General features: G+C 37.7%; 53 protein-coding genes, 2 tRNA genes, 3 rRNA genes and 2 other annotated features (1 of these 60 running past the window's edge). Of the genes, 2 read left to right on the top strand and 56 right to left on the bottom strand.

Annotated elements, in window-relative coordinates:
• Positions 1-483 (bottom strand) — a sequence feature (23S ribosomal RNA rRNA prediction is too short); it reaches 386 nt to the left of the window's first position.
• Between the two features lie 3 nt (positions 484-486).
• Positions 487-2,366 (bottom strand) — a sequence feature (most likely nonfunctional fraction of RNA operon).
• A 314-nt stretch (positions 2,367-2,680) separates the two neighbouring features.
• From lysS to metG, 41 genes are all read right to left on the bottom strand, one after another.
• Positions 2,681-4,180 (bottom strand): lysine--tRNA ligase, encoded by a 1,500-nt coding sequence (gene lysS / locus BQ6100_RS00295; protein ID WP_390622390.1) that lies wholly within the window; start codon positions 4,178-4,180, stop codon positions 2,681-2,683.
• Between the two features lie 186 nt (positions 4,181-4,366).
• Complete coding sequence (gene dusB / locus BQ6100_RS00290) at positions 4,367-5,368, bottom strand: tRNA dihydrouridine synthase DusB (protein WP_075979851.1); 1,002 nt, start codon at positions 5,366-5,368, stop codon at positions 4,367-4,369.
• 29 nt (positions 5,369-5,397) lie between these two features.
• Complete coding sequence (locus BQ6100_RS00285; RefSeq protein ID WP_075979850.1) at positions 5,398-5,613, bottom strand: helix-turn-helix domain-containing protein; 216 nt, start codon at positions 5,611-5,613, stop codon at positions 5,398-5,400.
• Positions 5,565-6,092, bottom strand: coding sequence for a 2-amino-4-hydroxy-6-hydroxymethyldihydropteridine diphosphokinase (gene folK, locus BQ6100_RS00280; protein WP_075979849.1), 528 nt, complete (start codon positions 6,090-6,092; stop codon positions 5,565-5,567). Before folK ends, BQ6100_RS00285 begins: the two co-directional genes overlap by 49 nt.
• A 3-nt stretch (positions 6,093-6,095) precedes the next feature.
• Complete coding sequence (gene folB, locus BQ6100_RS00275) at positions 6,096-6,455, bottom strand: dihydroneopterin aldolase (RefSeq protein ID WP_075979848.1); 360 nt, start codon at positions 6,453-6,455, stop codon at positions 6,096-6,098.
• The gene (folP, locus tag BQ6100_RS00270; protein WP_235816560.1) at positions 6,448-7,221 is read right to left on the bottom strand and encodes a dihydropteroate synthase; all 774 of its coding nucleotides are present in this window, start codon (positions 7,219-7,221) and stop codon (positions 6,448-6,450) included. Before folP ends, folB begins: the two co-directional genes overlap by 8 nt.
• A gap of 295 nt (positions 7,222-7,516) precedes the next feature.
• On the bottom strand, positions 7,517-8,443 hold the full coding sequence (gene cysK / locus BQ6100_RS00265; RefSeq protein WP_075979846.1) for a cysteine synthase A: 927 nt from the start codon (positions 8,441-8,443) through the stop codon (positions 7,517-7,519).
• Positions 8,444-8,674: 231 nt separating this feature from the next.
• Positions 8,675-9,556 (bottom strand): Hsp33 family molecular chaperone HslO, encoded by an 882-nt coding sequence (hslO, locus tag BQ6100_RS00260; RefSeq protein WP_075979845.1) that lies wholly within the window; start codon positions 9,554-9,556, stop codon positions 8,675-8,677.
• A 25-nt stretch (positions 9,557-9,581) separates the two neighbouring features.
• Positions 9,582-10,361, bottom strand: coding sequence for a type III pantothenate kinase (locus BQ6100_RS00255; RefSeq protein WP_075983378.1), 780 nt, complete (start codon positions 10,359-10,361; stop codon positions 9,582-9,584).
• 158 nt (positions 10,362-10,519) lie between these two features.
• Positions 10,520-12,523, bottom strand: a complete 2,004-nt coding sequence (gene ftsH, locus BQ6100_RS00250) for an ATP-dependent zinc metalloprotease FtsH (RefSeq protein ID WP_075979844.1) — start codon at positions 12,521-12,523, stop codon at positions 10,520-10,522.
• Between the two features lie 129 nt (positions 12,524-12,652).
• The gene (gene hpt / locus BQ6100_RS00245; RefSeq protein WP_075979843.1) at positions 12,653-13,198 is read right to left on the bottom strand and encodes a hypoxanthine phosphoribosyltransferase; all 546 of its coding nucleotides are present in this window, start codon (positions 13,196-13,198) and stop codon (positions 12,653-12,655) included.
• Positions 13,199-13,219: 21 nt separating this feature from the next.
• Positions 13,220-14,605 carry a tRNA lysidine(34) synthetase TilS gene (tilS, locus tag BQ6100_RS00240; protein ID WP_075979842.1) on the bottom strand — a complete coding sequence of 462 codons (1,386 nt, stop codon included), beginning with the start codon at positions 14,603-14,605 and terminating at the stop codon, positions 13,220-13,222.
• Between the two features lie 190 nt (positions 14,606-14,795).
• Positions 14,796-15,785, bottom strand: a complete 990-nt coding sequence (locus tag BQ6100_RS00235; RefSeq protein WP_075979841.1) for a serine/threonine protein kinase — start codon at positions 15,783-15,785, stop codon at positions 14,796-14,798.
• Positions 15,754-16,548, bottom strand: coding sequence for a vWA domain-containing protein (locus BQ6100_RS00230; protein ID WP_261798585.1), 795 nt, complete (start codon positions 16,546-16,548; stop codon positions 15,754-15,756). Before BQ6100_RS00230 ends, BQ6100_RS00235 begins: the two co-directional genes overlap by 32 nt.
• Before the next feature lie 35 nt (positions 16,549-16,583).
• Positions 16,584-19,061, bottom strand: a complete 2,478-nt coding sequence (gene spoIIE, locus BQ6100_RS00225) for a stage II sporulation protein E (RefSeq protein ID WP_075979839.1) — start codon at positions 19,059-19,061, stop codon at positions 16,584-16,586.
• A gap of 311 nt (positions 19,062-19,372) precedes the next feature.
• Positions 19,373-19,834 carry a S1 domain-containing RNA-binding protein gene (locus tag BQ6100_RS00215; protein ID WP_075979837.1) on the bottom strand — a complete coding sequence of 154 codons (462 nt, stop codon included), beginning with the start codon at positions 19,832-19,834 and terminating at the stop codon, positions 19,373-19,375.
• A gap of 87 nt (positions 19,835-19,921) precedes the next feature.
• A complete protein-coding gene (locus BQ6100_RS00210; RefSeq protein ID WP_075979836.1) occupies positions 19,922-20,317 on the bottom strand; it encodes an FtsB family cell division protein in 396 nt (131 codons plus the stop codon).
• 34 nt (positions 20,318-20,351) lie between these two features.
• Positions 20,352-20,957 carry a spore cortex biosynthesis protein YabQ gene (gene yabQ / locus BQ6100_RS00205; protein ID WP_075979835.1) on the bottom strand — a complete coding sequence of 202 codons (606 nt, stop codon included), beginning with the start codon at positions 20,955-20,957 and terminating at the stop codon, positions 20,352-20,354.
• On the bottom strand, positions 20,954-21,256 hold the full coding sequence (yabP, locus tag BQ6100_RS00200) for a sporulation protein YabP (protein ID WP_075979834.1): 303 nt from the start codon (positions 21,254-21,256) through the stop codon (positions 20,954-20,956). The genes yabQ and yabP overlap by 4 nt, the downstream gene beginning before the upstream one ends.
• A 117-nt stretch (positions 21,257-21,373) precedes the next feature.
• Entirely contained in the window at positions 21,374-21,643 is a 270-nt protein-coding gene (locus tag BQ6100_RS00195) for an RNA-binding S4 domain-containing protein (RefSeq protein WP_075979833.1), read from the bottom strand.
• A 52-nt stretch (positions 21,644-21,695) separates the two neighbouring features.
• A complete protein-coding gene (yabN, locus tag BQ6100_RS00190; protein WP_075979832.1) occupies positions 21,696-23,156 on the bottom strand; it encodes a bifunctional methyltransferase/pyrophosphohydrolase YabN in 1,461 nt (486 codons plus the stop codon).
• Positions 23,153-24,775 carry a putative polysaccharide biosynthesis protein gene (locus tag BQ6100_RS00185; RefSeq protein WP_097677890.1) on the bottom strand — a complete coding sequence of 541 codons (1,623 nt, stop codon included), beginning with the start codon at positions 24,773-24,775 and terminating at the stop codon, positions 23,153-23,155. Before BQ6100_RS00185 ends, yabN begins: the two co-directional genes overlap by 4 nt.
• 154 nt (positions 24,776-24,929) lie before the next feature.
• Positions 24,930-25,466: a stage V sporulation protein T gene (gene spoVT / locus BQ6100_RS00180; RefSeq protein ID WP_075979831.1), complete on the bottom strand. Its 537-nt coding sequence runs from the start codon at positions 25,464-25,466 to the stop codon at positions 24,930-24,932.
• A 181-nt stretch (positions 25,467-25,647) separates the two neighbouring features.
• Complete coding sequence (gene mfd / locus BQ6100_RS00175; protein WP_075979830.1) at positions 25,648-29,181, bottom strand: transcription-repair coupling factor; 3,534 nt, start codon at positions 29,179-29,181, stop codon at positions 25,648-25,650.
• Positions 29,182-29,302: 121 nt separating this feature from the next.
• A complete protein-coding gene (locus BQ6100_RS00170; protein WP_075979829.1) occupies positions 29,303-29,533 on the bottom strand; it encodes an anti-sigma-F factor Fin family protein in 231 nt (76 codons plus the stop codon).
• A 103-nt stretch (positions 29,534-29,636) separates the two neighbouring features.
• Positions 29,637-30,197, bottom strand: coding sequence for an aminoacyl-tRNA hydrolase (pth, locus tag BQ6100_RS00165; RefSeq protein WP_075979828.1), 561 nt, complete (start codon positions 30,195-30,197; stop codon positions 29,637-29,639).
• A 93-nt stretch (positions 30,198-30,290) separates the two neighbouring features.
• The gene (locus BQ6100_RS00160; protein WP_075979827.1) at positions 30,291-30,929 is read right to left on the bottom strand and encodes a 50S ribosomal protein L25/general stress protein Ctc; all 639 of its coding nucleotides are present in this window, start codon (positions 30,927-30,929) and stop codon (positions 30,291-30,293) included.
• Positions 30,930-31,077: 148 nt separating this feature from the next.
• Positions 31,078-32,034 carry a ribose-phosphate diphosphokinase gene (locus BQ6100_RS00155; RefSeq protein ID WP_075979826.1) on the bottom strand — a complete coding sequence of 319 codons (957 nt, stop codon included), beginning with the start codon at positions 32,032-32,034 and terminating at the stop codon, positions 31,078-31,080.
• An 18-nt stretch (positions 32,035-32,052) separates the two neighbouring features.
• Positions 32,053-33,426, bottom strand: coding sequence for a bifunctional UDP-N-acetylglucosamine diphosphorylase/glucosamine-1-phosphate N-acetyltransferase GlmU (gene glmU / locus BQ6100_RS00150; RefSeq protein ID WP_075979825.1), 1,374 nt, complete (start codon positions 33,424-33,426; stop codon positions 32,053-32,055).
• A 293-nt stretch (positions 33,427-33,719) separates the two neighbouring features.
• A complete protein-coding gene (spoVG, locus tag BQ6100_RS00145) occupies positions 33,720-34,010 on the bottom strand; it encodes a septation regulator SpoVG (RefSeq protein ID WP_003347151.1) in 291 nt (96 codons plus the stop codon).
• Between the two features lie 175 nt (positions 34,011-34,185).
• Positions 34,186-34,560: a RidA family protein gene (locus BQ6100_RS00140; protein ID WP_075979824.1), complete on the bottom strand. Its 375-nt coding sequence runs from the start codon at positions 34,558-34,560 to the stop codon at positions 34,186-34,188.
• Positions 34,557-35,405 (bottom strand): pur operon repressor, encoded by an 849-nt coding sequence (gene purR, locus BQ6100_RS00135; RefSeq protein ID WP_075979823.1) that lies wholly within the window; start codon positions 35,403-35,405, stop codon positions 34,557-34,559. Before purR ends, BQ6100_RS00140 begins: the two co-directional genes overlap by 4 nt.
• 60 nt (positions 35,406-35,465) lie before the next feature.
• A complete protein-coding gene (gene ispE / locus BQ6100_RS00130; RefSeq protein WP_075983376.1) occupies positions 35,466-36,335 on the bottom strand; it encodes a 4-(cytidine 5'-diphospho)-2-C-methyl-D-erythritol kinase in 870 nt (289 codons plus the stop codon).
• Between the two features lie 236 nt (positions 36,336-36,571).
• Positions 36,572-36,751 (bottom strand): small, acid-soluble spore protein, alpha/beta type, encoded by a 180-nt coding sequence (locus tag BQ6100_RS00125; RefSeq protein WP_075979822.1) that lies wholly within the window; start codon positions 36,749-36,751, stop codon positions 36,572-36,574.
• A 131-nt stretch (positions 36,752-36,882) separates the two neighbouring features.
• On the bottom strand, positions 36,883-37,146 hold the full coding sequence (veg, locus tag BQ6100_RS00120) for a biofilm formation stimulator Veg (protein WP_075979821.1): 264 nt from the start codon (positions 37,144-37,146) through the stop codon (positions 36,883-36,885).
• Between the two features lie 213 nt (positions 37,147-37,359).
• Entirely contained in the window at positions 37,360-38,247 is an 888-nt protein-coding gene (gene yabG, locus BQ6100_RS00115) for a sporulation peptidase YabG (RefSeq protein WP_075979820.1), read from the bottom strand.
• 169 nt (positions 38,248-38,416) lie between these two features.
• Positions 38,417-39,295 carry a 16S rRNA (adenine(1518)-N(6)/adenine(1519)-N(6))-dimethyltransferase RsmA gene (rsmA, locus tag BQ6100_RS00110; protein WP_075979819.1) on the bottom strand — a complete coding sequence of 293 codons (879 nt, stop codon included), beginning with the start codon at positions 39,293-39,295 and terminating at the stop codon, positions 38,417-38,419.
• Positions 39,288-39,848 carry a ribonuclease M5 gene (rnmV, locus tag BQ6100_RS00105; RefSeq protein ID WP_075979818.1) on the bottom strand — a complete coding sequence of 187 codons (561 nt, stop codon included), beginning with the start codon at positions 39,846-39,848 and terminating at the stop codon, positions 39,288-39,290. Before rnmV ends, rsmA begins: the two co-directional genes overlap by 8 nt.
• A gap of 220 nt (positions 39,849-40,068) precedes the next feature.
• On the bottom strand, positions 40,069-41,250 hold the full coding sequence (locus BQ6100_RS00100; RefSeq protein WP_075979817.1) for a G5 and 3D domain-containing protein: 1,182 nt from the start codon (positions 41,248-41,250) through the stop codon (positions 40,069-40,071).
• A 240-nt stretch (positions 41,251-41,490) separates the two neighbouring features.
• Positions 41,491-42,258 carry a TatD family hydrolase gene (locus tag BQ6100_RS00095; RefSeq protein WP_075979816.1) on the bottom strand — a complete coding sequence of 256 codons (768 nt, stop codon included), beginning with the start codon at positions 42,256-42,258 and terminating at the stop codon, positions 41,491-41,493.
• Positions 42,259-42,460: 202 nt separating this feature from the next.
• Positions 42,461-44,425, bottom strand: coding sequence for a methionine--tRNA ligase (gene metG / locus BQ6100_RS00090; RefSeq protein ID WP_075979815.1), 1,965 nt, complete (start codon positions 44,423-44,425; stop codon positions 42,461-42,463).
• A gap of 688 nt (positions 44,426-45,113) precedes the next feature.
• On the opposite strand from metG, the gene BQ6100_RS00085 reads away from it, so the two are divergent.
• On the top strand, positions 45,114-45,413 hold the full coding sequence (locus tag BQ6100_RS00085; RefSeq protein ID WP_173719873.1) for an AbrB/MazE/SpoVT family DNA-binding domain-containing protein: 300 nt from the start codon (positions 45,114-45,116) through the stop codon (positions 45,411-45,413).
• Positions 45,414-45,491: 78 nt separating this feature from the next.
• Here the strand turns inward: BQ6100_RS00085 and rsmI are convergent, their stop codons facing one another.
• From rsmI to BQ6100_RS00040, 9 genes are all read right to left on the bottom strand, one after another.
• Positions 45,492-46,376, bottom strand: a complete 885-nt coding sequence (gene rsmI, locus BQ6100_RS00080) for a 16S rRNA (cytidine(1402)-2'-O)-methyltransferase (protein WP_075979813.1) — start codon at positions 46,374-46,376, stop codon at positions 45,492-45,494.
• Positions 46,354-46,641 (bottom strand): GIY-YIG nuclease family protein, encoded by a 288-nt coding sequence (locus tag BQ6100_RS00075; protein WP_075979812.1) that lies wholly within the window; start codon positions 46,639-46,641, stop codon positions 46,354-46,356. The genes rsmI and BQ6100_RS00075 overlap by 23 nt, the downstream gene beginning before the upstream one ends.
• Positions 46,628-47,371, bottom strand: coding sequence for a tRNA1(Val) (adenine(37)-N6)-methyltransferase (locus BQ6100_RS00070; RefSeq protein WP_075979811.1), 744 nt, complete (start codon positions 47,369-47,371; stop codon positions 46,628-46,630). The genes BQ6100_RS00075 and BQ6100_RS00070 overlap by 14 nt, the downstream gene beginning before the upstream one ends.
• A 71-nt stretch (positions 47,372-47,442) precedes the next feature.
• On the bottom strand, positions 47,443-47,820 hold the full coding sequence (gene yabA / locus BQ6100_RS00065) for a DNA replication initiation control protein YabA (protein WP_075979810.1): 378 nt from the start codon (positions 47,818-47,820) through the stop codon (positions 47,443-47,445).
• A gap of 13 nt (positions 47,821-47,833) precedes the next feature.
• Positions 47,834-48,661 (bottom strand): PSP1 domain-containing protein, encoded by an 828-nt coding sequence (locus BQ6100_RS00060; RefSeq protein ID WP_075979809.1) that lies wholly within the window; start codon positions 48,659-48,661, stop codon positions 47,834-47,836.
• Complete coding sequence (holB, locus tag BQ6100_RS00055) at positions 48,654-49,661, bottom strand: DNA polymerase III subunit delta' (RefSeq protein ID WP_075979808.1); 1,008 nt, start codon at positions 49,659-49,661, stop codon at positions 48,654-48,656. Before holB ends, BQ6100_RS00060 begins: the two co-directional genes overlap by 8 nt.
• A 13-nt stretch (positions 49,662-49,674) precedes the next feature.
• Complete coding sequence (locus BQ6100_RS00050; RefSeq protein ID WP_075979807.1) at positions 49,675-50,115, bottom strand: YaaR family protein; 441 nt, start codon at positions 50,113-50,115, stop codon at positions 49,675-49,677.
• Positions 50,116-50,396: 281 nt separating this feature from the next.
• The gene (gene tmk / locus BQ6100_RS00045; RefSeq protein ID WP_075979806.1) at positions 50,397-51,035 is read right to left on the bottom strand and encodes a dTMP kinase; all 639 of its coding nucleotides are present in this window, start codon (positions 51,033-51,035) and stop codon (positions 50,397-50,399) included.
• A gap of 33 nt (positions 51,036-51,068) precedes the next feature.
• Complete coding sequence (locus BQ6100_RS00040) at positions 51,069-52,499, bottom strand: aminotransferase class I/II-fold pyridoxal phosphate-dependent enzyme (protein ID WP_075983375.1); 1,431 nt, start codon at positions 52,497-52,499, stop codon at positions 51,069-51,071.
• A 282-nt stretch (positions 52,500-52,781) separates the two neighbouring features.
• Between BQ6100_RS00040 and BQ6100_RS00035 the strand changes: the two genes are divergently transcribed.
• Entirely contained in the window at positions 52,782-53,000 is a 219-nt protein-coding gene (locus tag BQ6100_RS00035) for a sigma factor G inhibitor Gin (RefSeq protein WP_075979805.1), read from the top strand.
• A 94-nt stretch (positions 53,001-53,094) separates the two neighbouring features.
• On the opposite strand, the gene BQ6100_RS00030 is transcribed toward BQ6100_RS00035, so the two are convergent.
• From BQ6100_RS00030 to BQ6100_RS00005, 6 genes are all read right to left on the bottom strand, one after another.
• The gene (locus BQ6100_RS00030) at positions 53,095-53,457 is read right to left on the bottom strand and encodes a DUF2500 domain-containing protein (RefSeq protein ID WP_315970000.1); all 363 of its coding nucleotides are present in this window, start codon (positions 53,455-53,457) and stop codon (positions 53,095-53,097) included.
• 107 nt (positions 53,458-53,564) lie between these two features.
• A 5S ribosomal RNA gene (gene rrf / locus BQ6100_RS00025) occupies positions 53,565-53,682 on the bottom strand.
• A gap of 220 nt (positions 53,683-53,902) precedes the next feature.
• Positions 53,903-56,945: ribosomal RNA gene (locus BQ6100_RS00020) — 23S ribosomal RNA — on the bottom strand.
• A gap of 212 nt (positions 56,946-57,157) precedes the next feature.
• A tRNA-Ala gene (locus BQ6100_RS00015) sits at positions 57,158-57,233 on the bottom strand.
• A gap of 10 nt (positions 57,234-57,243) precedes the next feature.
• Positions 57,244-57,320: transfer RNA gene (locus tag BQ6100_RS00010), tRNA-Ile, on the bottom strand.
• Positions 57,321-57,543: 223 nt separating this feature from the next.
• A 16S ribosomal RNA gene (locus BQ6100_RS00005) occupies positions 57,544-57,671 on the bottom strand; the annotation flags it as partial.

Here is a 57,671-nt window from a genome sequence, read left to right as displayed (position 1 = left end):
GAGGTGCCAAACCTCCCCGTCGATGTGGACTCTTGGGGGAGATAAGCCTGTTATCCCCGGGGTAGCTTTTATCCGTTGAGCGATGGCCCTTCCATGCGGAACCACCGGATCACTAAGCCCGACTTTCGTCCCTGCTCGACTTGTAGGTCTCGCAGTCAAGCTCCCTTGTGCCTTTACACTCTACGAATGATTTCCAACCATTCTGAGGGAACCTTTGGGCGCCTCCGTTACTCTTTAGGAGGCGACCGCCCCAGTCAAACTGCCCACCTGACACTGTCTCCCACCCCGATAAGGGGTGCGGGTTAGAATTTCAATACAGCCAGGGTAGTATCCCACCGACGCCTCCACCGAAGCTGGCGCTCCGGCTTCTCAGGCTCCTACCTATCCTGTACAAGCTGTACCAAAATTCAATATCAGGCTACAGTAAAGCTCCACGGGGTCTTTCCGTCCTGTCGCGGGTAACCTGCATCTTCACAGGTACTATAATTTCACCGAGTCTCTCGTTGAGACAGTGCCCAGATCGTTACGCCTTTCGTGCGGGTCGGAACTTACCCGACAAGGAATTTCGCTACCTTAGGACCGTTATAGTTACGGCCGCCGTTTACTGGGGCTTCAATTCAGAGCTTCGCTTGCGCTAACCCCTCCTCTTAACCTTCCAGCACCGGGCAGGCGTCAGCCCCTATACTTCGCCTTGCGGCTTCGCAGAGACCTGTGTTTTTGCTAAACAGTCGCCTGGGCCTATTCACTGCGGCTCTTCGAGGCTATTCACCCCAAAGAGCACCCCTTCTCCCGAAGTTACGGGGTCATTTTGCCGAGTTCCTTAACGAGAGTTCTCTCGCTCACCTTAGGATTCTCTCCTCGCCTACCTGTGTCGGTTTGCGGTACGGGCACCNATGCCGGCTCTCCAACGTCTGTCGAAGTTGAACAGTCGCCTCCGCTTTTCGAAAAATATTCCTTAGAAAGGAGGTGATCCAGCCGCACCTTCCGATACGGCTACCTTGTTACGACTTCACCCCAATCATCTGTCCCACCTTAGGCGGCTGGCTCCTTGCGGTTACCCCACCGACTTCGGGTGTTACAAACTCTCGTGGTGTGACGGGCGGTGTGTACAAGGCCCGGGAACGTATTCACCGCGGCATGCTGATCCGCGATTACTAGCGATTCCGGCTTCATGTAGGCGAGTTGCTTTGTCACCGGCAGTCAGATTAGAGTGCCCAACTGAATGCTGGCAACTAATCTCAAGGGTTGCGCTCGTTGCGGGACTTAACCCAACATCTCACGACACGAGCTGACGACAACCATGCACCACCTGTCACTCTGTCCCCCAAAGGGGAAAATCCTATCTCTAGGAGTGTCAGAGGATGTCAAGACCTGGTAAGGTTCTTCGCGTTGCTTCGAATTAAACCACATGCTCCACCGCTTGTGCGGGCCCCCGTCAATTCCTTTGAGTTTCAGCCTTGCGGCCGTACTCCCCAGGCGGAGTGCTTAATGCGTTTGCTGCAGCACTAAAGGGCGGAAACCCTCTAACACTTAGCACTCATCGTTTACGGCGTGGACTACCAGGGTATCTAATCCTGTTTGCTCCCCACGCTTTCGCGCCTCAGCGTCAGTTACAGACCAAAGAGCCGCCTTCGCCACTGGTGTTCCTCCACATCTCTACGCATTTCACCGCTACACGTGGAATTCCGCTCTTCTCTTCTGCACTCAAGTCTCCCAGTTTCCAATGACCCTCCACGGTTGAGCCGTGGGCTTTCACATCAGACTTAAAAGACCGCCTGCGCGCGCTTTACGCCCAATAATTCCGGACAACGCTTGCCACCTACGTATTACCGCGGCTGCTGGCACGTAGTTAGCCGTGGCTTTCTGGTTAGGTACCGTCAAGGTACCGCCCTATTCGAACGGTACTTGTTCTTCCCTAACAACAGAGTTTTACGATCCGAAAACCTTCATCACTCACGCGGCGTTGCTCCGTCAGACTTTCGTCCATTGCGGAAGATTCCCTACTGCTGCCTCCCGTAGGAGTCTGGGCCGTGTCTCAGTCCCAGTGTGGCCGATCACCCTCTCAGGTCGGCTACGCATCGTCGCCTTGGTGAGCCGTTACCTCACCAACTAGCTAATGCGCCGCGGGCCCATCTGTAAGTGATAGCCAAGGCCATCTTTCAGCTTTTCTACATGAGTAGAAAAGAATTATCCGGTATTAGCACCGGTTTCCCGGTGTTATCCCAGTCTTACAGGCAGGTTGCCCACGTGTTACTCACCCGTCCGCCGCTAATCATCGGGAGCAAGCTCCCTCAGATTCGCTCGACTTGCATGTATTAGGCACGCCGCCAGCGTTCGTCCTGAGCCAGGATCAAACTCTCCGAAAAAGAGTAAGATTAGCTCTTATAATTTTAAAAATAGAATTAACGTTGACGTATGGTTTGTTTAGTTTTCAAAGAACAATTTCGATCTCCAATCGCTCAAAGCGACTTTATTATAATATCAGAAACAAATTCTGATGTCAACAACTTTTTTATCTCATTGTTTTCTTGTTGCTTGCTGTTTCGCAGCAACAGATATTAATATACCACCATATCAAAATTGACGCAATAGCTTTTTAATAGTTTTTTAGAAGAAAGATATTTCTAATAATACATATTTTTTTAAAAAGCTGGCTTATCAAAGCCAGCTCTAGTTATCATTATTTATGACGCATTAACGGGAACAATAAAACATCTCTTATTGATGGTGAATTAGTTAATAACATAACCAAGCGGTCAATACCGATGCCTAGACCACCGGTTGGAGGAAGACCATACTCAAGAGCCTCAATATAATCATTATCCATCATATGGGCTTCATCATTTCCTTGTTCTCTTTCCTTCAATTGAGCCTCAAAACGTTCCTTTTGATCAATTGGATCATTAAGCTCAGTGAAAGCATTGGCATGTTCACGAGCGACAATAAATAGCTCAAAACGATCAGTAAATCGTGGGTCTTCGTCATTTTTTTTCGCAAGTGGAGAAACGTCCACTGGATGTCCATAGATAAAGGTTGGTTGAATCAATTTTTCTTCAACCCTTTGCTCGAAGAACTCATTCACGATATGTCCATATTGCATATTATCATTAATTTCAATATTGTGCTCTTTTGCAAGCTGACGAGCTTCTTCTGTAGTCATCTCTTTCCAGAAGTCTACCCCTGTATATTCCTTAATAGCATCTACCATATGAAGTCTTTTCCACTCAGGTTTTAATTCAACTTCATATTCACCATATTGAATCTTCGTTGTACCTAAAACCTCTTGGGCAATATGGGCAATTAAATTTTCAGTTAGACTCATAATATCACGGAAATCAGCATATGCTTCATATAGCTCAATCATCGTAAACTCAGGATTATGTCTTGTAGATACTCCTTCATTTCGGAATACACGACCAATTTCATAGACCTTTTCTAAGCCACCGACAATCAGTCTTTTTAAATGTAATTCAATAGCTATACGCATATATAATTGCATATCCAATGCATTATGATGTGTAATAAAAGGACGAGCAGAAGCTCCACCGGCAATAGAATGCATCATTGGTGTTTCCACTTCTAAATAGCCATGGTTATCAAGATACCGTCTCATTGATTGAATAATTTTACTACGAGTAATAAAGGTTTTTTTACTCTCTTGACTCATAATTAAATCTAAATAACGTTGACGATAACGTTGTTCAACATCCTTCAAACCATGGAATTTGTCAGGTAGTGGTCGAAGTGACTTCGTTAATAATATGAACTCATGAACTTTTATAGATAGCTCTCCAACCTTTGTTCTGAAAACCGTTCCTTTGATTCCAACAATATCCCCAAGGTCCACTTCATTGAATATTTCATATTGGTCGTCACCAACAGCATCTTTACGAACATAGATTTGAATTTGGCCGGATAGGTCTTGAATATGTGCAAAACCAGCTTTACCTTTTCCGCGTTTTGTCATAACTCTACCAGCTATAGCTACAGAAACATTCTTCTCCTCAAGTACTTCATTATCTAGCTCTCCGAATTGATCAAACAGTTCTTGCGCAAGATTAGTACGCTCAAAGCGCTTTCCAAATGGATCTAATCCTTTTTCTCGCAATGTGTTCAATTTTTCCCGTCTGACCATCAATAGGTCATTTAATTCTTCGTGACTCAACACAATCATCTCCATTACATCTTCTTATGTAAGACGCATTAAATGCGAATGAATAATTTAGTGCATACCATAATATTTTACACAATTTATTTATATCAGACATCATAAATGTTTTTAATTGAAAAAAACTGCCAATTTGTCGTTCTGGCAGTTTTTTCACATGAATGAATTATAATGAAAGTTTCTCTATAAGTCAAACCCTCACATGGCTTGAAAACTGCTTTGCTCCATCTCTTCAGCTTCAATAACAAGATGATTTAATAACGCAACTAGCTCTTCTCTTGTATTACATTCATTAATCATGTTTCTAAACTTGGCATTACCTCTTATTCCTTTTAAATACCAAGCGGCATGTTTACGCATCTCTCTAATTGCAATCTTTTCATTTTTTAAAGCAATTAAACGATCAAGGTGTAATATGCATACATCAATTTTTTCTCGAGCAGAAGGCTCACCCATTAATTCGCCAGTTTCTAAATACTTAACTGTTCGATAAATCATCCAAGGGTTGCCCAATGCCGCTCGACCTATCATGACACCATCGCATCCAGTTTCATCCATCATACGTTTTGCATCTTGAGGAGTTTGAACATCGCCGTTTCCGATAATAGGTATATTGACGCTTTGTTTTACTTCACGAATAATGTCCCAGTTGGCTTTCCCCTCATACATTTGAACACGTGTTCTACCATGAAGTGAAGCCGCCTGGCCTCCAGCTCGTTCTACAGCTTTTGCATTTTGTACTGCAAAGATATGATCCTCATCCCAACCCATACGCATCTTTACTGTTACAGGTTTTTCAACCACATCAACTACCGCTGAAACCATTTCATATATTTTCTCTGGATCTAGAAGCCATTTTGCCCCTGCATCACTTTTTATTATTTTAGGAACGGGACAACCCATATTAATATCGATAATATCCGCATTAGAATTTTTATCTACAAACTTAGCAGCTTCAACAAGAGATTCCCTTTCGCCACCAAATATTTGTAGGCTTAGAGGTTTCTCTCTTTCATCAATATATAACATGTCCATCGTCTTTTCATTTTTATAAATAATTCCCTTATCGCTTACCATTTCTGCACAAACAAGTCCTGCACCAAATTCTTTGACTGTTAACCGAAAGGCTGAGTTACAAACGCCGGCCATTGGTGCTAATACGACAGGGTTTTTCAATTGAATGTCTCCAATTTTTAGCATTGGTGATCTCCTTACATTTGTTGTCTATATTAATCGTGATTATTTGGTGGAATTAAATCCTCTTTGCTTATATTAAGCAATTGAGTAATTTGTTCAATTAATTCTTCCGTTGGCATTCTACTGCCTCGCTCTATTTCGCCAAAAATTGATACTGATATCCCTAGCTCTTTAGCAAAACTTTCTTGAGTAAAGCCTTTTAGTTTGCGAAAAGCGCGAATACGTCTTCCCCATTTTTCTGCTTCCATATTCGAACTCCTTCTTTAGCAGGTATAACATTTAAGTAATACTGTAATGATTGGTTCATCTTCGGAACATAGATGTCTGGGTCAATCTCTAAAAGAGGTATTATAACAAAGGCGCGTTCTGTCATCCTAGGATGAGGAATCATTAAATTCTCTGCTTCAATATTTTCTTGATTATATAACAGAATGTCAAGGTCTATTGTTCTTGGACCCCAATGTATTTCCCTTTTCCTCCCAAGTTTTTTTTCAATTTCTTGACAAACCATTAATAATTCCATAGGTTTTAAACTAGTGTTTACTTTAATTACCATATTTAAAAACTGATCCTGATCCTCGTAACCAACAGGATCTGTTTCATAGATTGACGAAGTATTTTCCAAATGTATTTCATTATTGGTTGCTAATTCATTTATTGCCTGGCGTAAATTTTCATAACGATCGCCAATATTTGAGCCTAAAGCAATATATGCTTGATTAATCAATGATTATCTACTCCTTGTAATCTCTATCGCAACAGAATCATAATGCCCGGGTATAGGAGGATCAGGCTTAGTAACCTTAACTGTTACGGATTGAACAGTTGAATAATAGCCTAGTATAGATGATGAGATTTTTTCTGCAACAGATTCTATTAACTTATAGGGCTTTCCTTCTACTATTTCCTTACTTAAATGATATAAGTCCCCGTAGTTAATAGAGTCCTGTAAATGATCACTTATTCCCGCCTTCCTCAAATCCAACTCAATCGTTAAATCAACTATAAACCGCTGGCCTAACCTTGTTTCCTCTGGAAAAACACCATGGTATCCATAAAATTGCATTCGATTCACATGTATCTTATCCACTGTACTCACCCTTACCTATCATAGCATCCATCATTTTAGCCATTCTGCTCATTTCTTTTACATCATGAACTCGAATCATTTGACAACCCTTTTGAATTCCAAAACAAATGGAAGCACCTGTTCCTTCCATTCTTTCATTAACAGGTAAATCCAACACATTTCCAATCATTCTCTTTCTAGATGTTGCTAACAATACAGGATATCCTAATGAGACTAATTTGTCCAAGTTTCTCATCATTTCCAGATTTTCATTTTGGTTTTTGGCAAACCCTATTCCAGGGTCTAAAATAATCTTCTCATCCTTAACTCCAGCCTTTTTCACAAGCTGAATACTTTCATATAGATCATTAAATACATCTCTAATAAAAACATCATAATTGATATCATGACGATTGTGCATTAATATGATTGGCACATCATACTGCGCAGCAAGGGGAGCCATAAGAGGATCAGCCTTAGCTCCCCATATATCATTAATAATATGAGCTCCAGCTTCAAGGGCTTGTTTAGCTACTTCCGCTTTATATGTATCGATTGAGATGGGGACATCGATATTTTTGGAAATGGCTTTAATTATAGGAATGACGCGCTCTATTTCCTCTTCTACAGATATAACCTCGTATCCCGGTCTAGTAGACTCTCCCCCAATATCAATCATATCCGCCCCATGTTCGACCATTTCTACTGCATGCTTGACTGCTATATCTATATGATTATACATTCCACCATCCGAAAATGAATCAGGGGTAACATTTAAAATACCCATGATCAGTGTTTTATTCCCATAGTCCAAGGAATAAGGTCCACACTGAATCGTCTTTATAACATTGTTAATCACGGTTGTTCCTCCTATTTCAACTCTTTCACTTGTGTACATGAGAATAAAATCTCTTTAATCATCATACATGAAATGAGAAATTGTTTCATTTCTATTTTTTCAAAAATAAAGATAATTTTCCACGATTAAAGCTTAGGTTAGGTTCTCCCAATTTTGTTATACAAACAAAGGACAGTAAAAAAGCAACGGCCCATATAGACCGTTGCTCCAATTATTTAATATGTTATTCTGCATCAAATTGATATAACGGTGTACTTAAGTATCTTTCACCATTACTAGGAATAATGGCTAGAACCTTTTTGCCCTTTCCTAGTTCTTTTGCTAATTGAATAGCTGCATAAATTGCTGCACCAGAGGAAATACCTCCAAGAATTCCTTCTTCTCTTGCAGCACGGCGAGCGTATTCAAATGCTTCTTCAGTGCCTACTTGAATAATTCCATCATACACTTCAGTATTTAATACATCTGGTACAAATCCAGCACCAATTCCTTGGATTTTATGTGGGCCCGGCTTTCCACCAGAAAGGACTGGAGAATCTTTAGGTTCTACAGCATAGATTTTAATTCCATCAAAATGTTCCTTCAACACTTGGCCAGCTCCAGTAATCGTACCACCTGTTCCAATCCCTGCAACAAACGCATCTAATTGATCTAGTTGTTCAACAATTTCCTTCCCAGTTGTTCTTCTATGAACTTCAGGGTTGGCAAAGTTTTTAAATTGTTGTGGAACAAAATAGCCATGTTCCTTCGCTAATTCTTCTGCTTTCCGAATTGCTCCTCCCATACCTTCTGGTCCAGGGGTTAATACAAGTTCTGCTCCATAAGCTCGAAGTAAATTACGGCGTTCCAAGCTCATCGTTTCAGGCATGACTAGAATAGCTCTATATCCTTTCGCGGCTGCAACCATCGCTAAACCGATACCAGTATTTCCACTAGTTGGTTCAATAATTGTATCGCCTGCTTTTAAATCTCCGCTTTCTTCTGCAGCCTCAATCATTGCTAGGGCAATACGGTCCTTTACACTGCTTCCTGGATTCATATACTCCAATTTTAAATAAACATCCGCAATATCCTCATCAACAATACGATTTAGTTTGACGATTGGGGTTTGACCGATTAATTCTAATACTGAATTTGCAACTCGTGCCATTTTCATACACTCCTCTTTAATCCGACTATTTTTATTGGTTTAATTAAAATTTATCAATAAATGAAATATAAGTCAATTAATTTATTGAAGTTTATTTCATTTTTCCGAAAATAAAGTATTTTCCCTTAACCCTTACAAGGATATTCCACTTTGTAAAAAAATAGTCTGCTTTTATGATGACCAAACTACTCTCAAGTAATTTGCAACCCCCAAAAAAGCAGACTTTCTATTTTATTCTTTAGCCTCTTCCCTTAATTGTTCTAGTTCCTCTTCGGAGAAATGATAGATTTCGTTACAAAAATGGCATTGTGCTTCGGCCTTGCCATCTTCCTTTATCATATCTTCAATCTCATCTTTTCCTAAGCTTATAATTGCATTGGAAAATCGTTCCTTTGAGCAAGTACATCTAAAAGTTACTGGCATAGTCTCTAATATTTTTACATTTTCTTTTCCTAATATCTCAAATAGCAGTTCCTCAGGAGTTAATCCTTTTTCAATTAGTTTGGATACAGGTGTCATGTTTTTTAAATGGTTTTCAATGGCAGTAATGGTTTCTTCCTCTGTACCAGGCATTAACTGAATAATAAATCCCCCTGCCGCTAAAATGCTATTATCTGGATTTACTAGTACTCCAACCCCAACTGAAGAGGGAATTTGTTCTGATGTTACTAGGTAATAGGTAAAATCTTCACCTAATTCACCTGATACAATCGGAACCTGCCCTGTAAAGAAATCCCTTAATCCGATATCTTTTACTACAGATAACATTCCTGTTGTTCCAACCGCTCTTCTCACATCTAATTTTCCTTGTTCATTTAAATCAAAATGTGTCTGTGGATTCGTCACGTACCCTCTTACTTCGCCTTTAGCATTACTATCGACAAGAATTGCTCCAATCGGGCCCCCACCTTCAATTTTTACGGTTAATTTATCTTCCCCTTGTAACATTGCGCCTAACATAACCGTTGCCGACATCGCTCTTCCAAGAGCTGCAGATGCTGTTGGCCATGTGTAGTGACGACGTTGGGCTTCACCTACCGTCTCTGTACTACGCACGGCATATGCACGGACCTGTCCATTGTATGCTATACCCTTTACTAAATAGTCACTCATTCAAAATCTCCTTTATTTCAAACAATTAATGTTTAGTATTCTCTTTATTACGTTTATAAATTAGCTTTAACCCTTTTAATGTTAATAATGGGTCTACAACATCAATCACATTTGATTCATGGGCGATAAGATTTGCTAATCCACCGGTGGCAATCACCATCGGTCTTTCTTTACTTTGTTCCTTCATTCTTTTGACAATACCTTCAACCTGACCAACATATCCATACAGAATTCCTGACTGCATGGCTGCAACCGTATTTTTCCCAACTATATGATCAGGGCGGGCTATTTCAATTCGAGGTAGTTTTGCCGCTCTTGAATATAATGCTTCAGTTGAAATATTAATTCCAGGAGCAATAGCGCCTCCCAAATATTGTTTCTCTTCATTTATATAACAATAGGTTGTCGCAGTTCCAAAGTCGACAATAATCAACGGGCTACCATACTCATGAATAGCTGCCACAGCATTCACTATCCGGTCTGCACCAACCTCTCTTGGATTTTCATATTTAATATTTAATCCAGTTTTTATTCCTGGTCCAACAACCAATGGCTTTATATGGAAATACTTTTCGCACATTCTCTCAATCGAAAACATAATTGGTGGTACGACGGATGAAATAATGATTCCGTCAATATCTGAAAAGGTTAGGTTTCCATGTTCAAATAATGACTTAATAATCATTCCGTATTCATCTTCTGTTTTATAGCGGTTTGTCTCAATCCTCCAATGGTGGATTAATTCCTCACCTTTATATACACCTAATACAATATTAGTATTCCCTATATCAAATACAAAGATCATCTTTTTCACCACTTTTTTAATTTTAGTATCTCGAATTACACTGCAAACATCATAACATACCCTATAAAAATCATGGAATAAAAATGGCTTATTTTCATCCATTTATTCACCAAAAAAGAGATACTCAGGCATGAGTATCTCCTTTATTTGTGAATATATCAAGCTTTATTGTCATCAGCAGGAGAATCAGATGATTCTTTACTTTCATCATTATTTCCAACAGATGTTTCGTTATTTATATCATTATCCTGAGTTAGCTCTTCTTTTTTGCTATTAATATTAACCTTTACATCATCAGAATCAGATTCTACAGTTAGTTTCTTTCCTTCAGAAGCAGAAGGTGGCATTGTACCATGATCAGCTAAGTGTCTGATTTGTTCTGCATTTAAGGTCTCAACTTCTAACAGTGTTTTAGCAATTAAATCGAGCTTTTCACGATTTTCGGTAAGGATTTTTCTTGCCTTTTCATAACATTCTTTGATAATTCGTTGAATTTCTAAGTCAATTTCGTATGCAATGGCATCAGAGTAGTTTTGCTCATTATTAATATCTCGACCAAGGAAGACTTGACCTTGAGTATGTCCGAACTGCAACGGTCCAAGCTTATCACTCATACCGTACTCAGTAACCATTTTTCGTGCAATTCCAGTTGCTCTTTGGAAATCGTTATGAGCCCCAGTACTTACTTCACCAAAGACGATTTCTTCGGAAACACGACCACCGAGAAGACCAGTAATCTTATCAAGCAATTCTGGTTTTGTCATGAAATAGCGATCTTCTTTTGGAAGCATTACTGCGTATCCACCAGCTTGACCACGAGGAACGATGGTTACCTTATGAACCATGTCTGCCTCGTCAAGAACCAATCCAATGACTGTATGACCAGCTTCGTGGAAAGCAACAATATTTCTTTCCTTTTGAGAAATAACTCTGCTTTTTTTCGCAGGACCTGCAATTACGCGGTCTGTCGCTTCATCGATATCTTCCATTTCAATTTTCTTCTTATTCATTCGGGCTGCCACTAATGCTGCCTCATTTAATAAGTTTTCTAAATCAGCACCTGAGAATCCTGGAGTTCTCATCGCAATATTTTTAAGATTAACCTGTTCATCTAACGGTTTATTTCGTGCATGAACTTTAAGTACTGCTTCACGACCATTAACATCTGGGCGGTCCACAGTAATTTGTCGGTCAAATCGGCCTGGACGTAATAAGGCAGGGTCTAGAATATCTGGGCGGTTTGTAGCTGCGATGATAATGATTCCTTCATTTGCACCGAAACCATCCATTTCTACTAATAACTGGTTAAGAGTTTGTTCACGTTCATCATGTCCTCCTCCTAAACCAGCGCCACGCTGACGTCCAACAGCATCAATTTCATCGATAAATATAATACAAGGAGCATTCTTTTTCGCAGTTTCAAATAAATCACGAACACGGGATGCCCCTACCCCAACAAACATTTCCACAAAGTCTGAACCACTGATTGAGAAGAATGGAACTCCTGCTTCTCCTGCGACTGCACGTGCGAGTAATGTTTTACCTGTACCTGGAGGTCCAACCAATAAAACACCCTTAGGAATACGAGCGCCTAGTTCAGCAAATTTGCGAGGGTCCTTTAAAAACTCAACAACTTCCACAAGCTCTTGTTTTTCTTCATCTGCTCCAGCAACATCTTTAAAACGAACCTTTTTCTTTTCATCGTTGTAAAGTCTCGCCTTGCTTTTTCCAAAATTCATCACTCGGCTTCCGCCGCCTTGAGCTTGATTTAAAAGGAAGAAGAAAAGGATAAAGATAATAACAAAAGGAATAATGGATGTGAAAAATGTCACCCAGCCGCTAGTTTCTTTAGCAGGGTTAATTGTTACCTCTGCTTTTTCAGCAACTTTTTCAATTCTCTGAATCGAAGAATCATTGTTGTACACATAAGTGATAAATTGTTCGCCTTCTTTATAGCCTTCAAGTTCACCTCGTACCTCATACACACCTCTAACAGGCTGTATAGTTATAGACTGAACATCACCGCTTTCTAAGTGGCTAATAAATTTATCATATGTTATATGTTTTGTTGGCTCATTGCTGCCATTAAAAAAGCTTACAACGCCAATAATGACAAGAAAAATTAATAAATAAAAGATGGTATTACGGAAGATCCGATTCATCCCTTACCTCCTCCCACGGTCAAAAACTATACTAAATAGTATCATAGAAAAACGCATAAATACAAGAAATTACACTTGACTTTATTGAAGATAAAATTTGCTTTGCATTACTTTTTTACTTATTTTATTTTAATTGTCGCTGCTGTATACTTCAGGTTTTAAAATACCGATATATGGAAGATTACGATACTTTTCAGCATAGTCTAAGCCATAGCCAACTACAAACTCATCTGGTACTTCGAAACCAACATAATCAGCTTTGATGTCGACCTTTCTACCCGTAGGTTTGTCAAGTAAAGTAACAATCTTTATTGTATTTGCTCTTCGATAACGGAAAAGCTCTACTAAATAGCTCAGAGTTAAGCCACTGTCAATAATATCCTCGATAATTAAGATATCACGGCCCTCAACAGAGGTATCTAAATCTTTAAGGATTTTTACTTCACCTGAAGATACCGTTGAGTTCCCATAGCTTGAAACATCCATAAAATCCATTTCAAGATAGCAGTCTACCCGTTTTAGAAGGTCTCCCATAAAAGGCATTGCACCTTTTAATACACCGATTGCTAAAGGAAACTTGTCCTTATAATCATTTGTTAATTGAACAGCAAGTTCCTTCGTTTTCTCTTGGATTTCCTCTTCCGTTATTAAAACCTTTTCCATATCATTTTTCATATTTTTGTGCCCCCTAGAAGATCATTGCTTAATAAATTTTAATAATATGTACCGATTTGCGGACTCTCCATTAACAGGAAGATTCGCCTTCTTTATCCCAGGAATCCAGACAATTTCATTGGAATGATTCGTTACGATGGGCCAAGCATTTCGTTCATGTACAGGAACTTTTTTGTCGATAAAAATATCCTTAATCTTCTTTGTTCCATTCATTCCCTTTAACGTCATTCTATCTCCATTTTTTCTAGTCCTTACGATAATGGGTAGAGTCCCTTCAAGTTTTAATAATAACGTATTTAAATCCTTATCCTCTTGTATATCATCTACAAATTCCATTATCAATTTAGAACCATTTGGTAATAAGTAGAAACCAGGTTTGGAAATCTCAATGCAATAAGGTTGCACCTCTTGAAGTTGTACATTAAAATGACATTCGTCATAGGACCTTACAATTTTTAGACCATTTGGAAAATCCAATATTCCTGAAGGATGAGGATTAGAAATTAATAAAAAAACTTGATCAATATGTATAGCGGATAAAGATGCAGGTTTTTCCTTATATAGATATTTTAATATTAGTTGAATACCTCTCCTTTGTAAAGGCATCGGAATTTTAAGAAATTCCTCTATACTAATCACTATTTTACCCTGACTCCTCACTTTCATTACCTTACTCATTTCTTGAACAGTTAATTCCTGTAAAAAATCTTCATCACTTATCAATTCATCACTAAAACGCGCAAAATGTAAGTGTACATGAGGATTCTCTTTATGCAAGAAAGGTAAGACCTGATGCCTAAAACGATTCCTGCTATATAGAAGTGATTCATTACTCGGGTCTCTTCTAGGGTCTAAATGATTGTCGGTACAATATTTCTCAATCTCCCTCCTGTTTAAACATAAAAAAGGGCGGAAAATAAATCCTGATTTAAAAGGTCTTAGAAAGGGAATTCCAGCTCTAGCCTTTCCTGTACTACCTCTTGTTAATCTCATCAATATTGTTTCTACCTGATCATCCCCATGATGTCCAAGGGCAAGATAATCAATATGGAGTTTCTCAGCAACTTCTTCAAAAAATTGATATCTACAATTTCTCGCAGCTATTTCTAAACTCAATCCTGTTTGTTCCATATATTTCGGAACATTTACCTGTTTCATTTCAAACGGAATATTCCTCTCTTCACAAAAATCCCTGACAAAAAGAGCTTCTCCGTAGGACTCCTCTCCTCGAAACATATGGTCAAGATGAGCCGCAAAAATGTCTAAATTCCATTGAGTTCTATGTTTCCATAGGAAATGGAGAAGAGCTAAAGAATCTGGTCCCCCGGAAACCCCAACCAATATCCTAGAATTTTCTATATGGAATTGTTTATAATGTAGGAATTTCTCAACCTTTTTATCAATCATATGCTTCTTCCTTAATGACTAGTTTCATTTAATCATCCAATGATGGATGTTTTAAGCTTACCACTAATCACTATAAATCTTCAAAAACAAACCTAGACGTTTTTAAAAAAATTTATCTTATCTAATAAATGCATTTCCCACATCTATTTCCCTTAATACGTGACAATAAGAAAAAAGTTTCATTAGACCATTATAAAATTTGTTCATAAATATAAAGGAAGTATAAAAAGGAGATAATCATGAGGATAATAAACGACTCAATGATTCCTCTTTTCCTTCTTCTCTTTTTCTTAATCTTTTGATTAGCTGGAGCCACTTGATTTGAGTTTTTCCTCTGAACGTTTTTTTGATTTGTTCTATCCGGACTTACACTTATTTGTGAGCTGAATAGTTCTAGTAGATCCTCCCTCATCTGTTTAGCACTTTGATATCTACCTTCTAATGCTGTTAGTAGGATTCTTTCATACTTTTGTAGCTCTGTTTTTTGTTTAATAAGCGGCTTTAACTGCTTTATTCCACCTGTTGTCTTTGGAAATCGCTTCGGATAAGCTGTGTTAATCATAATCATGGCAACAGCGAAAAGGTCATAGGTTGGTTCAGCCTTCCTGCTCCCCATCCCCCAATATCCACGATCATAAAACTCTGTAAATTCCTTTATTGCCCTTCCTTGTATGGTGGTACCCCCTACATCGATACAGCGGATTTTTGAGGGTGGACCAGTAACAATAAGATTTTCAGGTTTTAAATCTCCAAAAACCCAACCATTTTGATGTAATTTTTCTAAATCGGAAAGAAGTTGTAGAATTAGTACCCCAGTCCATGACTGACCCCTTTTATTTATAAATGATAAAAGGTCAGGCCCATGAATGTATTCCATGACATAAAATTGAATATTCTTCGTTCCTCTTCCCCAATCATCAACATCAATCAAAGAAGGTCCGAGGGTAGACCCTTGGACCTTTTGAAAGGATTTTAGTACATTAACTTCAGAGGTTATGGCCATTCCGTTATCACTTATTTTCAGAGCAACCTGTCTGTTTTGAAATTGTACTAAATAAACAGCTCCATTCGCCCCAGAACCAAGTAGCTTAATAATTGTAAATCGATTCTTATGCCATTTACCTTCGATAATCGTTCCCGGAATTATGTTACACAGACTCTTCGAAGAACTGTTCATCATCACGAGATAGTAAGCTCCTTAGTGATCTTTTTTTCTTAAAATAAGTTAATGCTTCACGAATAGCAGGACCAGTTGGTGTCGTGCCACCAGTTGTTAATTTAGAGAAAATACTTGTTAGTGATTCGAGCTTAGGCGTCCAATCTAGCAATTTTTCGACATCATTCTTTTTCCCGGGAAATACAAAAACAGAAAAACGATTATCACCACTACGTGCATTTAAGCTTAACGAAAGGTCTAACAATGCTTCTTTAACGGTTGGTAGCTTATGTTTCATACTTCCACTTGTATCGACAAGAATCAACACCTCGAGTTCTACCGTTTCACCAAGCTCGTCAACAACTTCCATAACCTCTCCCCTTTTTTCAGGAGGTAGGTCTTCTACCGTTTTTGAACCGCCCAAGATTTGTTGGAGTTCTCGGTTTACAACTCCTTGAAGTGTTTGAGTCATTGCTTTTCTAGTGACCATCTGAACAGTTTGAGAAAGCTGGGTAGCATAGACTACCTGACTGACTCCTCCACCAGACAAGGCTATTTCCTCAATTTCGTTCATTCCCTGTTCATCAATTACGTCATGGTCCATTACACCAATAACATTGACTGTAATTCCTTGTTCCTTTGCAAGCGCTGCCATAGCAACTGGATCTTCTCCCTGATTTGAACAACCATCTGTGATTAATAATATTTGCTTTAACGTACCTGTTTTCATATGCTCCCCTCCAAATAGTAAATTGTTAACATTTTCGACTGTATAGGGATGATTTATACATACCTTCAAAGCTTCTTGCAGAAAATAATTATTTAATTCGCTTTTTGACGATATTTATTAATTGGAATGGTTGCCCATTTAGGGGTGTTATGTTTAATTTTTGAAACAACAACAGTCATGTCATCATCAATATTTCCCGAACTTGACCTTATTACCTCCTCCATAATTAAGTCTGCAATCTCTTGAGGGTCATCCGTTTTTAACTCTTGAATTTTTCTTTTCATCCATATATCATGATTTTCCACATGCTTTGGACCCTCAAACACACCATCACTCATCATGATTAAAATATCACCGGCTTTTAACTGTTCACTAACCACATCTACTTCAAATTCATGCAGGATTCCCATTGGTAAATTGCCTGCCTGTACTTTGATGATTTTATTTCCCCTCTTAATAAAACTTGGAGATGATCCAATCTTTATAAATTTGGATGTGGCATTTTGCAAATCTATCATTGCTAAATCTAAAGTTGAAAAAATTTCATCAGTGGTTCTTAAAGATAAAACGGAATTCACCGATTTTATAGCTACCCTTTCATCGATTCCTGACTGCATTATTTTTTTTAGAAGTTTGAGTGTTTCCTTACTTTCGATGTGCGCCCTTTCTCCATTTCCCATACCATCGCTTATCGCAATTGCGTATTTCCCACAACCAAGCTCAATTGTTGAAAAACTATCACCAGAAACAAAACCCCCATTTTTGGCTGCATGGGCAACCCCAGTAAAAACAGTAAAGGCTTGTGCAGAACGAAAGGTTGCGTGACTAATACCTCCTGGAATTGTTGGATGTTCCTCTGAACTTACAATGATTGTTTCACCTAATATATCTGAAAGTACAGGAGCAATAAGCTTTTCGCTTTCCCCATGCCCCCTACTAAAAGGTATTGTAATTTCTATATCAACATTACCTTGTTCTAAGCTATAAATCTCTACATTATCTATTTGAACACCAAACTCTTGTAATGCCTCTAAAATTAAATCCTCCTGTTTATGATGGTTTTCCCTTTCTCTTTGAATCTCCTTTGCAAAATCACCCATAATCTCAGAAACGCCCAGTAATTGGTCAGCAACCAATCTTCTGCTTTCCCTCACCTGCCGTTTTAATTTTTGGTTTGCTTGAAAAAAGGTTAATTCCTGATGAATGGCAACAGTCACCTTTTTAGAACGGGTACAATACTTGTCCCACTCTCTTGTAAGCCTTGAGGAAATTGTTCCATCTTTTTGATCCATTTCATTAATAATTTCCCTCATGTAATCATAAGTTGTATCAAAGTTCCTTACCCAGCAATGTTCTTTTTTAAAACAGGTTTGGCAAGTCTTTGCCGTTACGTTACTTAAGAAATAATCTAGCTCCTTTTCCTGGTCATAATCATTTAATGATTCATCAAAAGAAGAAAAGCTCTTGGATAAAGCATGAAATACAGAGGAAAACTGTTCCACCCTTTGTGCTGTAACATCTCGCATCTTCCTCATATATTGTTGTTGTTCAGCAGAGTACTCTGGTGTACCGGGGATATATTTTGCAATCTTTGAGGTAAACACTTGAGGAGTAAGTAAAAAGATAAATATTGCAGCTGATGACTCTAATACAGTTTTTAATAAACCTCCACTACCACCTCCATACATACCAATTAATAAAGTAGCAACTATTAAACCAATAGATACTCCTATCTTTCTTCCTTCTTTCAAAAGTCCACCTAATAAACCCGAAAAGGCTAGTAGGCTCATATGATTTAAACTCGAAATATTTGCAAGACTAAATATTAAACCAGTAACGACACCAACGGTTGAACCTACAGTCGCTCCTGCTACAAATGAAAATAACAAGACTAAATACCGGGACATAATATGCTCAACTGATAAATCATATAATGACCACCCAATTGTACCTGTCATTATAGAGGCGAGCATAATGATTAAGCACACAATTTCCTCCGTTCTTAATGATTGCTTCCGTTTACTTATCATTAAAAACGGGATACTTTGTAAGAAAATTAATGTTAATATAAATCCTAAGCTAGCTTCCACACTTGCCATCATGCCATCATATATACTGATTTGCTTCGTAAGGATTACGACCTCGGCCATTTTCCCTACCAAAACGGTAAAGAAGACAATAAAAGGGAATACTTTCACTTCATTTTCTGCCGATTTTATCGTTATTTTCGTTAGTATTAAAAATATAAAGCAAATGGCAAAAGCAGAAACCGAATCAGTTATAGACAAAGTAGTTGCCCCAGCCACTAATCCGATCAAAGCCAGAGGTGCTTTATCTCTCCTGATAAAATAGACAGCTGCAAAAAACGGTAAAGTAAAGGGAGTAAGTTTAGACAAAATTAAGGCTCGTCCAAGCAAGAAGCCGATGAATAAAAGGATGTACCCCTTTTTGATAAAAAGTGTTTCAAGCTTTAATAGAAATTTGTTTACACCGTTTTGGAATTCTAACCTTGTGCTAGAAAAATCTACTTCCCCAAGAGGCTCTATCATGTTCCTCTCTACCTTTTCCATTAATCCACACACCCTTTTTTTCAGTATTATTTCTGACTATTATAAGTGCAGGTTTCTTAAAAATTTGTCAAAAAAGGAGATGGCCAACTACTTTTTGTTCGACGCATTTCACCGTAAAACACGAAAAGGGAACAATTTTCCAAAAGATAAAATTAACAAAAAATGGAAAAATGTTGATATAATAACCTTTGGCATGATAACAAATTTCAACAATTGTCATAAAATGTTCGAAAATATATAAAAAAAAGCAAACCTGTGTAATAGTTTGCTTTTGTTGAAATCTATTTATTTATATGATAATCAGCAGCAAGTTAACCTCTTCTAGCTCCTCTACCGCCACGTTTTGATTCCGTATTGCGTTTTAAAGAAGACAAACGATCTTCGCTATCTTTTAAGAACCTTGCCATTTTTGCCTCGAAGTTTTCTTTTACAGGACGACTATCATGTCCTCTACCTTGTCGTGGACGGCCAGAATTTCCTTTATAATCGCTTCTCCCGCTTCTTTCAGGCCTTTCTGATCTTTCAGGTCTTTCCGGTCTGTCTTTTGCCTTTTTAATAGATAATCCAATCTTTCCATCTTTTTCAACATTGATGACCTTAACTTCCACCTGGTCCCCAACTTTAAGATGTTCATTAATATCTTTAACATAATTGTCTGCCACTTCACTAATGTGAACAAGACCGGTTGAGCCATCCGGCAGCTCCACAAATGCTCCGAAATTAGTAATGCCTGTTACTTTCCCTTGTAACTTGCTGCCTACTTCAATTGACATAAAAAAATTTTTCCTCCTTAAAGGTATATAAAAAATAACTTTATACTATATTATACAGAATGAAAAAAAAGAGTGTCAATAAGCTAACTACTCAGTTGTATTTTCCTTTAGGTTATCTTCTGGAAGACTGAAGATTATTTCACCCCTTTTGGATAAAAAATAATCCTTCCTAGCAAGCTTCGCTATGTATTCATCATCATTAAGTTTTACAATCTCTTCCTTTAAGACATCTTCCTTTTTCTTTAAATTTTCCAACTCTTGATCCAGTTGATTTTTTTCCTTATGCATTCGGTCAATCGTATAGGTTTGAGAAATGAGTGAGGAAATCATGAAATAGGATGCAATAGCAGCTAAAACAAAGAAGAAGGATAATCTCCTTACTAGTCGCTTCTTTTTCTTTATTGTATGTATTTCTTCAATTTCCTGTTGCCTGACATAATTTGTTTGGATTTTCGATACCTTCCGTTTCCTTACTGCACCCATTCTCGCACCCCCTTACTTATTTTATTATGATTTGCTATTTCCTAATTATAATTTTCTTTATTTTTAAGAAATATCCTGCCATTTTATTATATAACTTCTCGACGATATTTTTAATACCTTTCGGCAATTTATTCCAAAGTAATGACAATATCCAACTAAAAGGCTTCAAGACCATTCTTATTATATATATTAATATCTTCAGGAGAAAGCGGACAAGAGCATAAAGACCCTTTCCGAGCAGGATTATAAAGGAAATTATTGCCATTACAAGAGAGTAAATGGGTCTATATACTAACATTTGGAACATTTTTACAAAGAATCGATATATCGTGACAATTGTCGATATAACAAATTCTAATAGTCTTAAATATATCTGCTTTAAAAGACTTTGATAAGCAGCAAAGCCACATAGTAATGCAAGAAAAATATAAAATCTAAGTTCCCCTTTATTTACCAGGAACAAAATATAAAAAATGATTAATCCCTGAACGGTCCAAAAAAGGATGTCGTTAAAGAAAACAATCCAGCCTTTTCTTTTAGGTCTTTGAAGGAAATGATTATACGTATCAAGTGCAGCACCAAAAAAACATCCCATACCAATCATAGCCAGCATGGTCAAGAATTGAGTGGAAAGTGTCATCGGAACAATTTGCTAAAAAATCCTTTAGCTTTCTCCCCATGTTGGTCATCTAAATAGATTAAATCAAAGACCTTCCCTTTAATGGAGACAATTCCTTTATCAACATCCAAATTTTTCATTTGGAGATTTTGGCCTCTTATTGACAAAAATCCCATAACTGTCTCAAGGAGAAATTCCTCATTATCAAAGCTTTCTACCTGCTTCACACCTGTAATTTCAAGCTGCTTTCTACCTCTCATAATAACATCATGTTCCTGAACAGAACCCTTTGTTGAATTTGTATCATAATATTGACTCATGTTCATCCCTCGCTATCCCTAGTACACCTTTTTGTACATGTTTATGAGATACAAGAGAGAATTAGAACAAGCCTTTTATTTGAAATCCAATTTCATTAGTATTAAAAAGGGAAGAGCTTAATCTTGATTTAACTCTACTTTTTCCTCGCCAATAATAGAATACATTTCTGCTGCTTCCTCTTTTCTTGAAGTTTCTTGCAATCGTTCAACCTTGACTGTTACGACCTTTTGACCAAAACGAATCGTTAGAATGTCTCCAACCTTTAAGTTTGAGCTAGCCTTCGCCTGAATCCCATTAATCGCAATTCTCCCTTGATCAGATACTTCCTTTGCAAGTGTTCTACGTTTAATTAATCTTGAAACTTTTAAAAATTTATCTAATCGCATTTACCTTCACTCACTTTCTTATTAAATATTCAAATTCATACTCTCAAATGCATCATAAGCCCTGACTCTTGGCCTCGTCCCAAAATTGATCGAGCTCCTCTAGTGTAAACTGGGAAAAATCCCTCCCGCTTTCCCTTACCTTCTGTTCCATATATGTAAAACGACGAATAAACTTTTGATTCGTTGCAAATATAGCTTCCTCTGGGTTAATTTTTAGAAAACGCGCTACATTCACCAACGCAAACAAAACATCGCCAAATTCCTTTAATGTGTCATTTGAATGAGCTTCCTTGCTCCATTCAGCCTTAAACTCCTCCAGCTCTTCCAACACTTTATTCCATGCAGGCTCAATCTCTTGCCAATCAAACCCAACCTTTGCTGCTTTTTTCTGAATTTCACTTGCTCTTAACAAGTTAGGCAAACTTAAGCTTACATCCATTAATTTAGGACTTTCTTGATTCGCTTTTTCAGCCTTCTTAATATCTTGCCAATTTTTTAATACCTCTTCTTCATTATTAGCGGTCGCGTTTCCGAATACATGTGGATGCCTGCGAATCATTTTTTCAGATAATCCTTTAATAACATCATCGATTGAGAAAAAGCCATCATCCTCCCCAATTTGTGCATGTAACATAACCTGTAGTAGTACATCACCTAATTCTTCAATCATATGATCATAATCTTCTTCCATAATCGCTTCAATAAATTCATAGGATTCCTCGATTAGATATTTCTTTAATGATTCATGGGTTTGCTTTTTATCCCATGGACATCCATTGGGCCCTCTGAGAGTAGCAATAATTTCTCGAAGCTTAGAAAACTCACTTAATAGTATCTCATCATTCCTAACAGGTGGAATATATAAAGAGGTCAAATTATTTAACTGTACTTCACGATCTAATTCATACAAGGCAATTTTCCTAACCTTCTCTTCTTTAGTTCCAGCTGCTGTCACGATATAGGTATCATAATCGTATGGAAGCTTTTCCATAAGTATTAGCTTCACATCAGATGCAACAAATGAATCATAGACTTGACCAATAATAAGATGATTCCTAAAGCTTATTTCGTCCCTCTTTAGACTTGTTCCATCTAATAGTTGAAATCCCTCAATCGGGTCAATCTGCAAAGACTGAAATAAGGCATCTAAAAAGCTCTGGCCTCCGCCAAACTCAACCTCTATTCCTCTTTTTGGACCTCTATCTAACAAAAGCTGCACCGTCCTTTCTGCAACGATTGGGTGACCCGGTACAGCATAAATGATTGACTGATCTTCTGCTGCCAAAAGTAAGGTTTCACATATTTCCTCATATACTCCATCAAAGGTTTGATGCTTTTCATAAACCTCGTCAAATGAAACAAAGGTTAATCCTTCCTTCACAAGTTCTTCAATGACTGGATGTTCCTTTGTACGCAAATAGATATGCTCTGCATTTATTAAAGTTCTATAAACTCCTAAAGGCAATTGCTCAATATCCCCAGCACCTAAGCCAATAATCATAATTTTTTTCATTCGCGTAAATCACTCCTTTTGCCCTTTGGCAATAACCAAATTAATTTACTTCCAAACGGTAATAAATATAGTTCCTCTTCTTTAAAGACATTTCCCTTAATTGCAACCCACAAAAACACAAAGCCGCCAATAACCACAGCGCTCAATGCTTGTGCGGTTGCAGCCATTCTATCATGACCGAAAATATAAATAAAATCAGTCAGTAACAAGTAAGTATCCAAAACAAGTTTCATACAAATTGCCGAGACACCAATTTGAATGTATAACCTTGTATCGATAATTGCTTGAATAAAGTATTTCTTCAATCGTCTATACAATAAGATTGATATCAAAGCAAAAGATAAGACAGAGGCTAATGCTGCTCCAAAGGTATGATAAATTGGAACAAACAACATATTTAGTCCATATTTAAGAGAAAAACCAATAATAATGATGATAGCAGGATAAAGGGTATTACCTAATCCCTGCAATATAGCTGATAATGTCATAATAATGGAACCAAAGAAAATTAATAATGTAATGAGGGATAATACATCTGATCCCTGGACATTCTCAAATAACATAATATTTGTCGGTTTAATAATTGAATACAGTCCAACAGTTGCCCCAATTCCAATAAAAACACTCATTTTTAAGGATAAACGTATTTTGTCAATTAAAAATTCTATATTATTGGTTAGTTTTTCATTCGTAATCATTGGTACTAAAGATAAAGACATGGAAGTGGCTAAAATAGTTCCTAGCTGTATCAATGGCTGTCCTCTGTCATAAATCCCCTTTAAACCCTTTGCCTCTTCCCTATCGATTCCTAACTGAATGAGCAATGAATAAAGATTTAAAGAATCTGCTAGCTGAAGTAGAATGAGTAATAAACTACTTATTGACACGGCAAGTCCTTCAATCATTAGCACTTTTCCAATGAATTTTATCTCTTTAAATTTTATATTCTTTAGGATTTGCCAATCATGAATATCCGACTTTCCTTCTTTATAAACCCATATGGTAAGCAATACGAGCATTGCTACTAAGCTGCCTGCTATCGAACCAAAAAAGGCGCCCCCTCCTACAACATAAAGAGAATAGCCGTGATAAATAAGGAATGGAGAGGCAATTAAAATAGTGGCAACTCTTATCAATTGTTCACTTACCTGAGAGACAGCTGTTGGTACCATATTTCCCTTTCCTTGAAAAAAACCTCTAAAAATCGATACTATAGGAAAGAGGAGGAAAATAAATGATATGACCTTTAGAAGGAAAGAAAGCTTTAAATCATTCATCTGCAGAGCTAACCAGTTTGCTCCAAGGTATGTAAAAAGAAATAGAAAAAATCCAAAAAGGGATAAAAGACTACCGGAAATAATCATTAATTTTCTTATTTCATTGCGTTCATTGCGTTGACCATATTCTATATAAAGCTTTGAAATGACAACAGGAAAACCATACGTTGCCAATGATAAAGCCAATCCATAAAAGGGGTAGACCTGTTGATAAATATAAAAACCCACATCTCCTACAATATTTTGAAAAGGCACACGATACACGGCACTTAATATTTTCGTTATAAGAGCTGCAATGGTTAAAATAAAAGTTTCTCTTAGTAAAGAATTTGATTGATTCATGGGCTTAATCGCCCAACTCCTTCCAGATGTCAAGATTCCACAGTATTATAGCATAGAAAATGAGGTTATTTCGTTAATTTCCCAAAGAAAAAAGGCAGCAAGATTGCTACCCCTTTTTATCATATCAACTATTATTTACTCGCTCCACAATCCATTAAGACTCCATTTGTCTTGCTAAGAATCCTGCTGCAGTTTCAACCGCCTTTTGTTCAACATCTCCTAATGTTGACTCTTTTGAGAAGATAATAACGGCTCCAATTGGATCCCCATTAGCAATAATTGGTCCAACGGTATAAGCGCTAATTGATTCATTCTGACCCTCAACTAGTGAAATTTCGCTCTGCTGATTGATAAGAACAGAGTTCCGTTCCTCCATTGTTTTTTCTACTGTATCACTAATATTTTTGTTTAAATAATCCTTTTTAGAACCGCCAGCAACAGCGATATATGTATCTCTGTCACAAATTAATATAGGGTTTCCTAAGCTATCAAAAAGAGCTTCCGCATACTCCTTTGCAAAATCGCTTAATTCGCTAATAGGAGAGTACTTCTTTAATATGACTTCACCATCACGATCCACAAAGATTTCTAGAGGATCTCCTTCACGGATCCGCAAGGTTCTACGGATTTCCTTTGGAATAACGACACGACCCAAATCATCGATACGACGAACAATACCAGTTGCTTTCATCTAACGTTGCCTCACTTTCATATGATGATTGATTTTGGCGATGTTCTCTCTTAAGCAATTTGTAATCATCGCCGTGTTTGAACTTAGTATCTTTCATATGGAAAGTTCTATACACATTCAATGATTTTTTCTGTTTAGTCCTATTTATCCCAAAAATGGAAATAATGAATTGCATTTTCCTTTAGGAAACAACCTCTTCTTCACTTCTTTTTGCCTTTTTCAAAACTTCCATTAGTTCAAATGTAATGCCCAACCATTTAGTGGTATCCATTCCTTTTGTATGGACAACCATTTTTAGTTTTTTTCCGTCCATGCCAAGTCCCACTACTCTACTATATTTACTGCTTACATGAATTTTTTGCCCCTCAATTTTTCCAGTTCCCTTTTCGGTTAGAAGGATGGAAACCTCGCTTTTTGCTTGTTTAATGGACTCCACTCCAACCTGTGCTGCATGGATTTTCAGCTCAGAAATACGAAATAACAAGGCCACCTGATCTGGAAATTCACCAAATCGATCAAGCATTTCCGATTGAAGCTCCTCTAATTCAGTGATGGTTGAGATTCCTCTAAATCGCTTATACATTTCAATTTTTTGATGTCCATCCGCAATATAAGCATCCGGGATATAGGCATCCAATTGAAGATCGATTTCAACCATGGTTTGTTTTTCCTCTGTAGCATTTCCTTTTCTTTCTTCTATTGCATCCTTTAACATTTGTGAATACAAGTCAAAACCAACTGAATCGATGAAACCATGCTGTTCAGCACCCAATAGATTTCCTGCACCTCTAATCGATAAATCACGCATGGCAATTTTAAATCCCGAACCAAGCTCTGTAAACTCCTTTATTGCCTGAAGTCGTTTTTCAGCTACTTCTGTTAATACCTTATCTTTTTGGTAAGTAAAGTAAGCATATGCTACCCGATTAGACCTTCCAACCCTTCCTCTAAGCTGATAAAGCTGAGAAAGTCCCATTCTATCTGCATTACTTACGATTAGTGTATTTACATTAGGTATATCCACACCTGTTTCAATAATGGTTGTACTAACTAAGACATCCGCATCCCCCTCTAAAAAGGTTAACATAGCAGATTCCAGTTCATTTTCTGTCATCCTCCCGTGAGCATAAACAACTCTTGCATCCGGAACGAGCATAGAGATTTCCTCTGCCTTACGCTCAATATCCTCCACACGATTATACAGAAAATAAACCTGCCCTCCACGCGCCAGCTCCCTTTCTATTGCTTCACGAACCAAGGCACCATTGTACTCCATCACATATGTTTGAACAGGGAATCGATTCTCAGGTGGCGTTTCAATAACGGATAAATCCCTGACTCCAAGCATGGACATATGCAGTGTTCTTGGAATTGGGGTAGCTGTTAAGGTAAGAACATCCACGTTTGTCTTTAACCTTTTGATCTTCTCTTTATGTGTAACCCCAAATCGCTGTTCTTCATCTATAATGAGTAGACCTAAATCTCGATAGGTAATATCCTTCGACAATAATCTATGAGTTCCGATAACAATGTCTACTGTTCCATTCTTTAAACCATTAATAGTTTCGGTTTGCTGTTTCTTTGTTCTGAACCTACTTAGTAAACCAATATTCATTGGGTAATCCTGAAATCTCTCACGCAAGGTCTCGAAATGCTGTTGGGCAAGGATAGTCGTTGGAACTAGAAAGGCTACCTGTTTACCGTCTGAAACCGCTTTAAAGGCAGCACGAATGGCCACTTCTGTTTTCCCATATCCAACATCTCCACATAATAAACGATCCATAGGACGGGGTCTTTCCATATCTTTTTTGATTTCATAGATTGAGCGAAGCTGATCCTCTGTTTCCTGATATGGGAATGTCGTCTCAAATTCCCTTTGCATATCTCCATCAGGAGAAAAGGCATATCCCTTTGCAGCCTCTCTTTCTGCGTAAAGCTTGATAAGATCATCAGCAATATTTTGAACAGATGACTGAACCTTTTTCTTAACGCGCTGCCAATCGCTGCCACCCAATTTATATATTTTTGGCTCTTTTCCCTCTGAACCAACATACTTTTGAATAAGCTCAATTTGATCAACAGGAACATAAAGCTTGTCATTTCCTTGGTATCGAATATGTAGATAATCCTTGTGAACTCCATTTATCTCCAGTGTCTCAATCCCTAAATACTTTCCAATCCCATGATTTGCATGAACGACATGGTCCCCAACTTTTAATTCCGAATAGCTCTTGATTCGTTCAGCGTTTGATAATTTTTGACGTCTTGAGGACCTTTTTGTCCTTTTATTAAATAGCTCTTCCTCGGTAATTACAGCAATTTTTTGAAGAGGTAACTCAAATCCCGTTTGTAAGCTTCCAGGTAATATTTGAACTGACCCTTTTAGAATCTCCTGATCACTTTGGATAAGAGAAGCCTCAATCCCATAGTCTTCTAATACTCTCTCTAGTTTCTTAACCCGCTCTTTATCAGGTCCTAAAAGGAGAACAGAATATTTTCCTTTCTTCCATCGATCCAATTCCCCTTTAAATACATTCATTTGACCATGGAAGTTTTGCATTTGCTTGCAAGTAACATTAATGATATTTTGGGGATTAGTATTTGGAACATGCCTTAAAAATAAAGACATATAAACGATTGGGTAACCCGCTTGGTGGATTACATCCTGGAGTTGATTGGACATCTTAACACCATGAATAATCTGCCCTTCACTTAAAAGACTTGTTACCCATTCAGCCTCTTCCTTTTCTAACGAATCATTCATTTCCTGAACTCTACTAATTTCATCTATAAAAATAATGCTATTACTAGGTAAATAATCTACTATATTATTAGCCTTTTCATATGCTAAAGATAAATATTTATTTAAATGCTCCGGTTTTTGTCGGTTCTTTATTTGATCAAGCTCATAAGAGATATTTTGTGCGAGTAGTGACTTTGACTTTTCATCCTTCAGCTTTTTAAGGCTCTTTGCCAAGCCTTCTTCAAGCCTTTGATGTAAAAGGTTGAAATTTTCTTCTTCAAATAAGGTTTCTGTTGCTGGTCCTATTTTAACCTCTTTCAGCTTTTCTATTGAGCGTTGATCATCAACAGAAAAAGTACGAATAGAGTCAATCTCCGTATCAAATAATTCGATACGTATAGGTTCCTGCTCAGTGAGAGGATACATATCAATTATTCCACCTCTAACACTGAATTCTCCTGGTGAGGAAACCATTTCTACCCTCTCATACCCCATTTTCACTAATTTTTGAAGGAGAAAATTAGGTTCAACATCGTCCCCAACCCGAATCGTTAATTGGAACTTCTTCCATATGGATACAGGAGGTAGAATCTTTCTAAGACCTGCCATAGGCATGATAATAACCCCAGCTTTTCCTTCACTTAAATAGTTTAAAACTTCAATTCTCTGAGCCTTCAATTCCGGACTTGCTATACTTAATTCTGCAGCAATCAATTCATTTGCTGGGTATAAATATACTTGTTCTTGATTTAAAAGGGCTGAAAAATCCTCAAAAAGTTTTTGTGCTTGTAATAAATTATGTGTAACTATCAACAATGACTTTTTCGTTTGTTCAAAAATTGATGATAGGAAAACTGCACGTGAAGAACCGGATAAGCCTGCAATCAATTGTTCTTTTATTCCTTCATCAATACCAGAAATGACTGATTTCATGTCATCTAGTTCCTTAAATAGACGTTTTAGTCCTAACATCTTCGGCCCCTCCCTTCACATTAAACAAGATAGAATACTATGAATGCATTGGATTTAAAAGAAAAAAATACCCTAAATTATTAAACAGAAAAACGCTTTGGATCATCTGTCCAAAGCTTTATTAATGAATAAGAAAATCATATTGATAATAGTCTGGATTTCTTTGAAGAAGCTCCTGACAATCCTCACAGATCGATTTGATGTGTATATCCCCTTTTGAACTGTAGGAAATCATCTCTAATCGCTCGTCATCTGTTAGCTTGTGAAAGCCTAGTCGATTGGTATCAACTGACTGATTCTCTAAAGTCCCTATCTCTACACCACAATGACGGCAATGATAATGAATAGCCATGCAATCCCTCCCAGTTCGATTCAATATTGTTATTATTGACCCATTAGGAGGTACTTATTCATTAGATTTATTTTATGTTATCATTCTTTTAATCATGATGTTTTTATTGGTTATATTCATTCATCACTTGAAGAAATGGTTTATTTAACCATGATTCACATGCATCTGCACATTTACTAATAACATCATGAATAACCGCTTGTTCCTCTTTAGAAAATCTACCCAAGACATAATCGGTGATTTGCATACCATTTTTAGGCCGATCAATGCCAACACGAACTCTTTTGAATTCTTGAGTTCCTATATGAGCAATGGTAGACTTTATTCCATTATGACCTCCTGCACTCCCTCTCTCTCGGAGGCGGATCTTTCCTACAGGCAAATCCAAATCATCATAGATAACAAGCAGCTCTTCATTGACTATATCATAGTAGTCCATTATAGCCCGAATAGATTCTCCTGATAAATTCATATACGTAAGAGGCTTTAAAAGGAGAACCTTCTCTCCTCCAATGTTTCCCATTCCAAATAATCCTTTGAACTTAGCTTGACTTAAAGGAATATTCATATTTTCTGCCAGTTTATCAATCACGTCAAATCCTATATTATGTCTAGTATGTTCATACAGCCTTCCTGGATTTCCTAATCCAACTATTAGTTTCATTGTTACCTCACCCCCAAAAGACAATATCACTATAAAAAGGGGCTGACAGGATCAGTCCCTTTTCTAGCTTATCATTTTAACAAGACTTTCACATTATGATTCTTCACTTGGTTTTGTTTCTCTTCCCTCTTCATTTTCAGGTGGATCTGATTCTTGTTTTTCTCCTGAATTAATTTCCTCCTCCTGCTTAGGAGGAAGGATAGAGGCAATTACTTCATCAGATTCATGGTTAATGTGGATATTTTCATAATTCTTTATATCTGCTATCGTAAGAACCTCATTCACTTGGAGATTTGTAACATCCACTTCGATAGAAGGAGGAATATTCGCAGGTTTCGCTGTAATTGAAATTTCGAATAAAGGCTGTTGCAATACTCCTCCATCCTTTACACCAGCAGCTTCTCCAATAAGTACGATTCTTACCTCTGTTGTGATTTCCTTTGACATGTCAACTGCTAGAAAATCAATATGGATTATTTCTCTTTTGATTGGATCCGATTGATAATCCGTAACAATGACATTGTGTTTATCTCCGTCTATTTCGAGTGCGATTATTCCATTTCTTCCAACGTCTCGCATCGTCTTTATTAAATCAGATTCATTAATATATACTGATTTATTTGCCAGGTTAGACCCATACACTACAGCAGGTATATTCCCTAGCTTACGTAAATTTGATAAATCGGATTTTCGTGAACCTTTTCTTTCAGTAGCATGTAGTAATGCATTCATGATAAATCCCCTTCCAAAATTTGATTTCAGGCTGTCTCATTTATTAAATGCCCCAAAAATGGAAGGTCTAAACATACAGATTTGGATATGTAGAAAGTTTCAATAGATAGCGGATAAGGCTTGCTAATAGCAAGCCTTATCTCATATATTAATCAAATAATGTACTTACTGATTGTTCTTCATGAACGCGAATGATTGCTTCTCCAATTAAAGGTGCTACAGAAAGCTGTCTTAATTTATCGATCACCTTTTCTTCTGGAAGAGCGATGGTATTTGCCACAACTAGCTCTTTAATCTTGGAGTTTTGAATTCTTTCAATAGCAGGACCTGATAATACCGGGTGTGTACAACACGCATATACCTCTGATGCACCATTTTCAACTAAAGCATTGGCTGCAAGTGTAATTGTGCCTGCTGTATCTATGATGTCATCGATTAATATTGCAACTTTCCCTTCAATATTCCCAACGATGTTCATAACCTCGGCAACATTTGGCTTAGGACGGCGTTTATCAATAATAGCTATAGGTGCCTTGAGTCTTTCAGCCATCTTTCTTGCTCTTGTTACACCACCGTGATCTGGAGAAACGATGACAATATCCTTATCATATTCTTTCTTTTCGAAGTAATCCGCCAATATTCGAACACCCATTAAATGGTCGATCGGAATATCGAAAAACCCTTGAATTTGTGGTGCATGCAAGTCGAGTGTAATCATTCGAGTTGCACCCGCAGTTTCTAAAAGATTCGCTACTAATTTTGCAGTAATTGGTTCACGAGCTCTTGCTTTACGATCCTGACGTGCATAACCATAATAAGGCATAACAATATTTATGGTTTTAGCAGATGCACGCTTTAGAGCATCAAGCATAATAAGCAGCTCCATTAGATGCTCATTAACAGGAGAACTTGTAGATTGGATGACAAACACATCACATCCACGAATACTTTCCTCAATATTAATTTGGATTTCTCCATCCTTAAAACGAGTGACTGAGCATTTTCCAAGTTCTACGCCGATAAAATCTGCAATTTCCTGGGCTAATTTAGGATTAGAATTAAGACTAAATACTTTTAAGTTTGGGTCTAAATACTGGTTGGACATGAAGAACCTCCGATTGGCTTATTTCTTTATATTTAATTTATTAACATAGTTTTCTTTATTCTCTTGTCTAGCACGTGCAATAGATAGCGCATTTCCTGGCACATTTTTCGTGATTGTCGATCCTGCTGCAACATAGGCACCTTGACCAATAGTTACAGGTGCTACTAAATTAGAATTACAGCCAATAAATACTCCATCTTCAATTTTGGTTAAGTATTTATTTTTGCCGTCATAGTTTACCGTTATGGATCCGCAGCCTATGTTCACATCGCTGCCAACCTCAGCATCTCCGATATAACTTAAATGAGATGCTTTGCTGCCTTTACCAAAAACGGACTTTTTAATCTCAACAAAATTTCCAATCTTTACCTCATTTTGAATATCTGATTGCGGTCGAATATGCGCAAATGGTCCGATATTAACCGATGAACCAATACTGCTATCAAATGCAACAGATTGTCTAATAACAGTTCCATTTCCAATTTGACAATCCTTAATTTCACTGTTTGGCCCAATTTGGCAATCATTACCGATTACTGTTGAGCCTTTTAATATTGTTCCAGGATATAGAATTGTATCAAAACCGATTTCGACATCAGGTTCTATATACGTATTATCCGGATCAATAATGGTTACTCCATTACTCATATGGTTTCGATTAACTCTCTTTCTCATAATGCGCTCAGCTTCTGACAAAGCAATGCGATCATTTACCCCAAGAGTTTCTTCAAAATCATTGGTTTGAAAAGCACTTACAATTTTTCCTTCACTTTTCATAATCTCGATGACATCAGGTAAATAATACTCTCCTTGAACATTATCATTTGAAACCTTTTTCAATGCTTCAAATAATGCCTGATTATCAAAGCAATAAGTGCCAGTATTAATCTCTTTAATGCCCCGTTCTTCTTCGGTAGCATCCTTGTGCTCTACAATCTTCTTAACAAAACCCAGTTCATTACGGATAATACGTCCATAACCAGTAGGGTCATCCGTCCAAGCTGTTAATATCGTAGCAGTTGAAGACTTCTCCACATGATTTTTTATGAGCGACTCAATGGTTTCTGCTGTAATAAGAGGTGTATCACCACAGACAACTACAGTAACACCTGACTTATTAGAAAGCATTTCCTCAGCCTGCATAACAGCATGTGCAGTTCCTAATTGTTTTTCTTGTAGGGCATAGCTACTTTGTTCTCCTAGCTGAGCCTTTACAAGATCAGCACCATGTCCAATTATTGTGACAATACTCGCTACATTAAGCTTTACCACTTGGTCAACAACATGTTGGACCATTGGTTTGCCGCATACAGGGTGAAGTACTTTATATAATTTAGACTTCATTCTAGTCCCTTGACCAGCGGCTAATATTATCGCATACCGATTCAACATTAACAGGCCTCCAATATAACCTTTGTATCCATTAAAAAATATATCTTAATTGACTATTATTTTCAAGGAATGAAAATAAAGTACATATATTTGTCAATACGTAAAAAAATAGGAATTAAACAATAATTAGGGAATAGATTGAATCTTAGCGAGGGAGGGATGGAGGAAATATCGTATATCTATACCTATAGAATATGATTAAAAATTATTTTTTAAACTCTTATTCTCTATTACATTTTTTTTTGCATTAAAAAAGAGCCTTACTTATGAAGTAGGCCCTCGTTGTTTATATCCTATGAAGCTCCGGCTTCTTCAAATTCTACTTCTAATTCACCAAGTCGGTGGTATTCAGCCAAAACAGCCTCTTGAATCTTACCGCGCGTTCCTGAATTAATTGGATGAGCGATGTCACGGAATTCACCATCCGGAGTTCGTTTACTAGGCATTGCTACAAATAATCCGTTATTTCCATCAATTACACGAATATCATGAACAACAAATTCATTATCCAACGTAATAGAGGCAATTGCTCTCATCCGTCCATCAGTATTTACTCGGCGTAGTCTTACGTCAGTTACTTCCATTTTGTTCACCACCTTTTCTAAGTAGATTAAGTCTAGATTAATAATTCAACAGATTTCCTTCATTTCCTTCTTTTAAGTAAAAAATTTTTTAAAAATTGGGGCAAATTAATCTATTTATCCTAAAAATTCTAATAATTCACCGTTTTAAACAAATTTTTACAAAAAAGCGCTCGTTTTATTTTACGAGCGCTACTACCTCTATTTCTACTAAAGCATCCTTTGGTAATCTTGCCACTTCTACACAAGAACGGGATGGCTTATGAGCTGAAAAATACTCTCCATACACTTCATTCATAGCTGCAAAATCATTCATGTCCTTTATAAATACAGTTGTTTTAATAACTGTATCAAATGAAGCCCCTGCTTCTGCAAGCACAGCTCTGAGATTTTTAAATACCTGATGAGTTTGAGTAGCAATATCCCCTTCCACCATCGTGCCTTCGGCTGTTAATGGAATTTGCCCCGAACTATAAAAAAGATTATTTACGATAATCCCTTGGGAATATGGTCCTATTGCTGCTGGAGCTTGATTTGTTTGTACAACCTTCATTTATTTCTCCCCCTATTTGAGCCCATTTTTAAAAAGTAATTGCCTTCACTCACTTTTATTCTTTTCCCCTTGATATCTATGTTAGATAACTGTATGACAGATAAATAATCTTCAACTAACCGTTCCTCAAGATTCTCAACTGCCTCAACTAACACAGCAATGCCTGCCACATGTGATTTAAATTCCTCAAGCATGCTAACCATTCCATTTACCGTTCCGCCAGCTTTCATAAAATCATCAACAATCAATACTCTAGATCCTTCAGCTAAGCTTCTTTTTGAAAGAATCATCGTTTGAATTCTTTTAGAAGAACCTGAAACATAGTTAATACTTACAGTAGGCCCCTCTGTCACCTTGTTATCCCCTCTAACAATGACAACTGGTACATTTAAATTAGCAGCCACAGCATACGCAAGCGGAATCCCCTTGGTTGCAATGGTCATTATGACATCAATTTTTGTATCAGCATAGGCAGATGCAATTAGACGGCCAATTTTTTGAATAAGATTTGGGTTACCCAAAATATCTGCCATATATAAATAACCACCTGGTAATAATCTATCTGGATTTGACATTAGTTCACATAACTCATGAATGATATCCTTTGTTTCCTCCATAGACATTTTAACAAAAAACTTTACTCCTCCAGCTGCCCCAGGAACAGTCTGTAAAATACCAATTCCTCTTTGTTCAAAGGTTTCTTTAATAATGGCTAAATCTTCACTAATTGATGATTTTGCTGACCCATATCTATCTGCAAAAAAGGTTAAGGGTACTAATTGCCTTGGATGCTCTAGCAAATAGTTCGTCATATCAATTAGCCTTTCACTACGACGAAACTTCATAAATGAACCTCCATATAAAACACGAATAATTTAATGATAATATATCACCAATATACGGAATTAATCAAGAGTGTGCTTTTCCCCCAATATTCTTACTGCAAATACTTGATCACAAAATCCCCTTAAACCGTTATAAATTCGTTGCATTCTTGAATCATGTTGTACAAGACCAAAGACTGTTGGTCCGCTTCCGCTCATCAAAACAGCATCTGCTCCAAATCTCTTCATCTGATCCTTAATTAGAGCAACTTCTGGATAAAGCTTCAATGTTACATCCTCCAATACGTTAGCGAGGTTATTACAGACCCCTGAAAAGCTCCCCTCTTCAAGAGCTTGAATCATATTTGGTGTAATTGGATGATGAACATTTTCTAGTTCTAACCGACGATAGACCTCTGCAGTTGATACTCCTATAAAAGGTTTAGCTAATATAACCCAACAAGTAGGTGGTGCAGGGAGATGAGTGATTTTTTCTCCTCTTCCTTTGGAGAGTGCTGTTCCCCCATAAACACAAAAAGGGACATCCGAGCCAATCTCTGCTCCAAGATTCGCTAGCTCATCTATAGTTAATCCTAAATTCCATATTTTATTTAACCCTCTTAACGTTGCAGCCGCATCACTACTTCCACCAGCTAAACCAGCCGCTACAGGAATGTTTTTCTCAATGGTAATCTCTACACCATATTCAACATTGAAACGTTCCTGAAGCAGGCTAGCCGCTTGATAAGCAAGATTTCGCTGATCATCTGGGACAAAACGATTATGGGAAATTATTTTAATTTCTTTTTTATGTAATAAAGAAAATTCTAACCGGTCAGCCAAATCAATGGTTGTCATTATCATTTCTACTTCATGATATCCATCTGGTCTTTTATATAAAACATCTAATGACAAATTAATTTTTGCCGGTGCCTTCACCAAAAACTTCACATTTCCACCTACTTTAGCTATTTTCAACAAACGTCTCCATTTTTTGTCCTATTTTACCACAAAACCTATGATGTAAGACGTCACAGTCAACATAAACTTTAAAAATTAAATTTCATGCTCATTAAATAAAATAAAGCCGAGGTATTTAGCCCCGGCATTTGTGGTGATGCATTTTATTATTTCAAGTCTATTTAACAGGGAGATTCTTGTTTAGTCATTGGTTATCAAATAAGAGTTTATCTTTGCTTGTTTGCGAGCTGCTGTTCTGCAATTTGAATAGCACGTTTCACCATATTCCCTGCATCCTTTGCACGGATGCCTCCCCAGCCTTCCTGTTGGACGACATCATAAAAACCTAGCTCTTTAGCAAGCTCCTCTTTAAAACGTTCAGACATAATCCCTCTTCTTCTGCCCAAAGTAACAGCTCCCTTCTACACCACCTATTCATAATATGAATAATTAAAAGGGCAATCATGTCATCCTAATTTTGACAAAAATAAAAAGCAGTAAACGACTGTTCACTGCTGCTTATTGGACTGCATATGAATTAGCTTAGAGCCATCTGTCCTGTGGTATCTTCATAGAAGGTAATTTGTACGGTCTCTGTTAAAACATCTGCATAACTGTATGATACACGTTCAAATGCATTTTCATCCTGATCTAATTCAATAATGAATACAGAAGGATACGTTTCTGCTAGTACACCGGAACGCTCAATTGTTTTCCTGCGTCCACCGTTGGCCTTGAGCAAAAGCCTTTTTCCTAAATTTGAATCAAGAGCTTTTTTAATATCGGATAATGTTTTTGCCATTCGGTCCACCTCACTCTGTAAAGTATATCACATTAACACAAAACAGTCAAACAAAATATAAAATTATAACAGTGTCCTAAAATGGTTGTCAATACTTTTTCATCTGCAAATTTTTTCTTTTTTCAACAATTTTAGATTAACCTCAGGAGATACATAATATGTACTATTCCTAAAAAAAGAGGGCGACCTATTGAAAACTAGCCACCCCTCCCTTCAAATATTTTCTTCGTGAATAACAGAATTATATGGCATACCTGTTCGTAATACCCCTTTGGTTTCAATTCCACCCAGCCCTTTTTCGCCAGTTAAAGTGTTCCTTAATACTTCCCATACATTAATTCTTTCCATAAAGGGTGTGAAGCTGATTTTAGCCACGATATAAACGGGATCTAATGCATGAATATTTACTCGTGATGGTGAGCTTGCAAAATTCGCACCGGCAGTAATCAATGATTCAAAATGAGATTGGCAAGCTCCAGCGAATATGACAAGTTGGTCCAAATGTGGTATTTTCTTTCTTGCCTCTCTTACTGTTTGAACAAAATCCCTTGAATGTCTATATGCATTTATATCAGTGATTTTCCCTTTTGCCTTTGAATAGGAGTCATGTCCTGTGATAACAAGAATATCCGGCCTATAATAATCTATTAATGGTCCAACCCTAGCTGCCATTTCTTTTTCATTACAATGCACACCTGTAACAGGGATACCAACCTTTTCATAAAGTAATAAGCATTTTTTTAAATAGATGGGATCACCATCTAGATGCAGAACTCTCCCCGGTATTTGAAAGTAATTTAAGGTCTTCGTATATCCTCCCGTAGCCTCATACTCTTGCTTTTGTTTTAATAAATCTACGTCCTGTCTAAATAAGTGGTAGGATTGTTCCTCAAGAGTTTCGATTTCCTTGTTCTTCTTTCTTCTTTCCAGTCCCCCGATAACAATTAAGTCACTGTATGGGGCATCAGCAATTAGACGTATATCCTCACCATATAAAACGGCAATCTTTACACCTTGCTCTTCCTTTATATCAATAACGCGAAAAAGTATATCGCAGTTGTATGAAATCCTCCCGACGATATCCATTAAATGAATGCTCAAATTTGTCACTCCAATAGCTCTATAAAGCCATATATATTAAGAGATTTACTATCTTAAAATATGCAATGGACCATCATCCTGTGAATACTAATACGGAGGCGAAGACGATATGATTAATGTCATATGGATTATGACGAAAAAAAGAGATCTGAATGAAATATTCAGATCTCTAATGAAAATAAGGGTATAATTCATCACTTAATCGTGCGAATTCCTCAATAGAAAGAGTTTCTCCCCTTCTAGATGGCTCTATTTCTGCTTTTTCTAGTGCAGTTAATATTTCGCTCTTCTTTTCCTTCCCGTTCGTCAACTGACTTGTTAGATTGTTTAACAAGGTCTTCCTTCTTTGTGCAAAGCTTGCTCTGGTGATTTGAAAAAAGAAGTCCTCATCTTTAACCTGAGCAATTGGTTCTTTCCTAACGGTTAATCGTATTACAGCCGAGTCCACATTTGGTTGAGGTACAAAGACAGTTTTTGGAACAATCATGACCGTTTCGGCTTTTGTATAATACTGTACGGCAATAGAAAGTGATCCATAATCCTTTGTTCCCGGTTTAGCTGAAATCCGATCTGCAACCTCCTTCTGAAGCATAACGACAATACCCCTAATAGGAATCTTTTCCTCTAAAAGCTTCATAATAATGGGGGTTGTCACATAATAAGGTAAATTAGCAACGACCATAAGATCAGCCATTTCACTAAATTCCTCATTTATTACTGACTTGATATCTGCCTTTAAAATGTCCTCATTTAATACTTTTACATTTGGATATGGAGATAGTGTATCCCTTAAAATAGGTAATAATCTTTGATCAATTTCAAAGGCTACCACCTTTTTCGATTGACGGGCAAGCTGTTCCGTTAAAGCTCCTATTCCTGGACCAATTTCAATTGCACCTGAAGAAGGAGTTAACTCTGCATGCTCAACAATCCTTTTTAATATGTTTGTATCAATTAGAAAATTTTGACCGAGACTTTTTTTGAATGAAAATCCATATTTCTCGAGTATGGCACGTGTCCGTATTGGTGTTGCAATATCCTTATCCATTCTGTTCCTCCTGACGAATTACCTTGATTGCTTTTGCAAAATCTTCTCGACTTATTTGAAACATCATTAACCTTTTGTGGAGCTGTTTTCCATTGGTGTAGCCAATCTTTAACATTTTCCCGAGCTTTTCTCGACGTTCCTTTGCCCCCGCTCCACCAATTAAACCAGCAAGGATAAGGTCTTCTTGTGTGATTTCCTCATTTGCCTCGTTCTCCATAAAATGAGCATCCTGCAATGCTTCCCTAATGACCTTTGGCGATGAATGCTCCACCCCTACCCCTTTACCATACTTATGTATTGCATACTCCTTTGGAATAAAGGCATGCTTACAACCTGGAACATGCTGACTAATTGTATTACGTATCTTTTGCCCAGGATAGTCCGGATCAGTTAAAACAATCACTCCTCTAATTTCTTGTGCATGTTTGATTTTATCTAATGTATCCCTATTAATCGCCGACCCGTTAGTCTCTATAGTATCAGCATCAACAGCTCTCTTCACCGCAACGGTATCATCCTTACCTTCCACAACAATAATCTCTTTTAATTTCATACTTCCTCCAAATGAATATTAGTATTATAAAAATTGCAGTTAGACTTTTCTACTAGTTTTTTTATATTTTTAAGTTGCCTTCTTAATTAATAATATATTTGAAAAACATGAAACAATTTTGTAATATTAAACGTCTAAATAATTGATAAGTATCATAAATATTTTAAAGAAAAATATGAAAAAACACAAAAATGCAGAGGTACTCCCCCTGCATCTCATATTACTGTAGGATTTTGATTTTTACCGTTTTTCTCCCCCAACGATATGCATCAGATTTAGAAGAGAAAAATACATCAATCTTATTTCCTTTAATGGCTGATCCAGTATCAGCTGCAACAGCATAACCGTAGCCTTCCACATATACCTTTGTTCCTAATGGAATCACTCTAGGGTCCACTGCAATTATTTTTATATTTGGATTCGCACGCAAATTAATTCCCGTTGCTGTTCTACCTGAGCAACCGTTACAATTTGCTGTATACGCCGTTGTGCTTACATAAAATTCTTTGCTAATATTCCCACTGCCACGAGACACAGTTTGAATCATATTCTTTGTCCCAACTGCAACAACTTTATCCTGTTTTTCCTTCAAAGTCTTTTGGCTTAATAGCTTTCTTGAAATCTCTTTCCCATCTTCGAGTGTAACTTCATACTCTTTGGAAACAAGGCCTTCTTTACCTTCTTTCACGATTTCCTGAGACCCTTGATTCAAATTGTTATCCTTTTTTGTTACAACTGCAAAATGAACTGGTTCTTCCACTACATCGGTGACTTTTTCAACGCGAATGATCTTTACAACTCCAGCTTTCTCAATTGTTTCATTCAAATTTGGTTCAACACGATCTATTTTTTTTAGTTCAATCTCCTGCTGTGATAAAAAGTCAGCGACCGTAGTCGAAGTTGACCATACCTGTTGCTTTTTCCCTCCGTTAATCAAACTAACAGGAAAGGCATGATTTACTTCTACCTTCATTTCATTTTTTAACGCAGTTTGTAACTTTGGGTGAACCTTATCATATTCGTTCAATGATACGCTTTCTGCCTTTAACAATTCTTCAACATTACTAGCTGTCGTCCAAATCGTTTTCTTTTTCTTGTCTTCAACAATTTGAACCAGTTTAGCCCTTTTCCATTCTACTTTTAATTGATCACGAACCTTGGTGCTTTTCGAGGGATACACATAGTCTTCTGCATGTAGTGAAATATTCAAATCATCAAATATTCCAGCAACAGATTCAGCATGTGTCTTAACCACCTCTTCTTTCCCATCAATTGAAAGTAAAACAGTCTTTTTCGTAGTTTCATAAATTACCCATCCCAAAGCTGCTACGAAAACTACGAAACTAGCGGAAATAATCATTACTTTTTTCCTACTCGAAGACTTGGAAAACAGGTTTTTCATGTTTTGAATGACGATGAAAAACGCCTCCTTTTCTCTTGGAGTGATTATATAGACTATTGTGTCGGCTGTCAACTCTGGACACTTTACTTAGAACGTAATACTTATTATGCATAGTGTTCATCAGAAAAGAAAGAGAGACTTATCGACATGGTTATCCTATGAGAAAAAGGAGACATGTAGAACTTTATAGAATAAGAAAAAATTGGGACAGGCTTACCCTAATTTCGACACCATTTTTTATCAGATTATGCCGAATAATTTTTTTGCATTTTTCATTGTTGCCTCAGCTACTTCCTCAAAGGTCACCCCTTTGATTTCCGCAATTTGTTCTGCAACCAGTTTTACATAACCGGGTTCATTTCTTTTTCCTCTATAAGGATGTGGTGCAAGATATGGGCAATCGGTTTCAATCAAAAGTTTATCTAATGGAACAGCATCTGCTACTTCCTTTGGCTTCTTAGCATTTTTAAAGGTTACAGGTCCACCCAGAGAAATATAAAAATTTAAATCTAAACATTCTTTCGCAACCTCAACGCTACCGCTAAAACAATGCATAATTCCACCAACTTCAGCAGCATTCTCCTCTTTTAATATTTGCAGAATGTCATTCGTGGCCTCCCTATTATGAATTACAATCGGAAGTTTCACTTTTTTTGCCAGACGAATTTGTTTACGTAGTACTTCCTTTTGGATTTCCTTTGGGGATTTATCCCAATGGTAATCTAATCCCATTTCCCCAAGGGCAATAACCTTAGGATGACTTGATAGCTCTTCAATCCAAATCAAATCGTCATCTGTCATATCAATGGCGTCTACAGGATGCCAACCAATACAGGCATAAATAAAATCATATTGGTTGGTTAATTCCATTGCTCTTATAATAGTTGGGCGATCAAAACCAACCACCATCATTTCTGATACACCTGCTAATTTTGCTCGGTCAATGACCTCTATTAAGTCTTCATTAAATTGCTCATCATTTAAATGAGCATGAGTGTCAAATAGCATCGAAAATACTCCTTTTTTCTATCATTAATTTTTTGTTACACAAATAATTTTTTTATAACAATAATAATATTCATTTTTCTCTTTTATATCAAAGTTTACAATTTTATTTAATCTTGTTCGTTTGAATAAAGAAAGAACATAGAAATTATTTTACGTGTGTTCCACGTGAAACAATTCTATGTTCTCACAAAAATTCACTAAACTATTTTACACGTGCTCCAAGAGGCAAGGATTCTGCAATGGTTGCCAATGATAACTCTCCATCTTTAGAACCTGCTAAAATCATTCCTTGTGAGAGTTCACCACGAAGTTTCACTGGTTTAAGATTGGTTACGCATATTACCTTTCTTCCCACTAATTCTTCTGGCTTATAAAATTGAGCAATTCCAGATACAACCTGGCGCTTTTCATACCCTAAGTCTAATTGTAGCTTCAATAATTTATTCGCCTTTTTTACTGGTACACATTCAACGACTTGCGCAACTCTTAATTCAACCTTCATGAAATCATCGATTGTAATTTCTTCCACCTCTGGTGCTTCTTCCTTGTTTTCCTGAGTATCTTGAGAAGGAGCTGGAGATGTCCCTTGCATTTTCCCTTTAATGTACTCAATTTCTTCGTTTAAATCTAAGCGTGGGAAAATTGGATTTCCCTTCACGACTTTCGTGTTTTCAGGTATAAGACCAAATTCAGCTAGACTATCCCAAGATCTTAATTGTTCATCTTTAACGTTTAGTTGAGCAAAGATTTCTAATGGACTTTGAGTTAAGAACGGTTGTAAAAGGATAGCAATTCTTCGTAAGGATTCAGCTAAGTGTACCATTACTGTTCCTAATGCTTCTTTATTTTCTTCACTCTTAGCTAAAACCCATGGTTGGGTTTCATCAATATATTTATTGGTCCGGGCTACTAATTGCCATACGGATGCTAAGGCAACTGAAAACTCCATTTTCTCCATTGCTTCTTCATATTTAACGACTGTTTCCTTATTCATTTGGAGTAGCTGTTGATCAAATTCACTTGTGGATTCTTTATATGTTGGGATGACTCCATCGAAATATTTCTCAATCATCGCAATTGTTCTATTTAGTAGATTCCCTAAATCATTGGCTAAATCAAAGTTAATCCTTTCAACAAATCCTTCAGGTGTAAATACACCATCTGCTCCAAAAGGAACCTCTCTTAATAAATAATAGCGAAGAGCATCTAATCCATATCGGTCAATTAATGTGACAGGGTCTACCACATTTCCCTTGGATTTTGACATCTTTCCATCCTTCATTAATAACCAACCATGGGCAAATACCTTTTTAGGAAGCGGAAGGTCTAATGCCATTAGCATAATTGGCCAATAAATGGTATGAAAGCGGACAATTTCCTTTCCAACTAAGTGAACATCAGCTGGCCAATATTTTAAGTATTTCGTATCATCTTCCCTTCCATATCCTAAAGCTGTTATATAATTTGATAATGCATCAATCCAAACATAGATAACATGCTTTGGATCATTTGGCACCTTAATGCCCCAATCAAATGTTGTACGTGAAACAGCTAAATCCTCTAAACCAGGCTTAATGAAATTATTAATCATTTCATTCTTTCTTGACTCAGGTTGAATAAATTCAGGATTTTCTTCATAATACTGAAGCAATCTATCCGCATATTTACTAACTTTAAAGAAATAGGATTCTTCCTTTACCTTTTCAACAGGTCTTCCACAATCCGGACAATTATTTTCAACCAATTGCCGCTCTGTAAAATAGGATTCACAAGGAGTACAATACCATCCCTCGTATTCTCCTAGGTAGATATCCCCCTTCTCCACTAAATGGGCAAATATTTGTGCCACTACCTCTTTATGTCGGTCTTCTGTCGTTCTTATAAAATCATCATAAGAAATATCAAGCTTTCTCCATAGATCCTGAATACCAGCAACAATTTCATCCACATAGCCTTGAGGGGTAACTCCCTTTTCTTCAGCTTTTCGTTGAATTTTTTGCCCGTGCTCATCAGTACCAGTTAAAAACATCACGTCATATCCACGCAAACGCTTATAACGAGCCATTGCATCTCCTGCAACAGTTGTATATGCATGTCCTATATGTAGATTTCCACTAGGATAATAAATTGGGGTGGTCAAATAAAAAGTCTTTGATTCTTCCTTCATTAAATATTTCCCTCCTTATCACAATTATATATAAAGTAAAACAGCTATCATAGGTTATTTTACAAACTGATAATCATGAAAAAATGAATAAAACACAGCATAAATTACTTTTGTACCAGTATCATTTTAGCCAATTATTAAAGTAAATGACACCTTAAGAAGAAAAAATTCCTCACTTAAACAAAAACTCGTCCCACAGGACGAGTTAAACCGAACGGCCTCCTAATAAGACTTCATTTTTGTACATGATTCATTTGTCATCATTTCCTCTTCTAACATCAAAATATACATAAAAATCGGAAAATGTGCAAGAATTCCTTTTCTAAGTGTGAGCTCAGTAGGCAAAAGTCATCTGTTGGATCTAAAAAACTAAATAAATATAGTAACCAACTTTGTCTAAATTTTCTCATATTGTCGAAAAAGAAGTCATTTTTTTTGTCGAAAATCCTTGGTTTATTTTATTAATATATTAAATAACTTGTTTTCCGAAAATTCGTATAACATTATATTTTTCAAAAAACGCTGATTTATCAAGGTTCTATTAGCATCCAAAAATTTCTATTTTAAAAGAGAATAAAATTATTGACGTATTTGGGAATGCTTGGTATTATTAAATTAAAGATAAATTTGTCGAATATTGGCGAAAGCGTATAATCAAAATTTATTATAAAGATCATTGAGAGGGGATATTTTTATGAAATCCACAGGTATTGTTCGTAAGGTTGATGAACTAGGTCGTGTAGTAATTCCAATCGAATTAAGACGTACTCTTGGAATTGCTGAGAAAGATGCTTTGGAAATTTATGTTGATGATGACCGTATTATTCTTAAAAAGTACAAGCCTAATATGACTTGTCAAGTTACTGGGGAAGTATCTGATGACAATGTTGCTTTAGCTGGTGGTAAACTAATCCTTAGCCGTGACGGTGCAGAACAATTATTAAAAGAAATCGAAGATACATTCCATTTAGATTTAGTAAAAAGCTAATTAATCTCATATGAAAAGAGGCAACTTTCCTAGTTTGCCTCTTTTTTTTGGTCATCTGTATTAATAACCCAATATTTTTCACTCTTCAATATGATAAATCTGATAAACCTCTCTTTTATTTAATCCTCGGTCCTTTGCGGTTTGCTTTATTGCATCCTTCGAATTCATATTTTTTTCATCTATATAGAAATTTACGTGACTTTTTACATTTAATTCTTCCCACCATACATCTTCTTCACTAATTATTGACTCAGATTGGCTATTTCCTTCAATGATAAGACAGAATTCCCCTCTTATTTCATCATGGTTTGCCCATTGAATCGCTTCCTGAATCGTTCCTCTAATAAATTCCTCAAACTTCTTAGTCAATTCACGGCAAAGTGATAATCTTCTATTGCCTAAACATTCCTCCATTAATTGCAATGTTTCTTTTAAACGATGAGGGGCCTCATACAGGATGAACGTGGACTTAAGCTTGGCCAACTCATTTAGCTCCTTCCGTTTCTCCTTTTTATGACGAGGCAAAAATCCATAAAAATAAAATGGCTGGGTTGGTAATCCTGATGCAATAAGAGCTGTTAAAGCAGCATTTGCTCCAGGAAGAGGGACAACGGTAATCTCCTCCCTCGTTGCGGCTACAACTAATTCATACCCCGGGTCCGAAATGGTTGGCATTCCAGCATCGCTAACAATAGCAATCTTTAACCCTTCCTTTAGCTTTTCAATCAGCCTTGCTCCACTTACTTCCTTGTTATGCTCATGATAGCTAATAATCGGTGTTTCAATTTCAAAGTAATGGCAGAGCTTTTTTGTATTCCTTGTATCCTCTGCTGCAATATAGTCTGCTTCTTTTAGCATACGAATAGCTCGGTAACTCATATCCTCTAAATTTCCTATAGGAGTTGGGACAAGATATAATATGCCCTTGCTTTGTTCATTTTCAAAGCTTTTTTGTTGCCACATAACTACCACCTGTTTCTTTTAATAAAAAGTCTTCCTTCTTCTTCCGTGTTAATTGTTTAAATTCATATTCTGCCCTTAATGCTTCTCCTTTTGTATCAAATGCCTCTGAGTAGATAAGCCTTACTGGCCCTCTACCCCTTGTATATTTTGCCCCTTTCCCCTCATTATGCTGCTGTACCCTTCTTTTGATATCAATCGTATAGCCAGCATACAGACTCCCGTCATGACAGGATAACACATAAAAATAATGACTATTCTTCTCCATATAAAATCTCTCTAATCTCAGAAGTATACTCATTCTGTTCATTATAGACAATTAGTGGGGGAAGTATTTTTAAATCAGGACTCCCATCCTTAATTGCCTCAACTAAAATAGTATTCGCTTCTTTTCCTCTTTTCGGATAGATGAACTGCATTCTTTTTGGTTCTAATCTATATTTTCTCATCATCGTGACAATATCCATCATTCTACCAGATCGATGAACAAATGCGACCTTTCCGCCCTGCCTAACTACTTGGCTTGAAGCACGTATAGCATCCTCTAAAGTACAAAGAATTTCATGACGGGCAAAGGCTAAATGCTTATTCTTATTAATCTCATCCTCAGATGGCGTTGGAAAATATGGTGGATTGCATGTGACCACATCAAATTTATTAAAACCAATTTGTTGAGGTATCTCTTTAATATCGCCGTGTACCATTTGTAATCGCTGCTCTAACCCGTTATATTTAATACTTCTAACAGCCATATCATACAAACGTTCTTGAATCTCCACACCAATGATATTTGCCTTTGACCTTGTACTTAAGAATAAGGGAATTACCCCGTTTCCACTACAAAGATCAATGATATTTCCCTTTTGAATAGGGACATATACAAACCTAGCCAACAAAACCGCATCCAGTGAAAAGGCAAAAACAGATGGACTCTGAATAATCCTTAGCTTTTCTGCAAGTAAATAGTCTAATCGTTCATCATCTTTTAACTGAACCATTTCTTATCCTCCAAATTCAAACTTCGAGTGTTTCTATTATATAAAAATAGCCTCCGTTTAGGAGGCCAAACTTATTTTTTATTTAAAAAGGAAAGGCAGAACAAACAATCTCCTTCCTTTCTCGGACTTCCAAAATGTAAATTACAAATATGGAATCCCTCTTGGTACAGACGGGCCAGGTTATCATAACCTTCTCCAATATCAATCATCTTCTCAACATGTTGCCCAACATTTATTCTAAGAGACTTTTTTTGATCCTGTTTTTGATTTCCATCTTCTTTATGATCCATATCTAAACGGCGTCTTAAATATTCATTTTCGATCTTTAAAGAATTGTTTTCTTCTAGGATCACAGCTAAATGCTCCTTCAACTCGCCTAACTGCTGATATAGCTGTCCAATTTGAGTCTCCATATTACTGACTGAATCAAAGATTTCTTTATTATTCACACGTTCCACCTCATTAATCTGTGGATTGTACCGATACAGCACCTTCTCTTAAAATCTCGTCCATTGTAAATTCTAGTACTCGTTCTTGTTCCATTATTTCTACTTGAAGAACACGCTCTAATATATTTAAACCTACTACTTTGCCTTTCCCATGAGATGTTACGATGAATTCCCCAATATCTGGTAACTGTTCCTTAGCGGTTTCATAATCATCATTTTCATATTTTAAACAGCACATAAGGCGTCCGCATAATCCTGAAATCTTTGTTGGATTTAGAGAAAGATTTTGGTCCTTTGCCATTTTAATAGAAACGGGTTCAAAATCCCCTAGAAAGGTGGAGCAACAAAGCATCCTTCCACAAGGACCAATTCCTCCAAGCATTTTAGCCTCATCTCTTACCCCTATCTGCCTTAATTCAATCCTAGTTCGAAAAATGGCAGCCAAATCCTTTACTAGCTCGCGGAAATCCACTCTCCCATCTGCAGTAAAATAAAAGATGACTTTATTTCGATCAAAGGTATATTCTACATCAACCAATTTCATTTCTAATTGGTGAGTTAATACCTTCTCACAACAAATATCATATGCCTCTTTTGCTGATACTATATTTTCCTCGACGATAATACGATCCTTATGGTCCGCAATCCTTAAAACCTTTTTCAATGGTAGGACAACATCCTCTTCCTCCACCTTTTTGGTTCCAATGACAACCTTGCCATATTCAACTCCCCGAATTGTTTCGACAATGACAAAGTCATCCTTTTGAATTGAGAGATCACCGGGATCAAAGTAATATATTTTTCCCGCTTTTTTAAAGCGTACACCTACTACATCATACAAAAAAAGACCCCTCCTGCAATTTTAACACTAGCTGCTCCATTAACAGCTGTGGATTCATATTTGCATACAATTTTCTTTTTGCTTCCAAAATTGCTGCCATTTGGTTGGTTAAGCGTGTTTTTGAAGTTTGTAAAGCATATTGCTCTAACCGTTGACGCTCATCTTGATAAACAACCTGTTCCGTCTTTCCTAGCTGGATATATAATAAATCTTTAAAAATAAGAAGTAATAAATCTAAGCCTTGATCTAATTGGTTCTTTTCCTTAAAGTGAGAAAACCACTCTTCTTGAAGAGATACCAATGCTTCTAAATGACCTTTATTCAACACCTCATATAATTTTAACACTATCTTTTTAGCTTGTGCAAACCATTCATCGTTACTTAATTGCAAAGCCTCATCTAAATTATTGGTAAGCTGGGAGATTACGGGAATTAGATGAGATATTACCCCATTTTCTTCTAACCTTTTCATTAAGTTTCCTGGGGCTAAAGGTTTAAATGATATGATTTGGCAACGTGATAATATCGTTGGTAGCATTTGCTGGGCTTGTTCTGTAATAAGAATAGCTACTGTTTCTGAGTTTGGTTCTTCAAGAAATTTCAATAAGCTATTCGCAGCATTCGCTGTCATTCGATCTGCATGAACAATCGTATAGAATTTTTGTTTAGACTCTACTCCTGTTTTGGCGAACTCCTCTTGTAAATCTTTTATTTGCTGCTTTTTTATGGACAATCCGTCTGGTTCCACTACATGTATATCAGGATGGTTTCCTGAGTCAACCCTTTTACAATGACTACATTGATTACATGGGACAAAGCCATCGACAGGAGCATCACAAAAAAGGCTCTTTGCTAATAATTGACTAACTTCTTTTTTCCCAGTTCCTCTCATTCCCTCAAATAGATAGGCATGAGCCAAACGGTCCTTTATGATACTATTCTTTAACATTTTCAACACAGTTGGTTGAATTTCCTCTAGCTCATCCCACGTTTTTACCAAAACAATCACTCACTTACGTATATAGATTGATTAATAGTCCCTTTATTTCTCCAATTTTCCCAAGAATATCGATAGACTTGCCTTCCTTTTTCATTACCTCTTCAGTCAGCTCCACCAATTTTTTATCAACCGTTTCAACAATTTTTAAGGATCTACCCTGGCCAAATTGATTCCAGCTTTGTGACTGTTTTAAATCCATTCCAAAGTCAACAGTCTCTTTGATAAATCTCTTTACTAATGTTTTGTATTTGGCTAAATCTTTAAATGTTCTGGAATTAGCTAATCGGCTACCAGCTGATTCAATATCCTTTAATAATCTTTGAAGCTGATCGACCTGCATTTTTGAATCATGCTTTTGTACCAGCTCACTAAACTTCAACCCTTCTCCATTCGTAAGCTTATGATCTTGACGAGAATTATCTATATTTAAACGGAGATCCTGATTAATCTTCATACTCTTTCCTCCAATATTCATCCATCTGGATGATATGGTTAAAACCCATTTTTTTTCGCATATAATTAATTATAACAGGATTTTAATGGCCATACATACTGGAACTACTCTTACAAAAATTAGGAATTTTTCAGATTCTGGTTTATTTCCTTCCCTTTATCTCTAAACTATTGAAAAGAGGCTACCTCAAATGGTTTTTAAGTTCAACAAGCAAAGGATAATATATTTTTCCATCTTGTTGAACCCTGTAGTACCGTTTCTAGGTAAGCCTCTTTGTTCTTTTAATTATTCACGATGAGTGTTTCCTTGACTATTTTCTCCGCTTGCTTAAAAACATCCTCTATCGTTTGGGATGCATCAATTTTATGTATTCTGTCAGAATACTTTTCTAATAATAGAATATATCCTTCGCGTACCTTACGATGAAATTCTAATGTTTCTAAATCAAGTCTATTTACTTCCCTATCTTTATGTTTATTAATTCTTTGGAGGCCTATCTCAGGCTCAATATCAAAATAAATGGTTAACTTAGGCATCATACCTTCAATAGCAAATTGATTTATCGAATAAACCTCATCCATTCCCAATCCCCTTGCATATCCTTGATAAGCTAAGGAGCTATCTATAAAACGATCACAAAGAATAATATATCCATCATCTAATGCTGGTTTAACCTTTTCAATCAAATGCTGTCTACGTGCTGCTGCGTATAGTAGAGCCTCGGTACGAGAATCCATTGCCGTGTTTTTTTTATCTAAAATAACATTCCTAATTTGTTCAGCAATTTCAATTCCACCTGGTTCCCTTGTCTCTAAGACCTTATATCCACTTTTTCTTAAGCCATCTGCTACCATCGAAATCACTGTTGTCTTCCCAGCCCCTTCCGGACCCTCAACAGTAATAAAAATACCATTTTTCATATTAGCCTCCTACTTGCACAATCGTCTAATGCCTTATTTGAAAATAGACAATCTTCCTGATGGAATGTTTTTACTTCCTTGAAATCTTGCTCCTGTTTCTATCAATTCACAAATCGTTTCCAAGTCTTCCACAGTGATTAATTCCCCTGGCAATAAAATTGGTATACCAGGAGGATATGGGATTATTGATTCTGCTGAAATCATCCCAACAGCATCAATAATGGAGATAGTTTCTTTTTGAGCTCTTTTCATTTGTTCTTGACTCAACAAAAGTTTATTTATCTTTTTCCTATTCAATGGCATGTGAATTGGTTTTTTGACAACAGAAACGTCTTTAACGACATTTCTTAATGCTTGAGATATCTTATCAAATGGAAATATGACACCATTTTTTAATAACGGTAACACCATTAATAGATTATTTGGATCGGCGAGTTCGGTAAATATCCCCTCTTTCTCAAGCCTTTCTTGAAGCTCGAACCCTGACAGAGTAGTTTCTGATTGTATCGTAATTTTTAATAAATCCCCTTCATGAATTGGGTAAGACAAAACTTTTATTCCCTTTATCCTTTGTAATTCCTTAATAAAACATTTTATTTGTTTTTCTAAATAGAGTAAATCCTCTTCTTGATATGTACCTAAATAACTTCTCGCACTATCTAAAGAGGCCATTAACAAATAGGATGGGCTGCTTGATTGCAGCAAACTTAAATATTTCTCTAGTTCTCCTTGATTAATCAATTTACTATTAAAATGGAGAAATGAACCCATTGTTAATGCAGGTAAAGTTTTATGAGCAGATTGCACAACCATATCTGCCCCTAGCTTGAGAGCAGATTTTGGAAAAGGAGCCCCAATAATAAAATGGGCTCCATGTGCCTCATCAATTAGTACTGGAATATGATGTTCATGTGAAACCTTAATTATTTCTTCGAGCTCATATACCATTCCATAATAATTAGGATAAGTTAGAATAATAGCTTTAGCATCTGGATATAACTGAAGGGCATTCTTTATAGTCTCTAAAGAAATCCCACTGGTGATTCCCCATTCTGGATAATACTCTGGTTCTAAAAAAACGGGATCTGCCTTCGCTAATAGAAGTCCATTCAATATTGATTTATGGCAGTTGCGTTGAACTAGAACTACCTCATTTTCCTGAACTGTAGACATAACCATTGCGAGATTCCCGACAGTGGAACCATTGATTAATAAATAGCTATTCCTAGCACCATATAAATCGGCTAAAAGCGTTTCTGCCTCCTTTATCACTCCCTCAGGATGATGAAGGTCATCTAAACCATTGAGCTCCGTAGCATCTAATTTCATAATATCCTTAAAAAAAGAATCTCCATCATATGGGTCAATGATTCCATACTTATGCCCAGGAACATGTAATGAGACAGGTTGCTTCTCAAAATGCATTTTTAATGCCTCGTATATAGGTTTTTTAAATTGATTCATATAATCACCGATTTTCAAATAACATCTACACTTATTTTATCGAAGAATATGATTAAGGTCGAATTAATTCACATTCCATTTCTATCTCAGTTTTAACAAATGTATTAATTATTAGGTCATAACGAATTCTATAGTCACTAATCTGTGAGAAAGGATTTTTTGTATTATTTATCTGTAGACATACACACCCACTTCATTTATAACATACAATAAATCAGCGCATCATTTATTAAAATAGTCTAAAAATTGAATATATTAGTTGTTATTGGACAGAATAAGTGTATGGAGGTGGAGATATTGAGTTCGCACATAACAAAAAATCTATACGGGGAAAGCTGCGTCATATGCGAGCAATATAAATTTAAAGGAATTCATCTGTACACTTCATTCATTTGTAGAGATTGTGAAAATGACTTAATAAAGACGGATACAAGTGATCCAAAATATAAATTTTATTTAAAACAGTTAAAAAAGATTAATACTCCTGAGATTTTATCGTAGATATAAGGATATTAATAAAGCTTGAGGAACATAATAAGGTTCACCCTTATGTTTCTCAAGCTTTATTTTATTATCATTTTTTATTAGTGTTGTTTTAGTCAACATGCCTTTCAAAACTAATGTAACGTGTTCCTTGAAACATTAATATTCCAGAATCGCCCTCTGCAAGGAGGCCATACTCATTTCCAGCCAACATCAACTCTGTACGATCCCCGCTTTCAAATTCAAAGGTTACATAATAAGAAGTATGAGTGTGATCTCCCCCTCTTACACTTGTTCGCTTAGATACTATAGTGACAGGTACGGAAAGACGTGGTGATTTGTCATTTTTTCTCCATTGCCCTAACCCTTTTATTAACGTAAATAGAATCATAGTAATCACAATAATAAAAATAATTCCAATGAATATAGGTACGATTTGAAACATTAGATCACCAAAATATAATTCATTTAGCAAAAGCTTCACCTCCTGTGTTGATTATAAGAAGTAATACGGTAATTGAGTGATAATAGTTCCATATACAACAAAAAAGAACAGCTATTTATTAGCTGTTCTTTTTTGTTGCCTGGCAACGTCCTACTCTCACAGGGGGAGAGCCCCCAACTACCATCGGCGCTCTAGAAGCTTAACTTCCGTGTTCGGTATGGGAACGGGTGTGACCTTCTCGCTATCGCCACCAGACTTTTATTCAATTAGAGAGTTTGTTCTCTCAAAACTAGATAATGTGGAAGAAGAAAGAATTACTTCGTAATCAGTTGTCTAGCTCCGGCTCCTAGCTTCTCGGCCGTTTCGATCCGTCCCTACAAATCCAAAAATCGGGATTTGCAGCGCCGGCTCTCCAACGTCTGTCGAAGCTGAACAGTCGCCTCTGCTTTTCTATTTGGTTAAGTNGCTTTTCTATTTGGTTAAGTCCTCGATCGATTAGTATTTGTCAGCTCCACGTGTCGCCACGCTTCCACCTCAAACCTATCTACCTGATCATCTTTCAGGGATCTTACTAGCTTACGCTATGGGAAATCTCATCTTGAGGGGGGCTTCATGCTTAGATGCTTTCAGCACTTATCCCTTCCGCACATAGCTACCCAGCTATGCCTTTGGCAAGACAACTGGTACACCAGCGGTGCGTCCATCCCGGTCCTCTCGTACTAAGGACAGCTCCTCTCAAATTTCCTACGCCCACGACGGATAGGGACCGAACTGTCTCACGACGTTCTGAACCCAGCTCGCGTACCGCTTTAATGGGCGAACAGCCCAACCCTTGGGACCGACTACAGCCCCAGGATGCGATGAGCCGACATCGAGGTGCCAAACCTCCCCGTCGATGTGGACTCTTGGGGGAGATAAGCCTGTTATCCCCGGGGTAGCTTTTATCCGTTGAGCGATGGCCCTTCCATGCGGAACCACCGGATCACTAAGCCCGACTTTCGTCCCTGCTCGACTTGTAGGTCTCGCAGTCAAGCTCCCTTGTGCCTTTACACTCTACGAATGATTTCCAACCATTCTGAGGGAACCTTTGGGCGCCTCCGTTACTCTTTAGGAGGCGACCGCCCCAGTCAAACTGCCCACCTGACACTGTCTCCCACCCCGATAAGGGGTGCGGGTTAGAATTTCAATACAGCCAGGGTAGTATCCCACCGACGCCTCCACCGAAGCTGGCGCTCCGGCTTCTCAGGCTCCTACCTATCCTGTACAAGCTGTACCAAAATTCAATATCAGGCTACAGTAAAGCTCCACGGGGTCTTTCCGTCCTGTCGCGGGTAACCTGCATCTTCACAGGTACTATAATTTCACCGAGTCTCTCGTTGAGACAGTGCCCAGATCGTTACGCCTTTCGTGCGGGTCGGAACTTACCCGACAAGGAATTTCGCTACCTTAGGACCGTTATAGTTACGGCCGCCGTTTACTGGGGCTTCAATTCAGAGCTTCGCTTACGCTAACCCCTCCTCTTAACCTTCCAGCACCGGGCAGGCGTCAGCCCCTATACTTCGCCTTGCGGCTTCGCAGAGACCTGTGTTTTTGCTAAACAGTCGCCTGGGCCTATTCACTGCGGCTCTTCGAGGCTATTCACCCCAAAGAGCACCCCTTCTCCCGAAGTTACGGGGTCATTTTGCCGAGTTCCTTAACGAGAGTTCTCTCGCTCACCTTAGGATTCTCTCCTCGCCTACCTGTGTCGGTTTGCGGTACGGGCACCCATTATCATCGCTAGAGGCTTTTCTTGGCAGTGTGGAATCAGGAACTTCGGTACTATATTTCCCTCGCCGTCACAGCTCAGCCTTATGCGGAAAGCGGATTTTCCTACTTTCCAGCCTAACTGCTTGGACGCGCTAATCCAACAGCGCGCTTACCCTATCCTCCTGCGTCCCCCCATCACTCAAACGATAAAGAGGTGGTACAGGAATATCAACCTGTTGTCCATCGCCTACGCCTTTCGGCCTCGGCTTAGGTCCCGACTAACCCTGAGAGGACGAGCCTTCCTCAGGAAACCTTAGGCATTCGGTGGATGAGATTCTCACTCATCTTTCGCTACTCATACCGGCATTCTCACTTCTAAGCGCTCCACCAGTCCTTACGGTCTAGCTTCAAAGCCCTTAGAACGCTCTCCTACCATACTAGAGGTGAGAGGTCAGATGTGAGAGATGAGAAAACCTCCCTTTATATGCTCCGAAGGAGCAACTAACATCCTGAGATCACTTTCAATCCCACATCTCACGTCTCACTTCTCACCTCTAATATCCACAGCTTCGGTGATACGTTTAGCCCCGGTACATTTTCGGCGCGGAGTCACTCGACCAGTGAGCTATTACGCACTCTTTAAATGGTGGCTGCTTCTAAGCCAACATCCTGGTTGTCTAAGCAACTCCACATCCTTTTCCACTTAACGTATACTTTGGGACCTTAGCTGGTGGTCTGGGCTGTTTCCCTTTTGACTACGGATCTTATCACTCGCAGTCTGACTCCCGAGAATAAGTCTTTGGCATTCGGAGTTTGTCTGAATTCGGTAACCCGATGGGGGCCCCTAGTCCAAACAGTGCTCTACCTCCAAGACTCTCCTAACTCGAGGCTAGCCCTAAAGCTATTTCGGAGAGAACCAGCTATCTCCAAGTTCGATTGGAATTTCTCCGCTACCCACACCTCATCCCCGCACTTTTCAACGTGCGTGGGTTCGGGCCTCCATCCAGTGTTACCTGGACTTCACCCTGGACATGGGTAGATCACCTGGTTTCGGGTCTACGACCACATACTTAAAACGCCCTATTCAGACTCGCTTTCGCTACGGCTCCGTCTCTTCAACTTAACCTTGCATGGGATCGTAACTCGCCGGTTCATTCTACAAAAGGCACGCCATCACCCGTAAATGGGCTCTGACTACTTGTAGGCACACGGTTTCAGGAACTATTTCACTCCCCTTCCGGGGTGCTTTTCACCTTTCCCTCACGGTACTGGTTCACTATCGGTCACTAGGGAGTATTTAGCCTTGGGAGATGGTCCTCCCTGCTTCCGACGGGATTTCTCGTGTCCCGCCGTACTCAGGATCCACTCAAGAGGGAACGAAGTTTCAACTACAGGGTTGTTACCTTCTCTGACGGGCCTTTCCAGACCACTTCATTTACTCCGTTCCTTTGTAACTCCGTATAGAGTGTCCTACAACCCCAAGAGGCAAGCCTCTTGGTTTGGGCTAATCCCGGTTCGCTCGCCGCTACTTAGGGAATCGCGTTTGCTTTCTCTTCCTCCGGGTACTTAGATGTTTCAGTTCCCCGGGTGTGCCTTCCTTACCCTATGAATTCAGATAAGGATACCATCCCATTACGGATGGTGGGTTCCCCCATTCGGAAATCTCCGGATCAAAGCTTACTTACAGCTCCCCGAAGCATATCGGTGTTAGTACCGTCCTTCATCGGCTCCTAGTGCCAAGGCATCCACCGTGCGCCCTTTCTAACTTAACCTACGGGTAAATATAAGCTTCGCATCTCTTCGTCAGCTCCCTCGCTCCGCTCCTCATGTATGACTTAATACACTCCGGTGCTCACTCAGTCGCTTCCTCGACCTGCTCGCTTCTATTTCCCCTCTAATAATATTAGAGAAAAACTAAAATGGCGATTACTCGGTAATTCTTTTGCCTTCTTCTATTACATTATCTAGTTTTCAAAGAACAAATTGGTGGAGACTAGCGGGATCGAACCGCTGACCTCCTGCGTGCAAGGCAGGCGCTCTCCCAGCTGAGCTAAGCCCCCGTTATTGTAATGGTGGGCCTAAATGGACTCGAACCATCGACCTCACGCTTATCAGGCGTGCGCTCTAACCAGCTGAGCTATAGGCCCACATAACGGATAAAAATATTTCATTTCATTTGAAGGATATTATTCCCTCAAAACTAAACAAACCATACAATCAACGCATCCTGTGTTGTCTAGCTTCGGCTCCTAACCTCTCGGTCGTTTCGATCCGTCATCACAAATCTAAAAAACAAGATTTGCAATGCCGGCTCTCCAACGTCTGTCGAAGTTGAACAGTCTCCTCCGCTTTTCGAATAATATTCCTTAGAAAGGAGGTGATCCAGCCGCACCTTCCGATACGGCTACCTTGTTACGACTTCACCCCAATCATCTGTCCCACCTTAGGCGGCTGGCCCCTTGCGGTTACCCCACCGACTTCGGGTGTTACAAACTCTC

Source organism: Bacillus massilinigeriensis (genome assembly GCF_900117315.1).
Classification (GTDB): domain Bacteria; phylum Bacillota; class Bacilli; order Bacillales; family Cytobacillaceae; genus Bacillus_BE; species Bacillus_BE massilionigeriensis.
The sequence above is the reverse complement of the archived record's forward strand: the minus strand, read 5'-3'. Positions and strand labels throughout refer to the sequence as shown.

Excerpts from the sequence above, each read along its gene's own strand:
- BQ6100_RS00195 (WP_075979833.1), bottom strand. The coding sequence starts at position 21,643 with ATGCGATTAGATAAATTTTTAAAAGTTTCAAGATTAATTAAACGTAGA.
- yabP (WP_075979834.1), bottom strand. The coding sequence starts at position 21,256 with ATGAGTCAATATTATGATACAAATTCAACAAAGGGTTCTGTTCAGGAA.
- tmk (WP_075979806.1), bottom strand. The coding sequence starts at position 51,035 with ATGAAAAATGGTATTTTTATTACTGTTGAGGGTCCGGAAGGGGCTGGG.
- BQ6100_RS00035 (WP_075979805.1), top strand. The coding sequence starts at position 52,782 with ATGGAGGTGGAGATATTGAGTTCGCACATAACAAAAAATCTATACGGG.
- BQ6100_RS00160 (WP_075979827.1), bottom strand. The coding sequence starts at position 30,929 with ATGAATGCATTACTACATGCTACTGAAAGAAAAGGTTCACGAAAATCC.
- BQ6100_RS00170 (WP_075979829.1), bottom strand. The coding sequence starts at position 29,533 with ATGGCTATTCATTATCATTGCCGTCATTGTGGTGTAGAGATAGGGACT.
- BQ6100_RS00185 (WP_097677890.1), bottom strand. The coding sequence starts at position 24,775 with ATGAATCAATCAAATTCTTTACTAAGAGAAACTTTTATTTTAACCATT.
- BQ6100_RS00070 (WP_075979811.1), bottom strand. The coding sequence starts at position 47,371 with ATGGTTCAGTTAAAAGATGATGAACGATTAGACTATTTACTTGCAGAA.
- spoVG (WP_003347151.1), bottom strand. The coding sequence starts at position 34,010 with ATGGAAGTAACTGACGTAAGACTACGCCGAGTAAATACTGATGGACGG.
- BQ6100_RS00210 (WP_075979836.1), bottom strand. The coding sequence starts at position 20,317 with ATGGGTGCAGTAAGGAAACGGAAGGTATCGAAAATCCAAACAAATTAT.
- BQ6100_RS00215 (WP_075979837.1), bottom strand. The coding sequence starts at position 19,834 with ATGTCAATTGAAGTAGGCAGCAAGTTACAAGGGAAAGTAACAGGCATT.
- pth (WP_075979828.1), bottom strand. The coding sequence starts at position 30,197 with ATGAAACTAATAGTTGGATTAGGAAATCCAGGAAGGCTGTATGAACAT.
- BQ6100_RS00285 (WP_075979850.1), bottom strand. The coding sequence starts at position 5,613 with ATGGAAGCAGAAAAATGGGGAAGACGTATTCGCGCTTTTCGCAAACTA.
- yabQ (WP_075979835.1), bottom strand. The coding sequence starts at position 20,957 with ATGACACTTTCCACTCAATTCTTGACCATGCTGGCTATGATTGGTATG.
- yabN (WP_075979832.1), bottom strand. The coding sequence starts at position 23,156 with ATGAAAAAAATTATGATTATTGGCTTAGGTGCTGGGGATATTGAGCAA.
- BQ6100_RS00075 (WP_075979812.1), bottom strand. The coding sequence starts at position 46,641 with ATGGAGAAGAATAGTCATTATTTTTATGTGTTATCCTGTCATGACGGG.
- BQ6100_RS00040 (WP_075983375.1), bottom strand. The coding sequence starts at position 52,499 with ATGAATCAATTTAAAAAACCTATATACGAGGCATTAAAAATGCATTTT.
- hpt (WP_075979843.1), bottom strand. The coding sequence starts at position 13,198 with ATGAAAAATGATATGGAAAAGGTTTTAATAACGGAAGAGGAAATCCAA.
- dusB (WP_075979851.1), bottom strand. The coding sequence starts at position 5,368 with ATGCTAAAAATTGGAGACATTCAATTGAAAAACCCTGTCGTATTAGCA.
- hslO (WP_075979845.1), bottom strand. The coding sequence starts at position 9,556 with ATGAGTGACTATTTAGTAAAGGGTATAGCATACAATGGACAGGTCCGT.
- mfd (WP_075979830.1), bottom strand. The coding sequence starts at position 29,181 with ATGTTAGGACTAAAACGTCTATTTAAGGAACTAGATGACATGAAATCA.
- BQ6100_RS00050 (WP_075979807.1), bottom strand. The coding sequence starts at position 50,115 with ATGAAGATTAATCAGGATCTCCGTTTAAATATAGATAATTCTCGTCAA.
- BQ6100_RS00255 (WP_075983378.1), bottom strand. The coding sequence starts at position 10,361 with ATGATCTTTGTATTTGATATAGGGAATACTAATATTGTATTAGGTGTA.
- folP (WP_235816560.1), bottom strand. The coding sequence starts at position 7,221 with ATGGGTATTTTAAATGTTACCCCTGATTCATTTTCGGATGGTGGAATG.
- veg (WP_075979821.1), bottom strand. The coding sequence starts at position 37,146 with ATGGCAAAAACATTATCCGATATTAAAAAAGCTCTTGATTCAAATTTA.
- rsmA (WP_075979819.1), bottom strand. The coding sequence starts at position 39,295 with ATGGATAAGGATATTGCAACACCAATACGGACACGTGCCATACTCGAG.
- lysS (WP_390622390.1), bottom strand. The coding sequence starts at position 4,180 with ATGGAGATGATTGTGTTGAGTCACGAAGAATTAAATGACCTATTGATG.
- glmU (WP_075979825.1), bottom strand. The coding sequence starts at position 33,426 with ATGTTGAATCGGTATGCGATAATATTAGCCGCTGGTCAAGGGACTAGA.
- ftsH (WP_075979844.1), bottom strand. The coding sequence starts at position 12,523 with ATGAATCGGATCTTCCGTAATACCATCTTTTATTTATTAATTTTTCTT.
- purR (WP_075979823.1), bottom strand. The coding sequence starts at position 35,405 with ATGAAGTTTCGTCGTAGTGAAAGGCTAATTGATATGACGAACTATTTG.
- BQ6100_RS00235 (WP_075979841.1), bottom strand. The coding sequence starts at position 15,785 with ATGATGAACAGTTCTTCGAAGAGTCTGTGTAACATAATTCCGGGAACG.
- rnmV (WP_075979818.1), bottom strand. The coding sequence starts at position 39,848 with ATGAAATTAAAAGAGATTATTGTTGTGGAAGGTAAGGATGATACCGTT.
- rsmI (WP_075979813.1), bottom strand. The coding sequence starts at position 46,376 with ATGTGGCAACAAAAAAGCTTTGAAAATGAACAAAGCAAGGGCATATTA.
- spoIIE (WP_075979839.1), bottom strand. The coding sequence starts at position 19,061 with ATGGAAAAGGTAGAGAGGAACATGATAGAGCCTCTTGGGGAAGTAGAT.
- cysK (WP_075979846.1), bottom strand. The coding sequence starts at position 8,443 with ATGGCACGAGTTGCAAATTCAGTATTAGAATTAATCGGTCAAACCCCA.
- BQ6100_RS00140 (WP_075979824.1), bottom strand. The coding sequence starts at position 34,560 with ATGAAGGTTGTACAAACAAATCAAGCTCCAGCAGCAATAGGACCATAT.
- BQ6100_RS00100 (WP_075979817.1), bottom strand. The coding sequence starts at position 41,250 with ATGAAAAACCTGTTTTCCAAGTCTTCGAGTAGGAAAAAAGTAATGATT.
- BQ6100_RS00155 (WP_075979826.1), bottom strand. The coding sequence starts at position 32,034 with ATGTCCAACCAGTATTTAGACCCAAACTTAAAAGTATTTAGTCTTAAT.
- metG (WP_075979815.1), bottom strand. The coding sequence starts at position 44,425 with ATGAAGGAAGAATCAAAGACTTTTTATTTGACCACCCCAATTTATTAT.
- BQ6100_RS00095 (WP_075979816.1), bottom strand. The coding sequence starts at position 42,258 with ATGCTATTTGACACTCATGCTCATTTAAATGATGAGCAATTTAATGAA.
- tilS (WP_075979842.1), bottom strand. The coding sequence starts at position 14,605 with ATGATTGATAAAAAGGTTGAGAAATTCCTACATTATAAACAATTCCAT.
- spoVT (WP_075979831.1), bottom strand. The coding sequence starts at position 25,466 with ATGAAAGCAACTGGTATTGTTCGTCGTATCGATGATTTGGGTCGTGTC.